The following is a 43,426-nucleotide window of genomic DNA, read 5'->3' on the forward strand; positions in this document are numbered from 1 at the left end:
CATTCTCTTACCCTGTTGCCATTAAATCCAAAATTCACTCCGATATTATATTTCACCTGATCTATTTTATCGCGCCAATTCAAAGAGAATTCACTACCAAAAGCATCAATACGCCCAAAGTTCACTTCTGTCAAAGCACCTCCTGCAAAAATAGGAGTACCTATGATACCACCGATATTCTGATTCAAGATGTCAGAGTTTATATCATAGTACACATCCACAGTCGCACTTAAACGGTTATTGAGGAAACGCAAATCAAAACCAAGATTAAATTTATCGGTATTATCCCAATGCGCATCAGGATTAGGAGTCGCTCCCGGCTTGATACCCGTTTGCAGGATACCACCGTTAGAACCGAATCCATATCCTCTACTAGGATCCAATGAATAGAGTTGCTTCCATCCCCATGCTTTGATATTATCTTTACCGGTACGTCCCCATGAGAAACGTACTTTCATGTATTCAAACCATGACGGCAGCAACTTCTTCATAAATTCTTCTTCCGAAGCTACCCACCCCACGGAAACACCCGGGAAGAAGCCCCAATAATTGGCCGGAGCAAATTTAGTGGAAGCATCGCTACGGAATAGGAATTGGAACAAATACTTATCGGCATAATTATAGCTTACACGACCTAAATAAGACAAAGAACCCTGTTTGTATTTATATGTAATAGAATTACCTGTATCCATCGCTCCCGCACTTGGCGAAGTACCCAAATAACCATCCGGGTCAGGGTTATTAAACAACATCCGCTTGGAATGCATATAAGCCTGCATTTTTTCCACTGCAGCCATGGCGGCAATGCTATGCTTGCCAAACTTTCCTTCATAATTCACATAGAAGTTCAATTGCTCGTTTTTAGCCATCTGGTCTGAATATACCACACGAGTGCTTCCCGTAAATTCTTTTAATTGATAATCGGAAACAGACGGATGATCGCTATAAAAACGATTTCCGGGTGTCAATGCATCGCTTGCTTTCAGATAAGCCAACGTAAATGGCATAAATGCCTGCTCACTATCACTGGCACTACGCTTCAACGCATAGCTTCCCTTGAATGAAAGACCTTTGATAAACGGAACGGCATAAGTGACGGAGAAGTTGGCATCATAACTGAAATTATCATTCGTGGAATAAGAACCGTCATTATTCTCCATAGCAAAATAATTCCATGTACTCATTTTATTGCCCGATGTTGCATTACCCGCACTCGAGTAACTATTCAACAAAGGAGATGTATAATAGGTATTACCATCATCCAATGTTATCTCCCATGGCAAATAATTCGGCATATGAGCAAGAACCAAATAATCACCGGATTCACCGGGCTTAGTTCCCCCATAACCGTTCAAATTGCTTAAACCTTTGGTAAAACTCGATGTGGTTTCCTGCTGGTTACCCGCTATGGTTGCAGAAAATTTCAAATCGGAAGTCAATTTGATATCCACACCTGCACGGAAGTTCCATCTATTATAATCCTGTTTTCCAAGATTCGCCCCCTGAGTATAGTAAGAAGCACCCGCAAAATAAGTAGCTTTCTCGCTACCGCCACTTACATTGACCGAATGGTTCATTGTAAAAGCGCCGGACCAGGCTTCATCCAGCCAATTGTAATTCAAGCCATCCATCTCGGCCAGTTCCGCTTCATTATAAATTTTATTCATCCAGTTTCCATCCGGATCCATACTTATCTTATTATTGGCCAAATTAAAGGAATTGGCAAAACGTCCATAAGCTGCTCCTTTTAAGGTTTTAGGATGTCCCACTGCATCATTAAATCCGAATTTACCTGAATAATTGATTTTGGGAGCTCCTGATTTACCTCGTTTGGTCTTTACAATAATAGCACCTTGCGAAGCACGGGAACCGTAAATGGCAGCACTGGCATCACGAAGGACTGAAATACTTTCAATTTCAGAAGGATCAAGGGCATTGAAAGTTTCTAATGTCGGAAGACCGCTGTTGGCATCTATCTGAATCACATCATCGATTATGACCATCGGATTAGTACTACCACCATCTTTAGAATACGAGAAAGATTGACGAATAGACATAGTTGCCCCTTCACCCGGACGGCTGTCACCACCACTGATACTCAAACCAGGTATCTGTCCCGCTAGCGCAGCACCCAAATTCGACACCGGCAAATCTGAAATTTCCGAAGGAGTAATAACCCCGATAGATCCTGTCACATCTTTTGCTTTCTGAGTACCGTAACCGACTACAACCACTTCGTCCAGCATTTTGGAATCTTCCTTCAGCACCACTCTAAAGTCTTTTCCTTGTTTCGGAGCAATCGTTTGCGGCACATACCCCACAAATGAAATGACAACCTTCTTGCCCGAAGGGACTTGCAAAGCAAATCTTCCGTCAAAATCAGTAATGGTACCGTTTGTAGTTCCTTCCACCACCACACTGGCACCAATCACCGGTTCACCAGTTTCATCAACCACCTGTCCGGTGACAGTTTTAGTCTGTTGCACCGACTGGGATATAGGAAATCCTGTCTCAGCGGATACTCCCTGAACGGAAACTCCTGTCAGAAACAGACTGAGACAGACCACTTGTGTCAAGTTGCCAATCTTGTCCAGCTTCTGAAGAAATGCATTTTCTTTCTTCATAGAATCATTTTTAAAATTAAAATATTATCTTATTTTTCTTGTTGAAATATCTGTTTCAGATAAGCGACATTCGTCCCGAAGTTTTTCTTTACATTCCGGACTTCATCCTTATTCCGTGACCGTTCAATGACCAGCCATCCGCTCCACCCCATCTTATCAAGGGTATGCTTTACGGCATTCATATCCAGACGGGTATTATAAGGAAGAGTAACCCCGTCTGTATCCGTACAATGTATCTGACAAATCCGATCCTTTCCCAATTTTTTCAACTCTTTACAGAGGTCGCGTCCATTTTCCAACGCATTTTGAAAACTATAATAAATCTTTATACCTTTCGAATTAATTTCTTTCAACAGTTTTATATCCCCTCCGGCGTCCAAAGGAGTACGGATACCTATCACTACTCCATCTTTCACTGCCATTTCTCCCACTTCGTGCAAACGGCTTACCAACTCCTGACGTGCATCACCCGCTACTGTCCAGTCCTCTTTTATGCCGCCTAATGGAAGGAAAGCTACTTGGGCCCCCATCACCTTCATCGTATTCAAACAATCCTGCACTAAAGCTTTATAATTATGATGAGTCAAGAAAGATTGTCCAAAGAATCCGGACATCGCCACAGAAGGGACTTCAATATGCTGTTCCTGTGCTGTTTCTTTAAATAATTTACAGAAATGGGGCTGGTGGAACTTATTATCAAAAGTATCCCGTTTTCCCAAGCCTCCCATGTCCATTTCTATGCCATCACCTCCTAGTTCCTTCATCAATTGAAAAGAACCGATCTTCTGACGCTTTAGCATCATCCAGTCACACGCAGCTATTTTATAGCGTTGTTTTCCCTCTGAATTCTGTGCTCCCAAAGGCAGTAACATAAACAGGAGCATGATTAAACTGATAATTTTTTTCACATTCATCGTAATCTAGTTATTGTTTAGAATTAAGACGAATCACAAAAAAGTATGTAATCACTAAATCTTAATAAAGTCCAAAAATAACTTAGCAAACAAATAAGACAATCCCGCAAACACGACGCTCGCCTACATCTGTTTACGGGATTCCTGCTTTATAAGGTCAAGAAATCAACCTTTACGCCATTCATTCATATATTCCCTCGGAGTCTGATCATATTTCTTACGAAAACATTTACTGAAATAACCGGAATCCTTGAAGCCCACGGCAAAAGCTATTTCTGAAATACTCATATCCGAGTTTTTAATCAACTCTATTGATTTATTCAGACGAATCTCTTTCACTAAATCCACCGGAGCAAACCCGGTCAGGCTCTTTAACTTCTTAAAGAAAGCCGAGCGGCTCAGCCCGATAGTCGATGCTATAGTATCTATATTAAAATCACTATTATCCAGATTCTCTTCTATAACCTGATGAATCTTTTCAATGAACTGCACATCTTTCTTCACCAGGAACTGTTCGTATGTATCCTGTTCCTCCTTATGTTCTTCGGGCTGCTGCCATACACGTTCACGGAACAATTTACGTTCATTCAGCAACTGTTCGATACGTGCTACCAGATAGTCTTTGCTGAAAGGTTTGATGATATAGGCATTCGCTCCCATGCTTATCGCTTTGGTCTTCGCTTCATCATTACCTTTCGCCGTCAGGATAATCACCGGAATATGACTGATCTGGAAATCTTTACGGATGCGTTGCAACATCTCTATTCCATCCATATTCGGCATCATCTGGTCGGTGACTACCATGTCGGGATGATAAAGATGTACTTTCTTCAGCCCCTCCACACCATCATTGGCCATATAAATATTGAATTTATCTTCCAATTGCAGCTTCAACATATTGCATAAATCCTTATTATCTTCTACAATCAGCACGGTAGGCAAAGACGAATCGACAGGCTGTTCTTTCTCCTCCTCGCTTTCCTTGCCGGCAGAGGCAGAAACAGATTCAGCCTCAGGAACACTCACCGTTTCCCCGCCCATATAGAAATCGACTTCCGACGGTTTGTAATGCTCCTTACCCAGTTGCAATTCAATGGTAAAGACCGCTCCCTTCCCTTCAGGACTCTCTGCATAGATTTCCCCATGATGCAGACTGATAATTTCCTTAGACAAAGCCAATCCGATGCCCGTTCCCTGATAATAAGCGCCACGTGCATTGTCAGCCTGCGAGAAACGCTCGAAGATTTCGGAAAGCTTGCTTTGGGGAATCCCCACACCGCTATCTTCCACCCGTACATAACAATGCCTGTCATCATCCGACACTCCCATCGTGACATAAATATTTCCCCCGGCAGGAGTGAACTTGAACGCATTGGAGATGATGTTGCGGATCACGATAGCCACTTTCTCCTTATCCGCCCATACCATGATATCCTCACCGGCCAGCTGGAACGTGAAGCTGACTTCATTTTCTTCGGCCATCACCCTGAATTCTTTCTCAAAAGAGTCTACCATCTCATTCAGGTTGAACAACGACACATGCAGACGCATCTTGCCGTTCTGTATTTTACGGAAATCCAATATCTGATTGACCAGTTGCAGCATCTGTTTGGTATTCTTTTCCATCAGATCCACATATTGCATTCCTTTCTGAGATAGTTTCTCCTTTTCTCTCAGTTCCTGAATAGGCCCTTGGATCAGAGTCAGCGGAGTACGCAACTCATGCGAGATATTGGTAAAGAACTTGATTTTCAATTCGGACAATTTTTGTTCGATATACACATCATTCTTCACCTTAATCATGAAAAGAGATAATTTTATAGCCACCAGCAATAAGGCTACGGCTATAATCATATAGATAACATACGCCCACCAACTGGCCCACCAAGGCGGCAGAATGACAACGGTCAACTCACGGAAAGACTCCAAACCGGGATTTGCCTCATCCAGTGTCTGTACTCTGAAAAGATACTTACCGGGAGGAACATTGGTATAGGAAGCTATACGGTTCTTCCCGTTATAGTGCCATTCTTTTTCATATCCTTCCAAAATATATTTGTAAGACACACGGTTCTGATTATTATAGTTCAACGCCGCAAACTCTAAAGTAAACATGGACTGGTTATGATTCAATGTAATCCGGTCTGTATAGGTAATGGACCGGTCAATAATGGGATGTTCCGTATAGCTGCGTATATCCCGGTTTGATATCTGACATCCTACAATGAATGTATTATAATCGACCTTTTTCGTTTCCAATTTATCGGGAGAAAAGGTCAGGATACCCTCTTTACACCCCAGCCAAAGTTCTCCGTCCAGCGTTTTCAGTGCGGTGTTTTCTTCCATCACAACCGGAGGAAAGCCATCATATTTGTCATAGTTACGCACCTGGCTTGTCGCCCTGTCAAAACAAGAGAGTCCTTTTTCCGTAGCAAGCCAAAGGAAACCGTTATCATCTTCTATAATAGACATCACCACATCATTATTCAATCCGTCTTCCCAGCCATACGATTTAAATGAAAGCTTATGCGTTTCCTCATCATATCCCGACAATTTGCTCAATCCTCCACCAAACACGCATACCCATATCTGAGAGAACTCGTCTTTATAAAGCGCGTACACATCGCTATCGGCATAATTTACCCGGTTGGCACCACGGTAGGTTTCAAAATCAATCTGCTCCACTGAGGCAAAGTTGTTTTTAAAAGACATCAGCCCGTCCATCGTACCTACCCACATACGCCCGTCATTATCCTCTATCATATTTCTCACTTCCATATAAAGGCCATACGTAGGATAGTTCTTGAATCCGTTATATTTATTCTTAAAAGTGACTTCCCCATTTTCCTCACAAAGCAGATTCAATCCTCCGTCCAAAGTACCCACCCAGATACGTTTCTTTTCATCCTGATAAGTGAAATACACATCATTCCCGCTGATTGACGACAAATCAGACAAATTATGCAGATAGCGTTTAAAACGGAAACCACCTGCCGCTTTCTCATCAGGAACAGCCTTCACCAATCCGTCGCCTTTGGTAGAGAACCAAAGGTTTCCCTTGTCGTCTTCCATGATGTGATATACATTACCTATGTGCTCGTCACCTGTCGAAAAAACATGTTTGGTTACACCGTTCCGATCCATCCGATACACACTCTGCCAACGGGTGCCCACCCAGATATCGCCACTTTTTGATTGGAAAAGGGCTCTTACCCCTATCGTATAATTTTCCTGCCCGGCTGATTGCGGAGACAACGAAAGCAGATTGAATTGCTTCTTGGGGAAATTCATGCAATACACCCCTTCATCGGCAGAGGAAAGCCACAATACCCCGTCATTATCCAACATCAGATGATAAAACTGCTGATTTGCCCTATCATTAGAAAGTTGTTTCAACTTATTAATATAAACCATCTCCGCATGTTCCCTGTCGAACAACCAGGCCTCTCCTGCCGGAGACAGGAAAAAAAGCCCTCTTTCACCGGCATCTTCCGAATACAGGGTGGTTATCTTGCCGAACATGGTAAACGGAAACCGTTTTGCGGTATGGTTCAACGGATCATAATAAATCAGCGCCTTCTCATTTTCGTGAAACCATATTTTATCATACTGGTCTATGAATGCATGAGTAACCATAGCGTCATTCATTTCAGTATTTATCTTTTGCAACCTGCGCTCGGCCAAATCATATTCGTATGTACCTTGTCCGGCCACACTGAGATAGACATAACCTGCCGGAGTAACCAGCAAATTGCTGATCGCACCTTTTATTTCGGAAAGTACATACCGGTTTACCAAACCGGTCCTTACATCGATACTGTAAAAAATACCCGCACGATCTCCGACCCATACCTTCCTGCCATCCTCAAAGAAACTGGTAAAACTATCCTTGTCACCGGAATTAATCTTACTGGTTATGAAATCGGCAGGCCGGGATGCCAATTCCGCTCCTTTATGCACGGCAGACACCTTATAATCAGTTCCTATCCAACTGATATATTCCTCCGTTTCGCACAGGACATGGTGTTTCAGTGTATAATCATGCTTGTTTATCTCGTCCCGAGAGTCGAACAGAATCTTGATAGTTACCTGCCCCTTTTCATCTACCCCGGCCAACAACAGATTTTTATCTTTGGTCAGCAACAACACATCCCCCTCGGCCGTATTTTGTAATTTTATCACCTGAATATTCTCCGAATAGTTCTTCATGTCATCATAAACAGCATGAAAACATTCGGTCACTTTATTGAAGACATACAACTTACGGTCAATGGTCTTTACCCATATATACCCGTTTTTATCCTCGACTATGCGCTGGATCTTACGTGGCGGCACATCCGAATCGTGCTCCTGTTTATTGAATGTTTTAAACTTCACTCCATCGAAACAACATAAGCCATACCAGGTTCCGAACCAGATAAAGCCATCTCTGTCTTTCAAGGTACAGTTTACCGTATTATTAGGAAGCCCTTGATCTACAGAATAATGTTCCACAATCATATTCACATTATATGACCACAGAGGAAAGCTTGTCAGGCAACAAAGTATAATAAGTATATATTTCTTCATAAGTATTTAGTTTTCTTCAAACCGAGGTCAAAGATAAGAAAAAATCCGTTGGTACTTAAATTGAAATTAGTTAAATACCAATTATTGGTTAGATTGGAACGAGATAAATCCGCGTTCCATCTATATTACTTCTCCGTACCGAATTCAGTTTGCTGTCTCTCCACCTCCATCAATACTTTTTGCCTTTCCTCTTCTGTCAGCACAACTTTCCCCGCCATTCTTTCTGTTCTAACAGAGCTTCCGGCCAGTCCTGCTCCGGCTGATTGGGCATCCGTCTCCTCCTCCGTATAACAGAAAGGCAGTTCTGACGGAATACTTCCTAATTCTATTTCCGTAGCAACCGGCGCATTCGTTCCTTCAAACTGCACATGGGCCTTCACCTTTATTTTGCCGGGCTTGCGGGTAGAACGGATCAATACGGGAGCAGAGCCAAACTCCACCGTGCGCGGATTGGCATTGATAGAGGCATCCCCTATAATTCGTCCTTCACCTTCTACAGTAAAGACGATATTTTCTTTTGCCAGACGACGCACATTACCGCTATCATCCATCACTTCGGCCACCACTACGATAAAATCCGAACCGTCTGCCACCAATTGCTTTCCTTCCGTATCCACATACATACGCAACTTCGTGCTGCGGCGTGACGGCATCCGCTTATAGGTGCAAACCACTTTACCGTCTATAATTCCTTCTGCCACCATATTTACTTTCTGCCAGTTTTTTTGCTTATAACTATACTCGCGTGCTTCCCAGAAATCCCATACATCCTTGAATATCACCGGGGCATTAGGCATGTGTCCCTGCGCATGAACAACCGGAAGCGTCCGGCTCTCAGTACCGTCATAGACAGAGAGACGAACCGAGTCACAATTACTGAACACCACCACATCGGCATCCGAGAAAGGAGACATCTCATGGGCGATAAACACCATAGGGCCACATTCCGCCACAGGATGCTTCAATGTCGCGGCAGACTGGCTGCGAAAAGCATAATAAGCGTATTTAGGCTGACGGAACGCATCATAAATGCCCCCGAAATACGGATCGGGATGATACCCCCGCTGATGGTCAAAAGGATGCCATTGCGCCCCACCGACAAACTGCCCTGTAGTGCGGTACATTTCATCATAACTCTTTGATAATGACAACGCCTGCACCAGCAACGGGCGTTCCCCCCAGCTACGGCTGGCACGGTTATTATTATTATGTGCATACCAGTCATCCACATTCTCGCCAAACTCACGAGTAAAAATACATTGTTCCGGACGGTCTGCCTTCTCATCATCTCCCGGCCATCCGTACACCACATCATAGTTTTCCGCCACTCCTTTCGAATGAACATCGGCTGCCGCTACAGGGCGTCCGGGATAAGGAAACTCCTCCCGTGTAATCCGTAACGCCTCCAGTGCGAAATCGCGCGGATAAGGCGTTTCATTCAAAATAGGCTCCCACATCAGCACACTGGGATGATTGCGGTCCCGGCGTATCATCTCACGTGTATTCCGATGTACCAGCTTTGCGAACTCCGGATTTTTATTCCAATATTGCCATCCCGGAGTAGCCACAATAACAAACAGCCCCATTTCGTCGCAAGCATCCATGAATGCCGGATCTTGCGGATAATGAGCTACACGGATAATGGTACATCCTGCATCACGCAAGCGTTTGGCATCCCTCCATTGCTGGCTGTTGGGCAGCGCATTACCCACGTATGCAAAATCCTGATGACGGTTCGCGCCGACCAATTGACCAAAAGGCTTGCCATTCAACCAAAAGCCATCCTTACCTTTAAATTCCGCTTTGCGGATCCCCACACGTGTCACTCCCCCATCCAACACTTCATGTCCGGCTTTGACACGAGATTGTATCCTATACAAATAAGGCGAGTCAGGAGACCATAACTTAGGATTGCGAACTGCAAACTGTTGCCGCACCGTCTTCGATTCCCCTGCTTGCAGCTTCACCTGTTGCGAAACCCGTTTTACGGGAACATCGCCGGCATCCGCCAAAACCGTCTCCACGGCTACGGTACGCGTCTGCTTTCCACTGTTATGCACTTCCGTATCCACATACACTTCCGCTTTTTTCCCGCTTATATTGTCAAAATGCACAAAAACTCCACCTCCGGCCACCTTATCGGCCTCCAAGGCATCTGTAATAGCTACACTTGATTTTCCTATCATCCACACATCCCGGTAAATTCCTCCATGATAAGCGAAATCCAAGGTATATTGACGTTTTCCCGGAGGAAAATTCTTATCATCACTATTATCCGTCATCACTGCCAGCAAGCAACTGTCTCCGGGCTGTACCCCCTGTTCCGTCAGTTGCACAGTGAAAGGAAGGTATCCTCCCAAGTGCTCTTGCACCCTCTTGCCATTTAAATAAATCACCTGTTTTCCCATAGCTCCCTCAAAATGAAGCGACACCTCTTTTCCTTTCATATCTTGAGGAATCACAAAATGTTTCCGGTACCATGCCACACCCTGATAGTTACGGCAACCGCTTGCCTCGGCAGGCATCAGTTCCACAGTATGCGGAACAGACACTACCTGCCAGGATGTATCATCAAAACGTACGGCTTCCGCGCCTTTTATGTCTCCACGATGAAAGCGCCATCCGGGATTGAAATTATATACTATTCTTCCGCTACCGGATAAAGGGATGAATCCGGCTACAGAGGTTTCCATTTGAGCTTGTGCCAACACAGGCAACAGGCACACAAGTAAAATAAACAGTTTCTTCATAATTATTACACTATCTGGGAAAAGAGACGGACCGGCCGTCCGTTTGTACCCGTTCCTTTTGAAAAAAGGTCTTGTTGTTTTTGAAAAAGATCCAGACATTTAAAAAAAAGGTCCTGATGTTTGGCGTCAAAGACAAGGTTCTTTTAAAAAAACGTCAAGGTCTTTTTATACAAAGAACAGGTCTTTTGAAAGGAATTACAAGGTCTTTTCACCAAGCTTTCCAAGGCTCAGGGCTCAAAGGCTCACTTAGGCGGTATTTAAGCCCAAAACAAGCTTCAAGAAACCTAATAATGCGCTGATTTTTAATTAATTACAATAAAAAGAAGGGGACAAGACTATATTCTGAAAAATAAAATGAATAATATAATGAGCCCCAGACATACACGAACGCATCCGACATTTACCGGAAAGAAAAATGTATAAATAAAAGAAACTTCTATTGACATCATCACTTGGTCATTCCGGGCATCGTGAAAAATCCGAATGTGCCCCATATCCATTGATCCGGCCATTATGAATAAAACCCGGCAAAAAACAAGCCTGGTCAAAGCAAACACAAATTCTATAAAACGACAGACAAAGTCAAGACAATCCTGAACTTTCCAAAGACCAAAGAATAATATTCAACCCGCACGTTTTGTCCCACCAAACAGACTGTAAAGCAAACACTTACACATCTACCAAGGTTTAAAATACCGCATAAGTGAGCCTTGAGCCTTGTGAGCCCTGGAAACGCATCGGAACGACTCTTTTTCTTTGCAGAAAGACACCCGATTTATTTATTCCAAATTTTAATCCCATTTATGTACTGTGAGTCAACACCAGAATAGGATACTAAATGTTCTTTTGAGGCCGATCCATATCTAGACACAACTTCGTTAGCTGCCCCGGATTGAGCTGCTAGATCTATTGACTTTTTTCTTTTTGTCGTAACACTTTCTCCTAAAAAAGAAGTGTGACACTGCCAATAACCACATTTTAAAGTGCAGGTCCTGAGAAAACCTAAATCAACAGATATGGTAAAGCAGCCCACGCTATAACGTGGGAACTACCATGCCTATTCTTGTTGATTTTGTGTTTAGTTTCTCAAGCTTCGCACTTACAAGAGTAGCATAACGCTTCTTTATTTTCAAATGCATGGAAATGGTTACCCAAATCCGAGTACAGAATTACGGAAAAACATTTGAAAAAGAAGCGGTAAGATAAAAATATCTGTTTGATATTTGCTCTATTGTTTGGTAGGTTAGAAATAATTAATTACCTTTGCACCAACAAATCCCGCTCGCTTCCCGTAAGATTAGCGTACCCAGCGGGACATTTTTATTTATGGGAGTCAGGTATACAAATCGAGCCATAACCACGGAACAACAAATTGATATTCTCAAAGAAAGAGGTTTGCTTATTGATGATGTTGAGCGAGCTGTTAAAGCCCTTGACATCATAAGCTATGTTCGTCTTGCTGGTTATTGGCGACATTTTGAAGCTGACCACACTACGCATCAATTTAGAGAAGGTTGTCGTTTTGCAGATATTATCGACCTGTATTCCTTTGATAAGCAACTTAGGGCTTTGCTCTTTACTGCCATTCAAACGATTGAAGTTGCTGTTCGCACAAAAATAATCAAGCACTTTGCTCTTGAATTTGGAGCATTTTGGTTTATGGACGAAAACTTTGCCACCAATGAGGCTCGTTTTGCTACCAATTTAGCTGTTATCCGTAAAGAGGTGGAACGCTCACACGATGATTTTATTACTGAGCATTTCCGCAAATACAACGAACCAGAGCTGCCTCCTGTATGGAAAACATTGGAGGTTATCTCAATGGGAACACTCTCTAAGCTCTATTCCAATTTTTCAAATGCCACGGCAAAACATGCTGTCGCAAGAGAGTTCGGTTTGAATCATCACAAATTTTTGAGAAGCTGGTTAGAGTGTCTTGCGGTGCTTCGTAATTGTTGTGCTCATCATTCACGACTGTCCAACCGTGTCTTTCCAGTAAAACCAAAGATGCCAGAACGTATGCCAAATACATGGATTGCTGATTTCTCATTCCGAGAACAAACTCTTTATCCACAATTATGCTGTGTTGTGTATTGGCTCAACTCCATTGTTCTTGAAAATACATTCATTACCGATTTCAAGCAACTCTTGATAAGCCATCCATCAGTGAAAACTCGCTTGTTGGGCTTCCCTCGTAATTGGGAACAAGAGCCTTTGTGGAGGTAATAATATCTACAATAAAATTATTACCAAAAAACAATAAGTAACAGACAATATCGGATAAAATATTGTACCTTTGTATTGGCTTAGACATTGAGCCCAAATAGAAGTGAAATATCGGAAACGAATTGCACCGAAAAAAAGAATAAATCGCTCGTATTGACACCGTAGATGAGTTAATAATAACTAAAATGGTTAAATATTCACCACTTAGAATATACCCTTAAAGGCTACGACCATATTTCCGACTTATCACCAGTAAACTATTGATTAATAAACTATTGAGAGCATAAACCATTATCAGTAAGCATCTAACACAAATTACGTTGCACTATTTGTTTTTCATTTTTTTAGTGTCCAAATCGTGATATATCCACTCCTTTTACTTTCTGTTTTTTATAACCACCGAAACGGTATGTGAAATTCAGAGATACAGTACGGGTATAGTATCCGCTATCCATATCCAAATATTGTTCCTTGAAGCGAACCTTCATATCCGGCATACTGGAGTTGGATATATCACTGCAACGTGCCGTAAGCGAACATCTGTCTTTGGCAAAATTCCATTTCATTCCGGCTGTGAGATTAAATGAACTGGCGAGATCCAACGTTCCCTGAATGAAAGGTGTCTGTATGTTTCCTATCAATTCAAAGGATAGGTTCTTGCCTACTTTGAAGCTGTTGTCAAGTGTGCCGATAAACAGCCATTTTTTGCGGTCAAATGGTACATCAAAAAAACGGTCGCATTTTTGCCGTGCCTGCATGCCTACAAGCGTGAGTCTTGCATCATACCAGTTTCCCATGCTGAGCGGCAGAATGACATTCGCACCTATCATACGCATATAATTCCAGTTGGTATTTTTGTATATCAATGCCAGTCGGCCTGTTGCCTGATAAGGTGTTTGGGCAAAGTAATCGGATGTATGCGTGTAGAACAGACCGAAAATATACTTCTGTTTCAGTATGTACGTACCATTCAGGTTATAGTTTGTCATAGGGCGCAATCCCGGTGTTCCCTGAAGTTCGGAATATCCGTTCAGATATGTAACGGATGATTGCATATCCCAGTAGCCCGGATAGCTCTTGTCTGTTGATAGGGATAGCTGGAAGATGTGTTGCGGACCTTTCAAATAGGTCAGTGAGGCTTGCGGATATACAGCCCATTTATGATAATTCCCGATGGTATAATATTCTCCTGTGGCAGAGATGGAGAATGAGGTTCCGGTTGCCCAGTTTTTATTCAATGAAAAATAAAAACCAGTTGTCTGTTCATTAAGTCCGGCTTCTGTATTTTCAGGTTTTATATTACCAGACACATTATCATAAGTTTGAAAATCATAATCTTTTGCATAACGGTAGGATATTCCGTAACCGATACCCCAGTTATTTGTCAGATTATGTTTCTGGTCTGCATAAATCGAATAACGGTCTATACGCTGACCGCCAGTCAGGGTATATGAGTTTTTACTCTTATCAGATAATTGTGTGAACATGGTCTGGCTATTGTCTGAGGTGTAACGTGTATAATCACCGCCTACTTCCAGACCGATACCCGAACTATATTGTACTGTTATATTGTTCATCTTATTATCTGTAAACTTATCAAGATTGGACTGCTGAAAACTTCCATCAGCTATACTGCGGTTATGCCCGTCAGGGGTAAAACTTCCCGTGTAGGCTACATTCAGATGATTCTTTTCGTTGAAGTTATATTCCAGAGCGGTTCTCACATTGTGCATCCAACTTTTGGAACTCAGTTTCTCGTTCTGCATTATTTCATATACATTATTATTCAAAGTGTGTCTGGAGAGCAAGTCTGTGTATTCCATAGTTTTGATATTGTCAGCTCCATACATTACATCTAAAGTGATTTTTGGTGTGGAAAAGCGAAAATTTCCGTTTGCACCGCCACTGCTGAAATATCTGTTCTGGTAATTGGTACTTAATTCACCCTGAAAGGAATAGTCGTGTGAGCGTTTTATTACCACATTGATAACTGCTCCGCGTACATGAAGTTCCGGAGGGGCACTGTACATTACTTCCGCTTTTTCCACACGATTTACAGGAGTATTGCGTAATAATGTTTCCAGCTGTTCAGAGGTCATAGTGGTAGGCTTGCCGTTCATCACTATTGTGAGAGAATTTGCTCCGGCAAGAGAAAGAATTCCATTTTTTTCCTGTACTCCCGGCAGTTTGATTATGGCTTCGTAAGCATTATTTACGGACTGCTTTTCTGATAGTGCGGAAAGGTCATAGCCAAGCCGTCCGTTTTCTACCTTAACCAATGGTCTTTCTCCCTTTATTACCACTTCGTCCAGATTATAGTCTTTCTGCTCCAGCGTAATGATGCCTGCATCTGCTGTCTGCCCCTTTACCTGTTTGGTTTGGTAAAGCAGGTGTTGAACTATGAGCAAATAACCATCCGGCTCCTGCTCCAACGTAAATGTACCGTCAGCCGCAGATATGGCTGCTCCTAAATAGGTAGAATCCGGCAACTGCATGACAATCGTAGCACCTTCTATCGGTTGCTGTTTTGTATCTATTATTTTCCCTGTTGTCTGACTAAAGGCAGATATTGAAAGACCTGTACAAATCAAGAAACCTGTCATGACCCTTTTACATTCCATAAATATGTGTTTATTTACTGACAATCTTTCTATTAAATTCAAGATAATTCTTAGAAACTGTTTTGAATTAATCAAAGAATAATGTTATAGGCATTTCCGAAATTCAAAATCAGCAAGTCAATCGGAAAAATATTATATCTTTAAAAGTAACAAGCAATACAGTTATGACACAGTATCCAACCGATCTGACTGAAAAACAATGGCAAGTTTATAAAAAAAGATTTAGAACTGCAAGAAAGGAAACGGAAACATCCGCTCAAAGAGATAATATTTCCACACATGTGGAAACCATTGAACAGTTACAGGATAAAATTCAGACCATGCAGAGTGACCACCATAGGGAACTAATGAAGCTGGAGGCAAAGCACCAATCCGAACTTAACCGCAAGGAAGCTGTGCATACGGAGGAAACAACGAGGCTCAAAACAAGCGATATCTTCCGTAAGGCAGTAAACAACATCATTCGTTTGGCAAGGAACTATTACAAGCCCTGTTTTGACGCGGAGCATGTATCAGACATTAAGAGTGTCCTCAACCTGTTCGGTGACAACAAACAACCACATCGTACAACCAGAGATTTCCTGTATATCACTGCCAAGCAAAAAGGGAATTTGGATAACCGAGAACGAATCAAAGCTAAACGGGAAGCCGATAACGTGGTGGAGGGAGATTATGACCAGCAACAAAAGAGGAGCTTTTCTATGCGAAGATAATAATTGATAGGATGTAATCAGCAATAATCGTAAGTTTTTGATGCACAACCGAATAATAATAGTAACTTTGTAAACGAATTAAAGAAAAATATGCCTAAGAACACAAATATACAAATGATTGACAACTTGGCGAATAACTTTCATGGTTACGCGGTATTGCTTCGCAAAATCAAGCAAAGGGTGCTGATTGCCCAGCAACGGGCAATTTATGCCGCCAACGAAGAAATGCTCAGAATGTATTGGGACGTGGGCGAGATGTTACAAAAAAGCCAAGACGCTGACGGTTGGGGCAAGAAAACTTTGCAACGCTTATCCGTGGATTTGAAGAACGAGTATTCCGAAATAAAGGGCTTCTCTGTACGCAATATGCAGTATATGATACAATTTTTCAATGAATATAATCAGGAGCACCACCTTTCACTTCCTATCAAACATTTGGGATGGGTTCACAATCTCATACTCTTGCAGCAAGTCAAGGACATTCGGGCACGCTATTGGTACATGGTACAGAGCATCACCTCCCATTGGTCAAAACGTTATCTGCAAGAAGCTATCAAACTGGATGATTACGGCAAACATGGAGCGTTGGCAAACAATTTCAGTGAAACCCTGCCTATACCAGAGGCAAACGATGTGAAATCCATGCTCAAAGATCCGTATATATTCGATATGCTGACTTTCACAAAAGAATACAATGAGCGTGATGTGGAAATAGGATTGGTCAAGCATGTAGAAAAATTCCTTGTGGAAATGGGAGCCGGCTTTGCTTTCATGGGGCGGCAGTATCACATAGAGGTGTCGGGCGATGATTACTATATCGACATATTAATGTATAACGCATTTTTGCATAGATATTTAGTGATTGAGTTGAAAGACACGGAGTTCATACCGGAATATATCGGTAAACTCAACTTCTACTGTTCTGCTGTGGATGACATCCTTTGCCGAGAGGGAGATAACCGAACGATTGGATTGTTGCTTTGCAAAAGCAAAGACCGTATCAAGGCTGAATATGCCTTGCGTGATCTTCAGAAGCCAATCGGCATATCCGACTACGAATTGGGGCAAGCCCTGCCGAAAGACTTCCATGGCAGTCTGCCTACGATTGAAGAAATTGAGAAAGAATTAGCGTCTGACAGTCGATGAAATGAACTTATCAATCTCTTACATACATCAGGATTAAACAGTTCTACCCCTAACTATGAATCGCCAGGCTTGATATCCAATATAAAATCATTCCAAGAACCGCTATTTTCTTTTATCCCGATGAAGCTATTGTCCAACTCTTTTTTAAAATCATCATCTATATAAACAAGTGTTTCATCATTCAATATTTTAGACAGTTTAATAGAATCCTCCTTTGTCCATACCTCTTGCGCACAAAGAATATCCGCAATAAATCAATATACTGAGTACCTATACCTACATTCATTTTCAATTTGTTTGTTAACTGAAAAAGAGAATTTGAATATATGTATAATACATTATTCTGTCCTTCCCCATAAGCATAGCATTCCATTGGATAGGATAATCCGATATTGGGACTTATATTAAAATTCAAATCATAGAATATTCCTGTATAGCTTATTCCAGTTCGATTTGTATGGAAAGCATTAAAGCGTTTATTGATAAATGTATTGATTTGAAGATTGGTCTCATGCTTTGTTGCAAATGCGACAGGTATTCTGTTTAATTCATTATCATAAATATGATTCTCTGCTTTGGTTCCAGAAAAGGTTATGCCTATATTGCTTCTCAGATATGTATTATCATTCCAAGATAAAGTATGTGCCATTCCAATTGCTCCTTTTTGGAAGTCAGCCTTCTGTTCTTGTCTTTCCATAGATGTTTCCCATTGTTTAGGGTCATCTTCCGGTCTTTGAATTATTTTATCCAAGAGTCCGATACCCCAAAATGTGAAAGTTCCCATTTTTTTTGTTGGCAAGTTTATCTTAAAAGCCAAATCCTGATAATTAAGCCCCTCGTCAGAACCACTAATCTTATCTGCCAAACCAGAATATGAGTAACGGTAATTAAAGAGGTACGAACTTCCACTTTTCTTATTTATTGGTCTTTCTGATGATAAATCAAATCCCCAAATGCCTAATTGAACAGCATGTGCAAAATCCGTAGTATTGCCATTTCGCATTTTCATATCAAAAATTCCAGACAACGAATTAGAATACTCTGCTGGATAAGCACCATAATAGAAATCCGAATTTGCCATTGTCTGTAAACTTAATTATTTATCCTGTATTTTTCTTTTCCCATGATAAGTTGTCATCCAATAAACACAATGTTTCCATGACTTCCTGGATCGATGCAGTCATTTCAAAATCAAGAGAATACCGAGCGAACGGATAAGATACATTGTTTTCAACCTCAAATTATACGGAAAAACCCATACCTTTTTTATACCTTTGCCCCCAAAAGAAAACAACAGACATGGAACTATTCAATAAAATGATTGCCGCAGCCCTGAAGGTTTCCGTACATCAAGTAGACAATACATTATCTCTACTGGGCGGGGGAGCTACCATCCCTTTCATAAGCCGATACCGGAAAGAGGCAACCGGAGGACTGGACGAAGTACAAATAGGCGAAATTAAAGACAGAAATGACAAGTTGTGTGAACTGGCCAAGCGAAAAGAAACCATTCTTTCTACCATAGAAGAACAGGGCAAACTGACAGAAGAATTGCGCAAACGCATTGAACAGAGTTGGGATGCCACCGAAGTGGAAGACATATATCTGCCCTATAAGCCGAAACGTAAGACCCGCGCCGAAGCGGCACGGCAAAAAGGACTGGAACCGCTTGCCACCTTACTGTTATTGCAACGCGAAAACCATCTAGACAGCCGTCTCCCCGCTTTTGTGAAAGGAGATGTGAAAGACGAAGAGGATGCGCTGAAAGGCGCGCGCGACATCATAGCCGAACAAGTGAGCGAGGACGAGCGCGCCCGCAACCAACTGCGCAACCAATTTTCCCGACAAGCCGTCATCACCTCCAAAGTGGTGAAAGGCAAAGAGGAAGAAGCCGCCAAATACCGCGATTATTTCGACTTCAGCGAACCTTTGAAACGCTGTTCCTCCCACCGTCTGCTGGCTATCCGCCGGGGAGAGTCGGAAGGCCTGTTGAAAGTAAGTATAAGTCCTGATAACGAAGAGTGCGCCGGACGGCTGGAACAAATGTATGTCCGTGGCAACAATGAATGCAGCCGCCAGGTAGGCGAGGCAGTGCGTGATGCGTACAAGCGGCTTCTGAAGCCTTCCATCGAAACCGAATTTTCAGCCTTGAGCAAGGAGAAAGCCGACGAGGAGGCAATCCGCGTCTTCGCCGGAAACCTGAGACAGCTTCTGCTGGCTCCTCCTTTGGGACAGAAACGGGTCATGGGAGTTGATCCCGGCTACCGTACCGGATGTAAAATAGTCTGTCTGGACGCCCAAGGCTCTTTGCTACACAATGAAACCATTTATCCGCATCCGCCCAAGAATGAATACTCACAGGCAGCCCGCAGCATCGTGAAATTGGTAGAACAATATCAGATAGAGGCAATCGCCATAGGCAATGGCACCGCCAGCCGTGAGACAGAACAATTCATCACTTCACAACGCTATGACCGTGAATTGCAAGTATTTGTAGTAAGCGAGGACGGAGCATCCATTTACTCGGCCTCGAAAACCGCCCGAGACGAGTTCCCTGAATACGACGTGACCGTGCGTGGAGCCGTATCCATAGGCCGCCGGTTGATGGACCCGCTGGCCGAACTGGTGAAAATAGATGCCAAATCTATCGGAGTGGGACAATACCAGCATGATGTGGACCAGACTTTATTGAAGAAATCATTGGACCAGACAGTGGAAAGTTGTGTGAACCTGGTAGGTGTGAACCTCAATACCGCCAGCCGCCATCTGCTGACTTATATATCGGGGCTAGGTCCTGCCTTGGCTCAAAACATTGTGGATTACCGCACCGAGAACGGGCCTTTCAGTTCACGCAAGGAGTTATTGAAAGTACCCCGGATGGGAGCGAAAGCGTTTGAGCAATGCGCAGGGTTCCTGCGTATCCCACAAGCGAAGAATCCGCTGGACAACTCGGCCGTGCATCCCGAAAGCTATCCCATAGTGGAGCAGATAGCCAAAGACCTGAACTGCACCGTAGACGAACTGATAAAAAGCAAAGAACTGCGCAGCCGGATTGATATCAAGAAGTATGTCACCCCGACAGTGGGGCTTCCCACCCTGACAGACATCATGCAGGAATTGGACAAGCCGGGACGCGACCCACGGCAACAAATCCAAGTTTTTGAATTTGACAAGAATGTAAAGACCATAGAGGATTTGACTGAAGGAATGGAACTGCCCGGCATTGTGAACAATATTACCAACTTCGGTTGCTTTGTAGATATAGGAATCAAAGAGAAGGGTCTGGTGCACGTATCACAACTGGCCGACAAATTTGTGAGCGACCCCACCACCGTAGTCAGCATCCATCAGCATGTACGGGTGAAAGTGATGAGCATAGACCTAGAGCGCAAGCGCATCCAGCTCACTATGAAAGGATTGAATCAATAATTGCAACAAGGTAAAAAAGAATATGGAAGAAGATATAGAAACCTGCGGCTGGTTCGTTTTTTATAAGGATCAGCTGCTGATAGAGAAAAAGAACGGAATGTACACCATACCTTTCGGAACAGAGCCTCCCATGCCTGTTCCGGTGGGAAGCACTATCCACACCATCGGAGAGATAGAGGGACGCACTGCCAAGACTTTCTCCGTACATGCCCCGGTGCCCGGCAGCGAAAATGACCGCCACCTGATGATGGATCTCCGGAGTTCATACGACGTATTGCCTTGGGAAGAGTACAATGTGGGTGGAAAAGCCTTCCAGATACTGAATTGGGACAAGAACAGCCGCTATTGCCCCATGTGCGGCGTACCTACCGTACAGATTTCTCCTATTGCTAAAAAATGCCCCCAATGTCGTCAGGAAATTTATCCGCGCATCTCTCCTGCCATCATTGTATTGATACGCCGGGAAGACAGCATACTGCTGGTCCACGCCCGCAACTTCCGGGGAACCTTCAACGGTTTGGTAGCCGGTTTTCTTGAACCGGGCGAAACTTTGGAGGAATGTGTGCACCGCGAGGTACTGGAAGAAACAGGACTCCATATCAAAAACCTGAAATATTTCGGCAGCCAGCCGTGGCCTTATCCCAGCGGAATCATGATAGGCTTCACCGCCGATTATGAAAGCGGAAACATCAAACTACAACAAGAAGAACTGAATGCCGGCGCTTTCTATACCAAAGACAACTTGCCGGAGATACCCAAAAAGCTGAGCCTGGCAAGAAAACTGATTGATGCGTGGCTGGAGGAAAAGGATCATTTATAGAACGAGATGAGTCATGTTCCATCCATAAATACCTATTTATCGCTTGCAGAACTTAAAAATGTACTATCTTTGCAATATGGAATGGTTAAATAGCTTATTTTTTGAACACACGCCTTTACAGGCGGTTGTAATCCTCTCGATTATCATTGCCGTGGGGCTCGGTTTAGGTAAAATCCACCTGTTTGGCATTTCATTGGGAGTTACCTTCGTCTTTTTTGCCGGTATTCTGGCCGGACACCTGGGATTCTCAATCGACCCGAATATGCTGAATTACGCCGAGAGTTTCGGTCTTGTGCTTTTTGTATACGAACTGGGCTTGCAGGTAGGTCCCGGCTTTTTCAGTTCATTCCGTAAAGGCGGCGTACAGCTCAATATGCTGGGCATAGGCGTTATTCTGGCAGGTACGGTCATGACGGTGCTTTTCAGCAAACTGGGAGGCATACCGATGAGCGATATGGTAGGCATCCTTTGTGGAGCCACCACCAATACTCCCGCTTTGGGGGCCGCCCAACAGACATTGAAACAAATGGGGGAACCCGCCAGTGGCGCTGCGTTAAGTTGCGCCGTAACCTATCCGCTGGGAGTGGTAGGTGTTATTCTGGCCATGCTGCTGGTACGCAAATTATTTGTCCGTCCCTCAGATATCAACATTCACGAGCACGAGGACACCAATCAAACGTTCATTGCCACCTTCAAAGTGCACAATCCCGCCATTTTCAATAAAAGCATAAAAGAAGTAGCTTTATTAAGCTATCCTAAATTTGTTATCTCCCGTTTATGGCGGGAAGGTACGGTAAGCATCCCCACTTCCGAAAAAATACTGAAAGAGAATGACCGCCTGCTGGTTATCACCACCGAAAAGGACGCTCCCTCGCTCACGATTCTTTTCGGCGAACAGGAAAACCAGGATTGGAATAAAGAAGACATCGACTGGAATGCCATAGACAGCCAATTGATTTCCAAACATATCGTTATCAGCCGCCCCGAAATAAACGGGAAAAAACTAGGCTCTTTACGTCTGCGCAACAGCTATGGCATCAACATCAGCCGTGTGATGCGCAGCGGGGTACAACTGCTTGCCACACCGGGGCTGATCCTCCAACTGGGCGACCGGCTGACCGTAGTGGGAGAAGCCAAAGCCATAGAGAATGTGGAAAAAGTATTGGGCAATGCGGTTAAAACGTTGAAGGACCCTAATCTTGCCGCCATTTTTATAGGTATTGTACTGGGATTGATACTAGGCTCCATCCCTATCGCCATCCCCGGCATCAGCACTCCCGTTAAATTAGGCCTGGCAGGCGGACCTATCGTAGTAGGAATTCTTATCGGATGCTTTGGCCCCCGTTTCCACCTCATCACTTATACCACCCGGAGTGCCAACCTGATGCTGCGCGGTATCGGGTTATCCCTCTATCTGGCTTGCCTGGGACTGGATGCAGGCGCACATTTCTTCGAGACAGTGATGCGCCCCGAAGGAGCCATCTGGATAGCTGTAGGCTTCGCCATCACCTTTATTCCGGTAGTCATTATGGCATTAGTGGCCCTCCGCATAAGCCACCTCGACTTCGGAAGCACCTGTGGCATGCTGTGTGGAAGCATGGCAAACCCTATGGCATTGAACTATGCCAATGACACGTTACCCGGTGATAATCCGGCAGTGAGTTATGCCACCGTATATCCGCTGTCCATGTTCAGCCGGGTCATTATAGCCCAATTAATACTTATGTTTTTTATATAATTTCCAGCTATGAACGCTTATAATTCTATCACCCCGGAAACCATACAGGAAGATATGCGATACCTGCAACTGCTGTCGCATAGTTTCCCCACTATAGCCGATGCCAGTACGGAAATAATCAACCTGGAAGCTATTCTGAACCTGCCTAAAGGTACAGAACATTTCCTTGCCGACCTGCACGGAGAGTACGAGGCATTCCAGCATGTATTGCGGAATGCTTCCGGGGCCATCAAAAGAAAAGTAAATGAAATATTCGGCAATACCCTGCGCGAGAATGAAAAAAAAGAACTATGTACGCTGATTTATTATCCGGAACAAAAACTGGATCTGGTAAAAGCAGTGGAAACAGACCTGGACGACTGGTATGTCATCACGTTGAACCAGTTGGTACGTGTATGCCAAAATGTATCCTCCAAATATACCCGTTCCAAAGTGCGGAAGTCGCTTCCCAAAGAATTCTCGTATATCATTCAGGAGTTGTTGCACGAAAACTCAATGGTTCCCAACAAACAGGCGTATATTAATGTCATCATCAGCACCATCATTTCTACCCGCCGCGCCGATGACTTTATCATTGCCCTATGCAACCTCATCCAACGGCTCACCATAGACACACTGCATGTGCTGGGTGATATATTCGACCGTGGCCCTGCCCCCCACCGCATTATGGACATATTATGCGATTATCATAATTTCGACGTACAATGGGGAAACCATGACATTTTATGGATGGGAGCCGCAGCCGGCAACGACTGCTGTATGGCAAACGTGCTACGCCTGGCCATGCGTTATGGCAACCTTGCCGCTCTGGAGGACGGATATGGCATCAACCTTCTGCCCCTGGCCACCTTTGTCATGGAAACATACGCTGATGATCCCTGCACCCTGTTCGGACCGAAAGTAGAGAAAGAAGACTGTACGTACAATGCCAAGACGCTGCGCATGATAGGCCAGATGCACAAAGCAATCAGTGTTATCCAGTTCAAGCTGGAAGCGGAGATTATCAGGCGCCGCCCCGATTTCGAGATGGACGACCGTATGCTGCTACACCGTATAGACTTCGAGCGTAAGACCATCACAATGCCCAATGGAAAAGAATATGAGCTGAAAGACAGTTTTCTTCCTACGGTAGATCCTGCCGATCCTTATAAGCTGACAGACGAAGAACGGGAAATTATGAACAAACTCCATCGTTCATTTGTCAGCAGTGAGAAATTGAAAAAACATATCCGCTGCCTGTTCCGTTACGGATGCATGTACACGGTGAGCAACTCAAATCTGCTGTTCCACGCCTCCATTCCCTTGAATGCCGACGGTACGCTGAAAGATGTGTCCATAGCCGGAAAAACGTACAAGGGAAAAGCCTTGCTGGAAAAAGTAGGGCATTTGATCCGTACCGCCTTCTTCGCTGAGGAAGACAACGAGGACAGACCCTTTGCTGTAGACTATGTATGGTACTTGTGGTGTGGCAAAGACTCCCCTGCTTTCGACAAAGACAAAATGGCTACTTTTGAACGTTACTTCTTAAAAGAGAAAGAGTTGCACAAGGAAGTGAAAGGTCACTATTACAGCCTGCGCAATGAAGAAAAAGTATGTGACATGCTGCTGGACGAGTTCGGCGTGATAGGAACACACCGCCATATCATCAACGGGCATGTACCCGTAAAAACCATCCAAGGTGAGAATCCGATAAAAGCAAACGGCAAGATGATGGTCATAGACGGAGGATTCTCTAAAGCGTATCATTCGGAAACCGGAATTGCCGGATATACACTGGTATACCATTCGCGCGGATTCCAACTGGTACAGCACGAACCGTTCACCTCAATGCAAAAAGCCATTGAAGAAGGGCAGGATATCAAATCGAGCACTCAGATAGTAGAAATGAGCACCCAACGCATGATGGTAAAGGACACTGACAAAGGACGGGAACTGGTGACACAGATCAACGATTTAAAGAAATTGCTGATGGCCTACCGGACAGGACTTATCAAGGAGAAATCCATATAAACAGATTATCCGCAATCATACTACCGGATAATAAATGAAAGTTTATTGCCCTATGATTGCGGATAAAAAAATAAAGCCCGTATCAGACTCACGTCTACCGGGCTTTTGGATTACCGAACAAAAATATCGTTATACAATCTTGTTCATCGCCGAATCGGGGAAAACCACCGTCGGCTTGAACGATTTAGCTTCCTCAAAATCCATCATGGCGTATGACATGATAATCACAATGTCACCCACCTGTACTTTCCGGGCAGCAGCCCCATTCAGACAAATACATCCCGAACCGCGCTCACCCTTAATAATATAAGTTTCAAACCTCTCGCCGTTATTATTATCCACAATGTGCACTTTCTCGCCGGCAATCATGTTGGCGGCATCCATCAAGTCCTCGTCAATCGTAATACTACCCATGTAATTCAAATTGGCTTCCGTTACACGGACACAATGCAGTTTCGACTTTAATACCTCAATCATCATAATTCTAATGGTTAACGATCACTATCCCTTATATTTTATATTATCTATCAAACGTACCTCTCCGCAAAATACCGTAATGCAACCTACTGCATAATCCGTATCTTCCCAATCCGTTATTTTCTGAAGCGTAGTGCCGTCTACTATTTCAAAATATTCCAGACGCAAACCCGGAGCGGCAGCAATCGCATCTTCTACAAACTTCTGAGTCTCAGCGACCGGATGAGATTTTGCAAAAGTACAACTCTTAAATAAAGTCTGCGAAATATTCAGCGCATACTCTCTCTCCACCGCAGAAAGCCGTGCATTGCGGCTGCTCAATGCCAGCCCGTCTTCCTCACGCACAATAGGACAACCTACAATTTCCAGTCCGTTGAACCCTATCTGTTTCACCATTTCACGAATAATAGCCAACTGCTGGAAATCTTTCTCGCCGAAATAAGCACGGGTAGGATTTACAATCATAAACAGCTTGCTCACTATCTGGCATACTCCATTGAAATGTCCCGGACGGAAACGGCCTTCCATCACTGTGTCCAACGGCGCATAGCTGAACTGCCGGGTATCAGGCTCAGGATAAATCTCTTCTACAGACGGAGCAAAAACAAAAGCCGCCCCTACTTTTTCCAACAATTCACAATCGGCATCCAATGTACGCGGATATTTTGCCAAGTCATTTTTGTCGTTAAACTGGGTAGGATTCACAAAATCACTTACCACCACTACATCATTTTCTGCAACAGCACGTTTCACCAACGAAGCGTGTCCGGCATGGAGTGCACCCATCGTAGGTACCAGACCTATTGTCTTTCCCTCACTGCGCAGGGCATCCAGCTCTGACTGAAGCTCTTTGATTGTTTGAACTAACTTCATCTTTTTATCTCTTTTGTTTGAGTAGTTTCATTTAAAACGGCTGCAAAGTAAACCATTATTTGGGAGATAACGAAGAAAAAAAGAGTTTTAATTAATGATGAGTAGTTAGTAATAAGCGGTTAATACCTTGCAGATATGGCGCAATAAGCCCTCTTCAGCCACCGGCCGGCCACTTGTTCTTTCCCGTTTTTCACCTAATTCCGCAAGACATCGGCCATTAACCTCAAATTGCTAATGACTAATTACCAGCCACTTAACATATCATAAGGAATTATTATTCCTCGTTTCTTGCCACTCTCATCTATTTTTTTTATATCTTTGCAAAATGATTATGAGCAACAAAAAGTTAAGATGAAGGCAAATAAAGTTTTATTTATTACACAAGAGATTACCCCTTACGTTCCCGAATCCGAAATGGCAAACATGGGAAGATTTCTTCCTCAGGCTATTCAGGAAAAAGGCAGAGAAATCAGAACTTTTATGCCAAAATGGGGCAATGTCAATGAACGCAGAAACCAATTACACGAAGTCATCCGCCTGTCCGGCATGAATTTAATCATAGACGATACGGACCATCCGCTGATTATCAAGGTAGCATCTATCCAAGCTGCACGTATGCAGGTTTACTTCATTGACAATGACGACTATTTCCAGCACCGCCAAATGGTAGCTGACGAAAACGGTGTAGAATACAAAGACAATGACGAACGTGCTATTTTTTATGCACGCGGCGTATTGGAAACGGTAAAGAAATTACGCTGGTGTCCGGACATTATCCATTGCCAAGGGTGGATGAGTGCATTTGTACCTCTTTATATCAAGAAGGCTTATCAGGATGAACCGTCATTCAGAGACTCAAAAGTAGTATTTTCGGTATTTGAAGATGATTTCAAATCGGACTGCGAAGGTAATCTGACTGAAAAACTCATGCTGAAAGGCATTGAAAAGAATGATGTGGAAAGCATCGTCAAATCTCCGGCAAATTACGAGGAGCTGTGCAAACTGGCCATTGCCTACTCCGACGGTGTGATACAAAACAGCGAAAAAGTGAACGAGAATGTCATGAAGTTCGCCCGTGAATCGGGTGTGCCCGTGCTCGACTATCAGCCTGCCGATACCTATGTAGATGCTTTCAATGAGTTCTATGACAAAGTATGGGAGTTTGAAAAGAAATAACTCACTAAGAATAATAAAGATGAAAATCAAATACTTATGCGCATTGTTGTTGGCTGCACTTATTTATAGTTGCGATGATTCAACAACCGGCATCGGGACTGATCTTATCCCCGGTGGAGATAAGATTCCGGCAAATACAGACAGTTATGAGTTTACCACCAAATCTCTGTTGGCCGACTCCGTTTATGCACGTACCAGTACTGCATATTTAGGACGATATACCGATGAGCAATTTGGAGAATTTACTGCCGACTTTATAGCACAGTTCACCTGTATGGACAACTTCAAATTTGAAGAAGATATAACAGATATCACAGGTCTTAGTCTATTTTTACAATATTCTACTTTTTTCGGTGATTCTTTAAACGGTATGCGTTTACAAGTTGATACGCTAAACAAGGTTATTGCAGAAAAAAACATAAACACTTTTTATACAAGTGTAAATCCGTCGGATTATTATAATAAACAAGCTAAACCTATCGCCTTAAAAGCATATTCTGCCGTTGGTCCTTCTGCAATGGACGACACTTACTCTGGCACTAGGGTAATAACCCAAGCCGTCAAATTACCTAAAGAATTAGGAGAATTCATGTATAACAAGTACAAAGAAGACAAAAATTATTATAAAGACGCTAGTGCTTTTATCAAAAATGTATTAAAAGGTATTTACGTACAATCCACTCATGGAGATGGTACTATTTTGTATATAAACAATATAACGCTTCGCCTCTATTATGACCTCATGCTGGAAAGTTCTTCAGGAAAAAAAGACTCCCTATCCTCTAGATTTTATGATTTTGCCGCAACCAAGGAAGTAATACAAGCTAACCACTTTAAGAATGATAACAGACTTAATGACTTAGTTGAAAATCCCAATCGTACTTATATAAAAAGCCCTGCAGGTATTTTCACCGAAGCAATCTTCCCCATTACAGAAATTTACAGCGAGCACAAAAATGACACTCTAAACGGTGTGAATGTATCATTTACCCGTTATAACGAAGAGGAGTCCAAATATCCAATGAATATACCTCAATATGTATTGATGGTTAGAAAGCAGGATATGTTCTCTTTTTTTGAGGAAAACAAGATCACTAATAACAAAACATCTTTTTTAAGTCAATATAGCAGTAGTAATAATACATACACTTTTACTAACATTGCCCCTTTAATTACTTATTGTATTGAAGAGCGGAAGAGAGAGATAATAGCATCAGGAGGAAATCCTAATAAAGAGGAAGACTGGAAGAAATGGGAGTCCGAGAATCCAGATTGGAATAAAGTTGTATTAATTCCTGTTAAAGTAGAAAGTAACTCAAACAATGAAGTGGTTGCTATATCCAATAGTTTAGACATGGAAAGTGCTGCACTAAAAGGAGGCACAAACGAAAAAAACAAATTAAAGATGCAAATTTTCTATACAACATTTTAAGAATGAAAACATTATAATTAACAATAAGAGTAATGCCATTATTTTCGCAAATAATGGCATTTACTCTTCAAACATATACAATTTTCAGAAAGTTCCATCTCATCAAGACAACACATATAAATCTTATTATTTTGTCTTCTCCAAAAGGAAGCTTGTTTTCATAAAAAAAAGAATCAAAATTATTTTATTTTCTACAATAAAATCCATATATTTGAAAGTGCTTATTTATTAACCAATAAAAAATAATAGTTATGAAAAATTTAGCAAGCTTTTTATTGAGCGTGATGCTCATATGCTTTAGTGCATGTAGTAACAATGATGATTTAGTGGAAGTAAGACAACAAGTCACACCACTTAAAAATTTAGTCCGATCTACCACATTCAATTACCAAGGAAAAAATTACACCTCGGAATTCAATTACACAAATGATTCTTCTATTGTTTACATCGACAAAGAAGTTCAAAAAACGGCAGAAAAACTTGATCAAAACCCTATCCTTGTTACATTTTTCAATGCCGGAATAATTACTTACTATGATAACGAAAGTGAATTTGACAAAACACTAAACATTAACACAAAAGCAACAAGAGCAAGTAGACTTGCAGCCGAAGCTACATTTTATAAAGATACAAATTACAACGGAGCTGAATTAAAAATAGGCGCAGGAAATTATCCTGATTTAAACAGCTATAGCTTTGATAATTGTATTAGTTCTTTCAAAGCATCAACAACCAATCCCGGTTTTCCAACCTCACCTGTAGCAGTAAGATTATACGCAGACAAGAATTATGGTGGTCGCATGTATTCATTCTTAATAATAGACGGACCCGGATGGAATAATACTTATACTAAAAATGTTCCTAATCTAGGAGACTATAATCTTAATGACAATGTTTCTTCTATCAAAATAGGATATTAATAAAATTCACCAAGAACGCGAAAAGAAAAACCACAATCAATATATGAGTTATTATTAGGGATATTAAAAAAACATTATGATTCCAACCAACTAGTTCATATTCAAAAAAATTATGGATTAGTTGGTTAATTTTATAGATTGAATATCCCTACAGAAATTGACTTATAAGCATAAATAAGCCGGCAAAATCCTTTTCACGGATTCTGCCGGCTTATTTATGTTTATGGGAATCCTCTATCCCCTAGAAAGGCAAATCATCCTTCTCGTCTGTCGCGGCAAAATCTACCGGTGCAGCGGGAGCAGCATTCATGGGAGGAAACGGAGCATCCGGTGCAACAGGTCCCTGGGCACCCACACGCTCTACTTTCCACGCACGGATACTGTTGAACCAACGACCATTCCACTCGCGGGCATCCACATCAAAAAACACATTCAACTCTTCACCTGCCTGAATATTAAATTGCGCTATCTTATCTGCTCCAAATACGTCAAAACACATTTTTTTAGGATATTGATCATGCGTTTCAATTACGTATTCTTGTACTTTCCATTCATTTCCTGTCTTTGAAACTCCTCCTCTCGGTTCGAGGACTGCTATTACTTTTCCTGCTAATTCCATATTACGTTATTTAAATTCGCCACGAAAGTACACTTTTCCTTGCGAGTAAACTAATTTTTTCGCCATTTTTTGCGCTTGAACCATAATCTTTTCGTAACTTTGGCAGTTAAATGAATATAGAGATATAGAATATAAATATAATAATATAAAACTATGAAGTTCATCGTTTCAAGTACTGGATTATTCAGTCATTTACAAGCTATTAGCCGAGTAATCAACTCTAAAAATTCGTTACCTATTCTTGATTGTTTCTTAATGGAACTGACTGACGGAACGTTGTCGCTCACTGCTTCTGACAGCGAAACGACCCTGTCCACTTCTTTGGAAGTAAATGAAAGTGACGGTGACGGACGCTTTGCCGTTTCTTCAAAAACCATACTCGAAGCCCTGAAAGAAATACCCGAACAACCACTGACTTTCCTGGTAAATACAGAGAATCTGGAAATCACCGTACAATATCAGAATGGTAAATACAGCCTGATGGGACAAAATGCCGACGAATATCCGCAGGCTCCTGCATTAGGCGCAAATGCGGTACACGTAACAATGGGCGCTCCGGTGATGCTGGCGGGTATCAACCGTTCCTTGTTCGCTACTGCCGATGACGAGTTACGTCCGGTAATGAATGGTATTTATTTTGATATCACTACCGAAGACATCACTTTCGTAGCCTCAGACGGGCACAAATTAGTACGCAATAAAACATTTGTGGCACACGGCGATGAAAAAGCCGCTTTCATTCTGCCCAAGAAACCGGCAACCCTGCTGAAGAACCTGTTGCCGAAAGAACAAGGAGATGTGCAAATTGATTTTGACGACCGTAACGCTACGTTTACATTAGAAAACTACAGCATGATATGCCGTCTTATCGAAGGACGCTATCCCAATTATAATTCAGTAATTCCGCAGGATAATCCGCACAAGGCCACCATTGACCGCATGATGCTGATCAGTGCGCTCCGCCGTGTATCTGTATTCTCATCACAAGCAAGCAGTTTGATAAAACTCCGCCTCAGTGAAAATCAGATCCAGATCTCCGCACAAGACATAGACTTCTCCACCTCAGCAGAAGAAACACTGACTTGCCAATATACAGGAAGCCCCATGAGCATCGGCTTTAAATCAACATTCCTGATCGATATTTTAAACAATATCTCGGCACAGGAAATACTTTTCGAACTGGCTGATCCTTCACGTGCGGGTGTTATTGTTCCTGTAGAACAGGAAGAAAAAGAAGACCTGCTGATGCTGCTGATGCCTATGATGCTGAACGACTAAAAACGACACGCCACCATGTGGCGGAAAAACAATATATAAAACAAGCTGAAAATGAAATTGAACTTGAAGAATCCTATTGTTTTTTTCGATTTGGAAACAACGGGAACAAATATAAACACAGACAGAATAGTGGAAATATGCTATCTGAAGGTGTACCCAAACGGCAACGAAGAAACGAAGACCATGCGTATCAATCCGGAAATGCATATTCCCGAACAATCTTCTGCCATCCACGGTATTTATGACGCAGATGTGGCGGACTGCCCTACTTTCAAGGAAGTGGCAAAAGAGATAGCCCGGGACATTGAGGGATGTGACCTTGCCGGTTTCAATTCCAATCGTTTCGACATTCCGGTTCTGGCCGAGGAGTTCCTGCGCGCAGGAGTAGACATTGACATGATGAAACGAAAATTCATTGACGTGCAGGTGATTTATCACAAACTGGAACAGCGCACCCTGTCTGCCGCCTATAAATTCTATTGCGGAAAGAATCTGGAAGATGCCCATACAGCCGAAGCCGACACACGTGCCACATACGAAGTACTGAAATCCCAATTGGACCGCTATCCGGAAGAATTGCAAAACGATATGGCATTTCTAGCCGAATATTCAAGTTTCAACAAGAACGTAGATTTCGCCGGACGCATTGTTTATGATGACAAAGGCGTGGAAGTCTTTAATTTTGGGAAATACAAAGGAATGTCGGTCAGCGAAGTATTACAAAAAGATCCGGGCTACTACAGCTGGATACTGAACGGTGACTTTACGCTGAACACGAAAAACGTACTGACAAAAATCAGACTACGTGAATCGGGAATGATGAAATGAGTATGAAAGGAAAAAAAATCGTACTAGGTATAACCGGAAGTATAGCCGCCTATAAAGCGGCTATACTCATTCGCGGACTTATTAAGAAGGGAGCGGAAGTACAAGTCGTGATTACCCCCGCAGGCAAAGAATTCATCACACCTATCACTTTGTCTGCATTAACAAGCAAACCTGTTATCAGCGAGTTTTTTGCCCAGCGTGACGGGACATGGAACAGCCACGTTGATTTGGGACTATGGGCGGATGCCATGATTATCGCTCCGGCTACCGCATCCACTATTGGTAAAATGGCCAACGGAATAGCGGACAATATGCTGATCACGACTTATCTGTCAATGAAAGCTCCCGTATTCGTAGCTCCGGCAATGGATCTGGATATGTTCGCACACCCTTCCACCCGGAAGAATTTGGACACGCTCCGTTCTTACGGAAATCATATTATAGAACCGGCAGAAGGGGAACTGGCAAGCCATCTGGTAGGAAAAGGCAGAATGGAAGAACCGGAAAAAATAGTGGAAATTCTGGAAGCTTTCTTTGCCAAACAACAAGACATGGCCGGAAAGAAAGTAGTCATTACCGCCGGTCCAACCTACGAGAAAATAGATCCGGTACGCTTTATCGGCAATTATTCTTCAGGAAAAATGGGATTCGCACTTGCCGAGGAATGCGCTTCACGTGGAGCGGAAGTATCGCTAATCAGCGGACCGGTAACGATTCAGGCCCATCACCCTAACATCCGCCGCATAGATGTGGAAAGTGCCGGAGAAATGTACGAAGCCGCCATCCGCGAGTTTCCTACAGCTTCGGCCGGCATCCTGTGTGCGGCAGTGGCCGACTTTACCCCGGAAACCGTAGCCGGTCATAAAATCAAAAGAGAGAAAGATAATTTAACACTGCAACTGAAACCCACACAAGACATTGCCGCCGCACTGGGAAACCGGAAAAAAGACGGACAGACATTAGTGGGATTTGCCTTGGAAACAAATGATGAAACAAAAAATGCACAAAGAAAACTGGAACGTAAGAACCTTGATTTCATTGTACTGAACTCATTGAACGACCAAGGAGCCGGGTTTCGTTGTGACACCAACAAAATAACGATTATAGACCGTCAGGGAGCAACTCCTTATCCGCTGAAAAGCAAACAGGAAGTAGCAAGGGATATTATTGACAGACTGGTAAATAATAAATAATTTCTTAATTTGCCACGTTGCCAATGTGCTAATGTGCTAATGCGCTAATGCGCTAATTACCATGCGGAATACAACAGCGCAGCAAATTAGCAAATTGACAAATCAGCAAATTATTAAAAAGGAGCAAGAATATGCTGCAATCTATCTATATACAGAATTATGCATTGATTGATACATTGGATATCAGTTTCACCCCCGGCTTCTCTGTCATCACCGGAGAGACCGGCGCCGGTAAATCGATTATTCTAGGCGCTATCGGCTTGTTACTGGGACAACGGGCCGATATCAAAGCGATCAAGAAAGGCGCCAATAAATGTATTGTAGAAGCACGTTTCAACATCTCCGCCTATCAGATGGAGCCTTTCTTTACCCAAAGAGATTTGGAATATGATCCGGATGAATGTATTATCCGCCGCGAGTTATATGCATCAGGTAAAAGCCGCGCATTCATAAACGATACTCCGGCCTCATTGGCGCAGATGAAGGAACTGGGCGAGAAACTGATAGATGTACATAGCCAGCATCAAAACCTGTTGCTCAACAGTGAGGGATTCCAATTGAATGTATTGGATATCCTGGCACAAGATGACAACGAACTTTCAGCATACAAGGATATTTATACCGAGTACAGGAACATATGCAAACAGCTGGCCGACTTCATAACGCAAGCCGAGCAAAGCCGGAAGGATGAAGATTACATCCGGTTCCAACTGGAACAGCTGGATGATGCAAACCTTCAGGAAGGAGAACAAACCGAACTGGAACAGGAAGCCGAAACCTTGAATCATGCCGAAGAGATAAAAGCGGGCTTGTACAAAGTGGACCAAATAATGGCTTCGGAAGATGCCAGCCTGTTGTCCGCTACCAAAGAATGTATGCAAACCCTGCATAACATAGCGAGAGTGTACACACGTGCCCAGGAATGGATAGGGCGTTTAGACAGTTGTTACATAGAGCTGAAAGATCTGTCGCATGAAATAGCAGGCGCACAGGAGGAAGTGGAGTTCAACCCCACCCGTCTGGATTATGTAAATGAACGCCTGAACTTAATCTACTCTTTGCAACAGAAGCATCACGTACAAACAATAGAGGAATTGATAGCCGTGCAAACCGACTATCATGAGAAGCTGAACGCCATCACTTCTTTTGATGACCGTATAGCAGAACTTACCGCCCAAAAAGAAACGCTATATGACAAAGTGATAAAGCAAGCTGCTGTGTTGACAAAACTCCGTTCCCAATCGGGCAAGCACATTGAAAGACAGATGCAAAGCCTGCTGGTTCCTCTCGGTATGCCCAATGTGCGCTTTGTGGTGGAACTGAATCCGCGCAAGGAACCGGACAGTAAAGGGATGGACAGTGTGACATTCCTGTTTTCGGCCAACAAGAATGGAACATTACAAAATGTAGCTTCCGTAGCATCGGGTGGTGAGATTGCCCGTGTCATGCTTTCGCTGAAAGCCATGATAGCCGGAGCTGTGAAACTGCCTACTATCATCTTTGATGAAATAGACACCGGAGTTTCCGGTTCCATCGCCGAGAAAATGGCGCTCATCATGCAGGAGATGGGAAAACAAAACCGTCAGGTCATCAGCATCACCCACCTGCCCCAGATTGCAGCACGCGGCATCACTCATTATAAAGTATATAAGGAAGATACGGAAACAGGCACCAACAGCCACATCCGCCGCCTGACTGATGAAGAAAGAGTAAAAGAAATTGCCAATATGCTAAGTGGGGCTACCTTGACAGAGGCAGCCCTGAACAATGCAAAGGCGCTGATAAGTGGCTAGTGCCAATTACCACTAACCACCTGTCACTAACCATTAACCACTTATTAAATATGTTAGAAAAGAATGAAATGATTTTCGGTGTACGCGCTGTTATTGAAGCCATACAAGCCGGAAGAGAGATAGATAAAGTATTGGTGAAGAAAGATATACAGAGCGAACTGTCCAAAGAACTGTTTGCCTGCTTGAAAAATACCCTCATCCCTGTTCAGCGTGTACCCGTGGAGCGTATTAACCGTATTACCCGGAAAAACCATCAGGGAGTTGTAGCATTCATCTCCTCTGTCACCTACCAGAAAACAGAAGATCTGGTACCTTTCTTGTTTGAAGAAGGAAAAACACCCCTATTCGTCATGCTGGATGGAATTACCGATGTACGTAACTTCGGAGCCATTGCCCGTACCTGCGAATGTGCCGGTGCAGATGCCATTATTATTCCCTCGAAAAACAGTGTCAGTGTCAATGCCGACGCAATGAAAACATCAGCAGGAGCTCTGCACACTCTTCCCGTATGCCGCGAACAAAATCTGACTAATACCATCAAGTATCTGAAAGACTGCGGATTCAAGATTGTAGCAGCCACGGAAAAAGGTGATTATGATTACACCAAAGCAAACTATAAAGACCCTGTATGTATCATTATGGGAGCCGAGGACACAGGTGTTCCCTACGAACACCTTTCCCTGTGCGATGAATGGATCAAAATACCGTTAATGGGTAAAATAGAATCATTGAACGTATCGGTTGCCGCAGGTATTCTGATTTATGAAGCTGTAAAGCAACGCGGCTTCACAGAAGACAAAACGGCATCCGCTTTATAAATACCGTATCATCGTTAACAAACAACTAACTATATCATGAAGAAAGTACTTTTGATACTGGCATGCGGCATAGCCGCCCAGCTAAGCTATGCACAAGCAACCCCAAAGTGGGCCGGCAAAGCTAAAAAAGCCGTTTTTTCCATCGTTACATACGATAAAGATAACAAAATCAAGAATACAGGAAATGGATTCTATATCAATGAAAATGGAACGGCATTATCCGATTATACCCTGTTTGAAGGAGCCGAACGTGCAGTAATCATTAATGCGGACAGTAAAGAATTGCCTGTATTGCGTATCTTGGGAGCCAACTCCATGTATGACATCGTAAAATTTAATACTGAAACCGATAAAAAGACCATAGCATTAAAATCGGCATCACAGCCGGCATCGGTAGGTGAAACAGTCTATCTGCTACCCTACTCGACTCAAAAAGCGGCAACCTGCCAAACAGGGACCGTCACCAAAGTAGACACCATCGGCGACAAGGCATATTACTATACACTGGCAATGACAACCAACGAAAAAACAGTAAGTTGCCCTATTATGAATGCCAATGGAGAAGTATTAGGTTTAATCCAAAAAAACGCATCGGATGAAGCCAAGGAAAGTTATGCCATCGGAGCTACATACGGTGCCTCGCTGAGCATCACCGCCCTTTCTTTGAATGACATGTCACTGAATAAAATCGGCATCAAAAAAGGACTGCCCGAAACAGAAGACCAAGCACTGGTGTACCTGTTCATGGCATCTTCACAACAAAATCAGGACGAATATATCACCACATTAAACGATTTCCTGGAACAATATCCCAACAGCGCGGACGGATATATACGCCGTGCCACTACTTATATGGGATTTAATGATGATGAACACAACGCTTTGGCAGATGCCGACCTGAAGAAAGCACTGGAAGTGACAGCCAACAAGAGTGAAACGCAATATAATATCGCTAAATTAATTTATTCGTACACCATCTCTTTAGGTGACAAGAAACCATACGGTGACTGGAGTTACGACAAAGCTCTCTCCATTATTCATGATGCCATGCAGGCCGACAACCAACCCATTTACACACAATTGGAGGGAGACATTCTGTTTGCTATGAAAAAATATCCTGAGGCATACGCCGCTTATGAAAAAGTGAACCAGTCTTCCATAGCCTCTGCCGCTACATTTTACTCGGCAGCCAAAACCAAACAACTGATTGAAGGAACAGATATGAACGAGGTTATTGCCTTGATGGATAGTGCTGTGGCACGTTTCACCAAGCCTTATACATCGGAAGCGGCTCCTTATTTCTATGAACGGGCAGAGATAAAAGCCCAGACAGGCAAATACCGTGAAGCGGTAATAGATTATGATACTTTTTATGATGCTATCGGTGGACGCGTTACAGCCGCCTTTTATCTGCAACGCGAACAGGCGGAAATACAATGTAAAATGTATCAGCAAGCTATCAACGACATTAATAAAGCAGTAGAAATGACTCCTGAGGATATAGCCATGTGGGTGGAAAAAGGTTCGGTGCATCTACGTGTAGGGCAACATAACGAAGCAATAGAAGCATTGGAAAAGGCTATCTCTTTAGACCCGAAAGCCGCAGCCGCATATCGTATGCTGGGATACTGCCAGATACAATTAAAGAAAAACAAAGAAGCCTGTGCAAATTTTGCCAAAGCAAAAGAACTGGGCGATGAAGTGGTAGACGGACTGATACAGAAGTATTGCAAATAATACCGGGAAGCTCCATCTGAAATCCGCGAATCTTGCTACATGATTTCTGAAATCTTGTTGCATGATTCGCGGATTTTTGCTACAAGATTTCAGGAAACATTCCCTGTCATTCATGAAAAAGCAGGAAAGAAAAAAAATCTACTTATCTTCCCACTGCCGTATAATCAGTACCCGTTTCGTATCTTCCGTCACCCGGAAACGGTCATCGCTACGCTCTCCTACCAGCCATACAATCCGGTCTGCTGAGCAAACCACATACTGATTTTCTTTCTGGAAAAGAGAAAACTTACGATCTGTCAGATAATCGCTGACCTTCTTTTTCCCTTTCATTCCGAAAGGAACAAACTTATCCCCCTGCCTCCATTTACGCACCGTGAGAGGTAGCACCACCTTATCCGCATCCAAACAGGCCGTATTCTTATTCCTGGGGATGACAAAGTCCGGCATTATTTCCTGCGTTTCCATTGCAAGCCGGAATGGGGGCACATTTTCCTCCACTTCCTCATCCGCCGGCTTCCTCCTGCGAATAATCAGCTCCGTCCTGTCGCGCAGCACCTCCCATCCGGCAGAAACGAATCTTTTTCCCGACTGGGCAGACAAACTGCGGAATACATCTCCTACCTGAACGGAATTGAAACCTAACGGATGAAGAATCTCAAACAGCAAAGCCGCCGGAGCACTCTCTTCCATCAAACGAGAAATAAGAATATGGCCGGACTTTTCCATCACCCTTTCTTTCCCCGCCTCTATTTCCTTATTATATATAAGAGAAACATCAGTCAGACGTCTGGATGTTTCAGCTATACTTTCACTGACAGAAGGATTCAGCTCACGCAACATCGGAAGAATATTCAGACGGATTTTATTACGCATATATTCATCTTGCAGATTGGTACTGTCTGTAACATAACCTTGACGCAAACAACGCAAATAATCCAAAATATCCTGACGGCTCACCTCCAACAAAGGCCGTACAATGCAGCCGTTATGCGGACTGATACCTTTCAAGCCATTGATTCCCGCGCCACGTATCAAATTCAATAAAAAAGTTTCCACACTATCGTCCCGATGATGGGCTACGGCAATAACAGCCATCCCCCTCTCCTTACGCAGTTGTTCGAACCAATCATAGCGCATTTCGCGAGCTGCCATCTCAATAGAAACATGATGCCTTGAAGCATAAGTGACTGTATCAAAATGAGTAACATGCAAAGTCACTCCCAGCCCTTTACACAACTCATTGACAAACCTTTCATCTCTATCGGACTCCTCACCACGAAGATGGAAGTTACAATGGGCAGCCTCACAATGATACCCTAAAACAAGCAAGACACGCAACAAAGCTACCGAATCTGCTCCGCCACTCAATGCCACTAACACCTTATCATGCAAAGTGAAAAGTTGTTTTTCCTCTATATACTTCTGAATATTCCAATGAAACATGACACAAAGATAAGGGTTCTGCAAGACAAAAACAAAGTGCCTGTTCTTTATTTAAAAACAATCTAAATAGTTTGCATACTTCTAAGTAATAACTTATCTTTGCGAAAAATTTAAAACAAGATGCGTTTATCCGAATTAAGAACAGGAGAAAAAGGCGTAATAGTCAAGGTTTTAGGTCACGGTGGTTTCCGCAAGCGAATCGTTGAAATGGGTTTTATTAAAGGAAAAACCGTAGAGGTAATCTTGAACGCCCCTTTGAAAGACCCTATAAAATACAGACTACTAAGTTACGAGATCTCTCTCCGAAGACAAGAGGCAGATATGATTGAGGTGGTAAGCGAGCAGGAAGCACGCACGATGCAAAACCCTTACCATGGTTCCATAACAGAAGATGTACCCGTGTCCGAATCAGAACTGGTGGCACTGGCAAAAGGCAAACGCCGTACAATCAATGTAGCCTTAGTAGGTAATCCTAATTGTGGAAAGACTTCGCTATTCAATATTGCATCCGGCGCCCATGAACATGTAGGAAACTACAGTGGTGTGACAGTAGATGCCAAAGAAGGTTTTTTCGACTTCCAAGGTTATCATTTCCGTATTGTAGATTTACCCGGAACCTATTCTCTTTCAGCCTATACTCCGGAAGAACTTTATGTACGCAAACATATCATTGAAGAAACTCCGGATGTAATCATCAATGTGGCAGACTCTTCCAACCTGGAACGTAATTTCTATCTTACCACCCAATTGATTGACATGAATGTGCGTATGGTCATCGCACTGAATATGTATGACGAACTGGAAAGCAGCGGCAACAAACTGGATTACATCAAGTTAAGCCAATTGATCGGAGTGCCTATGATACCTACTGTCTGCCGGCGGGGTGAAGGCATAGACCAACTGTTCCATGTTATCATCGGTATTTACGAAGGCGGGGATTTCCTGTCACAAAAGGGCGAAATACGTTCTGAAATTCTGGAAGATCTGAGAGACTGGCACAAAACCTATGTACCCGACCACGAATTCGGAAGCCACAAAGAAGAGGAAGATGCCCGCCCACGCGGATATATGCGCCATATTCACATTAACCACGGTCCTGAACTGGAGCGCAGTATCGAAGAAGTAAAAAAAGCAATCAGTCAAAACGAAGACATACGCCATAAATACTCCACCCGCTTCCTATCTATCAAATTACTGGAAAACGATAAGGAAATAGAAAATTTCATCTCTACACTGCCTAATGGCAAAGAAATCATAGCGATACGCAACAAGGAAACCTTACGTATCCGTAAAGTGATGAACGAAGACAGCGAGCAAGCTATTACGGATGCTAAATATGGTTTTATTACCGGAGCTTTGAAGGAAACATTCACCGACAATCATTTGGAAAAAGAACAAACAACCCGCGTGATAGACAGTATTGTGACACATCGCATTTGGGGATATCCTATTTTTTTCCTGTTCCTTTACATCATGTTTGAGGGAACCTTTGTTTTGGGTGACTACCCTATGCAAGGTATTGAATGGCTAGTAGACCAGTTGGGCAACCTGATACGGAACAATATGGCTGAAGGTCCTTTGAAAGACTTACTGATAGATGGTATTATCGGTGGAGTGGGCGGTGTTATCGTTTTCCTGCCGAATATCCTCATATTATACTTTTTTATTTCTATATTGGAAGATTCGGGGTATATGGCACGCGCTGCATTTATCATGGATAAAATAATGCACCGGATGGGACTGCATGGCAAGTCCTTTATTCCACTGATTATGGGATTCGGCTGTAATGTACCTGCCATAATGGCAACACGTACTATAGAAGACCGAAAGTCCAGACTAATCACCATGTTGGTGAATCCTTTAATGTCCTGTAGTGCTCGTCTTCCCATATATTTAGTTATGATAGGTGCTTTTTTCCCTAACTGCGCCAGCTTTATGTTACTTTGCATCTACACAGCAGGCATTTTATTGGCAGTAATAATGGCCCGTATTTTCAGTAAATTTCTGGTGAAAGGAGAAGATTCTCCATTTGTGATGGAACTCCCCCCCTATCGTATGCCTACCTCTAAAAGTATCATGCGCCATACATGGGAAAAAGGAGCACAATATCTGAAAAAGATGGGAGGCATTATCATGATTGCCTCAATTATTATCTGGTTTCTAGGGTATTATCCACAACATGATGCTTACGAAAGCGTGGCTGAGCAACAAGAAAATTCATATATCGGACAAATAGGCAAAGCCATAGAGCCTGTTATCAAACCGCTAGGATTTGACTGGAAGTTAGGAATCGGACTTATTTCAGGTGTGGGTGCTAAAGAACTGGTAGTAAGCACACTAGGAGTATTATACACAAATGAAGGAGATGTGGAAAATGTGAATCTTTCTAACCGCATCCCCATTACTCCACTGGTTGCATTAGCTTACATGCTGTTTGTATTGATTTACTTCCCCTGTATTGCCACTTTCGCAGCAATCAAGCAAGAATCCGGCAGTTGGAAATGGGCCATATTCACAGCAGGATACACCACTGGATTGGCTTGGCTTGTTGCATTTACTGTATTTCAAATAGGAAGTCTTATCGTTTAATAAACCTAAACCTAAAATTATTTGTTTATCAAGCATGGAATTACAACAAATTATAGTTATTGCAATTGTATGCCTCTGCACCATATGGATAAGCATACGTATCTTTCAGTATTTCAAGCGCATAAAGAACAATAGCAATCCGTGTGAATGCTGTAGTTCGGACTGCGCCATGAAGTCTATGCAGAACAAGCCAAAGTACGGTTGCGAAAAAAATGCAGAAAAAGTGAGAAAAAAATAGCAGAATATTTGCAGATTAAAAAAAATGTCGTACCTTTGCAACCGCGATCGAGAAACAAAGATTGCTAACGACAAGGTTCCTTGGATGAGTGGCTTAGTCAGCGGTCTGCAAAACCGTGTACGGCGGTTCGAATCCGCCAGGAACCTCCAAAAGCGAAAATGGATTAGAATGAAAATTTCTAATCCATTTTCGCTTTTCAGCTACTTACGTCCTCTATGGTAGAAGTAGAGAAGGGTGGGCTTTCCACCCCCGCGACTCCACTGGAGATGTTGAGGCTTTATAGCTCCCTCTATAAATTATATTACAGACATCCATCTGTATGCGAAATCAAACAACAAACCGTTTTCACCCCGTATGACGAATGTGAATATTTTATGGCTCAGCGGAAATTTCTGGTTGTTAAGTTTTAAAATTAGCTACCTTTGCTTACCTTTGTTTTATGAAACCCGAAC

The 43,426-nt window shown here is 42.9% G+C and carries 26 protein-coding genes, 1 tRNA gene and 1 pseudogene (1 of these 28 running past the window's edge); 18 read left to right on the forward strand and 10 right to left on the reverse strand.

Translation table 11 applies throughout. The annotated features are described in order from the left end of the window. The 4 genes from RE317_RS13920 to RE317_RS13935 all read right to left on the reverse strand — a co-directional run. On the reverse strand, nucleotides 1-2,624 hold the 5' portion of the coding sequence (locus RE317_RS13920; RefSeq protein WP_303266275.1) for a TonB-dependent receptor. It extends 832 nt beyond the left edge of the window; the window shows 2,624 of its 3,456 coding nt (coding positions 1-2,624); its start codon is at nucleotides 2,622-2,624; its stop codon lies off the left edge, out of view. A gap of 29 nt (nucleotides 2,625-2,653) precedes the next feature. Beyond that, nucleotides 2,654-3,538: a sugar phosphate isomerase/epimerase gene (locus RE317_RS13925; RefSeq protein WP_011965812.1), complete on the reverse strand. Its 885-nt coding sequence runs from the start codon at nucleotides 3,536-3,538 to the stop codon at nucleotides 2,654-2,656. Between the two features lie 165 nt (nucleotides 3,539-3,703). Continuing rightward, nucleotides 3,704-8,107, reverse strand: a complete 4,404-nt coding sequence (locus tag RE317_RS13930) for a two-component regulator propeller domain-containing protein (protein WP_032938978.1) — start codon at nucleotides 8,105-8,107, stop codon at nucleotides 3,704-3,706. 125 nt (nucleotides 8,108-8,232) lie between these two features. After that, nucleotides 8,233-10,857 (reverse strand): glycoside hydrolase family 2 protein, encoded by a 2,625-nt coding sequence (locus RE317_RS13935; RefSeq protein WP_008667368.1) that lies wholly within the window; start codon nucleotides 10,855-10,857, stop codon nucleotides 8,233-8,235. A gap of 1,263 nt (nucleotides 10,858-12,120) precedes the next feature. On the opposite strand from RE317_RS13935, the gene RE317_RS13940 reads away from it, so the two are divergent. Beyond that, complete coding sequence (locus RE317_RS13940; protein WP_008667366.1) at nucleotides 12,121-13,083, forward strand: Abi family protein; 963 nt, start codon at nucleotides 12,121-12,123, stop codon at nucleotides 13,081-13,083. A gap of 344 nt (nucleotides 13,084-13,427) precedes the next feature. On the opposite strand, the gene RE317_RS13945 is transcribed toward RE317_RS13940, so the two are convergent. Continuing rightward, nucleotides 13,428-15,704 (reverse strand): outer membrane beta-barrel family protein, encoded by a 2,277-nt coding sequence (locus tag RE317_RS13945; protein WP_008667364.1) that lies wholly within the window; start codon nucleotides 15,702-15,704, stop codon nucleotides 13,428-13,430. A 245-nt stretch (nucleotides 15,705-15,949) separates the two neighbouring features. Here RE317_RS13945 and RE317_RS13950 point away from each other — a divergent pair. Together RE317_RS13950 and RE317_RS13955 are read left to right on the forward strand one after the other, a co-directional pair. Continuing rightward, a pseudogene (locus tag RE317_RS13950) lies at nucleotides 15,950-16,417 on the forward strand (hypothetical protein); the annotation flags it as partial. 90 nt (nucleotides 16,418-16,507) lie between these two features. Further along, nucleotides 16,508-17,563, forward strand: a complete 1,056-nt coding sequence (locus RE317_RS13955; protein WP_008667361.1) for a YhcG family protein — start codon at nucleotides 16,508-16,510, stop codon at nucleotides 17,561-17,563. 181 nt (nucleotides 17,564-17,744) lie between these two features. Here RE317_RS13955 and RE317_RS13960 read toward each other — a convergent pair whose 3' ends face one another. Beyond that, nucleotides 17,745-18,644 (reverse strand): hypothetical protein, encoded by a 900-nt coding sequence (locus RE317_RS13960; RefSeq protein WP_008667359.1) that lies wholly within the window; start codon nucleotides 18,642-18,644, stop codon nucleotides 17,745-17,747. Between the two features lie 218 nt (nucleotides 18,645-18,862). Between RE317_RS13960 and RE317_RS13965 the strand changes: the two genes are divergently transcribed. The 4 genes from RE317_RS13965 to RE317_RS13980 all read left to right on the forward strand — a co-directional run bounded on the left by RE317_RS13965 (nucleotide 18,863) and on the right by RE317_RS13980 (nucleotide 25,560). Beyond that, entirely contained in the window at nucleotides 18,863-20,992 is a 2,130-nt protein-coding gene (locus RE317_RS13965) for a Tex family protein (protein WP_032944998.1), read from the forward strand. Between the two features lie 22 nt (nucleotides 20,993-21,014). Continuing rightward, a complete protein-coding gene (gene nudC, locus RE317_RS13970; protein WP_005844701.1) occupies nucleotides 21,015-21,812 on the forward strand; it encodes an NAD(+) diphosphatase in 798 nt (265 codons plus the stop codon). A 76-nt stretch (nucleotides 21,813-21,888) separates the two neighbouring features. Then, nucleotides 21,889-23,550, forward strand: a complete 1,662-nt coding sequence (locus RE317_RS13975) for a putative transporter (RefSeq protein WP_016270393.1) — start codon at nucleotides 21,889-21,891, stop codon at nucleotides 23,548-23,550. A 9-nt stretch (nucleotides 23,551-23,559) separates the two neighbouring features. After that, entirely contained in the window at nucleotides 23,560-25,560 is a 2,001-nt protein-coding gene (locus tag RE317_RS13980; RefSeq protein WP_032944996.1) for a fructose-bisphosphatase class III, read from the forward strand. A gap of 129 nt (nucleotides 25,561-25,689) precedes the next feature. On the opposite strand, the gene panD is transcribed toward RE317_RS13980, so the two are convergent. Next, complete coding sequence (gene panD, locus RE317_RS13985) at nucleotides 25,690-26,040, reverse strand: aspartate 1-decarboxylase (RefSeq protein ID WP_005843461.1); 351 nt, start codon at nucleotides 26,038-26,040, stop codon at nucleotides 25,690-25,692. Nucleotides 26,041-26,061: 21 nt separating this feature from the next. Further along, complete coding sequence (gene panC, locus RE317_RS13990; RefSeq protein ID WP_005843459.1) at nucleotides 26,062-26,910, reverse strand: pantoate--beta-alanine ligase; 849 nt, start codon at nucleotides 26,908-26,910, stop codon at nucleotides 26,062-26,064. Nucleotides 26,911-27,261: 351 nt separating this feature from the next. Here panC and RE317_RS13995 point away from each other — a divergent pair, with 351 nt between their 5' ends. The 3 genes from RE317_RS13995 (at nucleotide 27,262) to RE317_RS14005 (ending at nucleotide 30,438) form a co-directional block, all read left to right on the forward strand. Then, nucleotides 27,262-28,086 carry a glycogen/starch synthase gene (locus RE317_RS13995; protein WP_005843457.1) on the forward strand — a complete coding sequence of 275 codons (825 nt, stop codon included), beginning with the start codon at nucleotides 27,262-27,264 and terminating at the stop codon, nucleotides 28,084-28,086. Nucleotides 28,087-28,105: 19 nt separating this feature from the next. After that, nucleotides 28,106-29,518 carry a DUF4270 domain-containing protein gene (locus RE317_RS14000; protein ID WP_008667352.1) on the forward strand — a complete coding sequence of 471 codons (1,413 nt, stop codon included), beginning with the start codon at nucleotides 28,106-28,108 and terminating at the stop codon, nucleotides 29,516-29,518. Nucleotides 29,519-29,769: 251 nt separating this feature from the next. After that, complete coding sequence (locus tag RE317_RS14005; protein ID WP_008667351.1) at nucleotides 29,770-30,438, forward strand: hypothetical protein; 669 nt, start codon at nucleotides 29,770-29,772, stop codon at nucleotides 30,436-30,438. Nucleotides 30,439-30,679: 241 nt separating this feature from the next. On the opposite strand, the gene RE317_RS14010 is transcribed toward RE317_RS14005, so the two are convergent. After that, the gene (locus RE317_RS14010) at nucleotides 30,680-31,057 is read right to left on the reverse strand and encodes a DUF3127 domain-containing protein (protein WP_005843453.1); all 378 of its coding nucleotides are present in this window, start codon (nucleotides 31,055-31,057) and stop codon (nucleotides 30,680-30,682) included. A gap of 153 nt (nucleotides 31,058-31,210) precedes the next feature. On the opposite strand from RE317_RS14010, the gene dnaN reads away from it, so the two are divergent. The 6 genes from dnaN (at nucleotide 31,211) to RE317_RS14040 (ending at nucleotide 38,704) form a co-directional block, all read left to right on the forward strand. Beyond that, the gene (gene dnaN / locus RE317_RS14015) at nucleotides 31,211-32,335 is read left to right on the forward strand and encodes a DNA polymerase III subunit beta (RefSeq protein WP_005843451.1); all 1,125 of its coding nucleotides are present in this window, start codon (nucleotides 31,211-31,213) and stop codon (nucleotides 32,333-32,335) included. Nucleotides 32,336-32,386: 51 nt separating this feature from the next. Further along, a complete protein-coding gene (locus tag RE317_RS14020) occupies nucleotides 32,387-33,163 on the forward strand; it encodes a 3'-5' exonuclease (RefSeq protein ID WP_005843449.1) in 777 nt (258 codons plus the stop codon). Beyond that, nucleotides 33,160-34,356, forward strand: a complete 1,197-nt coding sequence (gene coaBC / locus RE317_RS14025) for a bifunctional phosphopantothenoylcysteine decarboxylase/phosphopantothenate--cysteine ligase CoaBC (protein WP_008667349.1) — start codon at nucleotides 33,160-33,162, stop codon at nucleotides 34,354-34,356. The genes RE317_RS14020 and coaBC overlap by 4 nt, the downstream gene beginning before the upstream one ends. A gap of 131 nt (nucleotides 34,357-34,487) precedes the next feature. Continuing rightward, the gene (gene recN, locus RE317_RS14030; RefSeq protein WP_303266274.1) at nucleotides 34,488-36,149 is read left to right on the forward strand and encodes a DNA repair protein RecN; all 1,662 of its coding nucleotides are present in this window, start codon (nucleotides 34,488-34,490) and stop codon (nucleotides 36,147-36,149) included. A 50-nt stretch (nucleotides 36,150-36,199) separates the two neighbouring features. Further along, complete coding sequence (gene rlmB, locus RE317_RS14035; protein WP_005847884.1) at nucleotides 36,200-36,967, forward strand: 23S rRNA (guanosine(2251)-2'-O)-methyltransferase RlmB; 768 nt, start codon at nucleotides 36,200-36,202, stop codon at nucleotides 36,965-36,967. A 36-nt stretch (nucleotides 36,968-37,003) separates the two neighbouring features. Continuing rightward, on the forward strand, nucleotides 37,004-38,704 hold the full coding sequence (locus RE317_RS14040) for a serine protease (protein ID WP_005847886.1): 1,701 nt from the start codon (nucleotides 37,004-37,006) through the stop codon (nucleotides 38,702-38,704). A gap of 138 nt (nucleotides 38,705-38,842) precedes the next feature. On the opposite strand, the gene tilS is transcribed toward RE317_RS14040, so the two are convergent. Further along, a complete protein-coding gene (tilS, locus tag RE317_RS14045; RefSeq protein ID WP_008667346.1) occupies nucleotides 38,843-40,147 on the reverse strand; it encodes a tRNA lysidine(34) synthetase TilS in 1,305 nt (434 codons plus the stop codon). 120 nt (nucleotides 40,148-40,267) lie between these two features. Between tilS and feoB the strand changes: the two genes are divergently transcribed. Beyond that, complete coding sequence (feoB, locus tag RE317_RS14050) at nucleotides 40,268-42,736, forward strand: ferrous iron transport protein B (protein ID WP_008667345.1); 2,469 nt, start codon at nucleotides 40,268-40,270, stop codon at nucleotides 42,734-42,736. 312 nt (nucleotides 42,737-43,048) lie between these two features. Continuing rightward, nucleotides 43,049-43,123: transfer RNA gene (locus RE317_RS14055), tRNA-Cys, on the forward strand. Nucleotides 43,124-43,426: the final 303 nt, after the last annotated feature.

This window comes from Phocaeicola sp. GP0067 (assembly GCF_031119655.1).
Classification (GTDB): Bacteria; Bacteroidota; Bacteroidia; order Bacteroidales; family Bacteroidaceae; genus Phocaeicola; species Phocaeicola vulgatus.

Coding starts and splice junctions, on each gene's coding strand:
- recN (WP_303266274.1), top strand. CDS start 34,488: ATGCTGCAATCTATCTATATACAGAATTATGCATTGATTGATACATTG.
- RE317_RS13935 (WP_008667368.1), bottom strand. CDS start 10,857: ATGAAGAAACTGTTTATTTTACTTGTGTGCCTGTTGCCTGTGTTGGCA.
- nudC (WP_005844701.1), top strand. CDS start 21,015: ATGGAAGAAGATATAGAAACCTGCGGCTGGTTCGTTTTTTATAAGGAT.
- panD (WP_005843461.1), bottom strand. CDS start 26,040: ATGATGATTGAGGTATTAAAGTCGAAACTGCATTGTGTCCGTGTAACG.
- RE317_RS14000 (WP_008667352.1), top strand. CDS start 28,106: ATGAAAATCAAATACTTATGCGCATTGTTGTTGGCTGCACTTATTTAT.
- RE317_RS13995 (WP_005843457.1), top strand. CDS start 27,262: ATGAAGGCAAATAAAGTTTTATTTATTACACAAGAGATTACCCCTTAC.
- feoB (WP_008667345.1), top strand. CDS start 40,268: ATGCGTTTATCCGAATTAAGAACAGGAGAAAAAGGCGTAATAGTCAAG.
- RE317_RS13965 (WP_032944998.1), top strand. CDS start 18,863: ATGGAACTATTCAATAAAATGATTGCCGCAGCCCTGAAGGTTTCCGTA.
- tilS (WP_008667346.1), bottom strand. CDS start 40,147: ATGTTTCATTGGAATATTCAGAAGTATATAGAGGAAAAACAACTTTTC.
- coaBC (WP_008667349.1), top strand. CDS start 33,160: ATGAGTATGAAAGGAAAAAAAATCGTACTAGGTATAACCGGAAGTATA.
- panC (WP_005843459.1), bottom strand. CDS start 26,910: ATGAAGTTAGTTCAAACAATCAAAGAGCTTCAGTCAGAGCTGGATGCC.
- RE317_RS14020 (WP_005843449.1), top strand. CDS start 32,387: ATGAAATTGAACTTGAAGAATCCTATTGTTTTTTTCGATTTGGAAACA.
- RE317_RS13925 (WP_011965812.1), bottom strand. CDS start 3,538: ATGAATGTGAAAAAAATTATCAGTTTAATCATGCTCCTGTTTATGTTA.
- RE317_RS13980 (WP_032944996.1), top strand. CDS start 23,560: ATGAACGCTTATAATTCTATCACCCCGGAAACCATACAGGAAGATATG.
- RE317_RS14005 (WP_008667351.1), top strand. CDS start 29,770: ATGAAAAATTTAGCAAGCTTTTTATTGAGCGTGATGCTCATATGCTTT.
- RE317_RS13945 (WP_008667364.1), bottom strand. CDS start 15,704: ATGGAATGTAAAAGGGTCATGACAGGTTTCTTGATTTGTACAGGTCTT.
- rlmB (WP_005847884.1), top strand. CDS start 36,200: ATGTTAGAAAAGAATGAAATGATTTTCGGTGTACGCGCTGTTATTGAA.
- RE317_RS13975 (WP_016270393.1), top strand. CDS start 21,889: ATGGAATGGTTAAATAGCTTATTTTTTGAACACACGCCTTTACAGGCG.
- RE317_RS13930 (WP_032938978.1), bottom strand. CDS start 8,107: ATGAAGAAATATATACTTATTATACTTTGTTGCCTGACAAGCTTTCCT.
- RE317_RS14010 (WP_005843453.1), bottom strand. CDS start 31,057: ATGGAATTAGCAGGAAAAGTAATAGCAGTCCTCGAACCGAGAGGAGGA.
- dnaN (WP_005843451.1), top strand. CDS start 31,211: ATGAAGTTCATCGTTTCAAGTACTGGATTATTCAGTCATTTACAAGCT.
- RE317_RS13955 (WP_008667361.1), top strand. CDS start 16,508: ATGCCTAAGAACACAAATATACAAATGATTGACAACTTGGCGAATAAC.
- RE317_RS13960 (WP_008667359.1), bottom strand. CDS start 18,644: ATGGCAAATTCGGATTTCTATTATGGTGCTTATCCAGCAGAGTATTCT.
- RE317_RS14040 (WP_005847886.1), top strand. CDS start 37,004: ATGAAGAAAGTACTTTTGATACTGGCATGCGGCATAGCCGCCCAGCTA.